The organism is Histidinibacterium aquaticum (genome assembly GCF_008710275.1).
Lineage (GTDB): Bacteria > Pseudomonadota > Alphaproteobacteria > Rhodobacterales > Rhodobacteraceae > Oceanicola > Oceanicola aquaticus.
Window position 1 is genome coordinate 387,104 of the sequence record NZ_VYQE01000001.1, and the last position, 53,463, is coordinate 440,566.

Genomic DNA, 53,463 nt, shown 5'->3' on the forward strand with positions numbered 1-53,463 from the left:
AGAGCTAGTCCTAAGGGAGTCAAGCGAGGCACCACGGCAGAGCAACTCCCCCACTAGAAATCGCAATCCCCGCTAACCGCCGACCCAAGAGCATCTGAGTGCGGTGTCTGACACCGAACCACCGCAACTATTCGCGCGAAGTCCTAGAGGCCAGACAGCCCCTTCAAGGAGCAGTCCCGGTCTCAGTTGCCGCTCAAGGTCCGAACCTTGGGTCGTGTCACCCGCAGCCCGATCATGCCCTATTAGACATCTGACCTGCAGCAATCAGGAGCAGCTCTAGCATCTCGGGGTAGGTTCGACGGTCTTCAGCGCAAAGGTGCTTGAACCGCTCGATGACGGGCGCGGGGCCTCGGATGTTGATCTGCGCCTCGGGAACCAGCGCAGCAGGACCAGCAGCCCTCTTGGACTTCGCTACCACGTTCCAAGTCTCTGGCATATATTCCAGCATGGCTGACTTCAGCAGGCTCTCGGAATCGACGCCGGTCGCGGCTGCGAAGGCCGGGATGCGCTCAAGTGGAATTCGCATGTCTCCACTCTTCATCATCGAGATCACATTGGCTCGCTCGAAGCCCATCTCTGTCGCGATCTCACGCTGGGTCTTACCAGACGCCTCGATGGCGTCGGCGATCAGAAGGGCGGTGGGACTGGTAGTGTCGGTCATGCGGGCCTCGCTTCATTGAGTTGATGAAGCTGTGTTAGAAGGTCGCGTCGGGTCCGCGGGCTAGGCGCCCTCGCGACGGAGAGTTCCTACGCTTGGGCCGCACGGATGCCCCAACGCCCACCGACGCCGAAAGCTCGAACGCGAGCCAGTCGCACGCAGCAACAACGCAGAGGCAGGCGACCGCTTCTATCGGGATCGGCGACTTCTGGAGGGTCAATTCCATAAGATGCAAATGCCCGGGCCACCTATCATACAAAGGTGCTGTAGCGAGACCGAAGCCACTCGGGAGCTGGAGGAGGTCCCTCGTGCCGCGGTCAGTCCCCTGGCACCGGAAGCAGGTGGTCCGCCGGCCCCGGCTCGAAGTCCGGGTCATCCGGCATCGGGAGCAGCTCGTCGGTCGCCCCAGGCTCAAAGTCGGGGTCGCCTGGCATCGCAAGGAGGTCGTCCGCCGGCCCCGGCTCGAAGTCCGCATCGCCCGGCATCGGAAGCAGGTCGTCCGCCGGCCCGGGCTCGAAGTCCGGGTCGCCCGGCATCGGCAGCAGGTCGTCGGTCGCCCCAGGCTCAAAGTTGGGGTCGCCCGGCATCGGAAGCAAGTCGTCCGGCATCTCGAGGACCGGGTCGAGCCGCGTCAGCACGATAGGCCGTCGGATGAAGAGCATGTTCTCCACGTTGCCTACAATGGCCCCCGGCATCCGCTCCAGACTATTCACGCTCAGGAACACGTCCATGTCGAGCGTGCCGTCCGGCGTGACCATTTCCCCGTCGGCGTAGAGCGTGGGCGTGCCACCGGGACATTCGGCTGGGGCGAACAGATCCAGCGCCTCGTCGTATACGAGGCTCACGGCGTCGTCCCCGCCCGGACGGATGAACTGGAACTCCGGCGTGCCGAACAGCTCCAGCCCGACCGACAGAAGTGCGCCGCCCTCGACCCGGAAGGTGAAGCTCTCGGTCGGGCTCGGCGGCTCTGGCTGCACCATACCGGCCACGTTGAAGGTGCCCGGCAGGTATTCGATCTGCCAGCGTCCCGCAAACAAAGCAAGATTGGTTGGCTGGATAAAATCTGAAGCAATAGTTCCAGAAGAACTCACTCCGGAATCCTGCAACCATTCACTTAATCCACTATGGCATCAGGGCCAAAAAAATATGTGCCGATCTATGAATCTCAACCCTCAGGAACAAGATTTCTCACCCGACACCACACATCTTCGCCGTGTCGAACATGGCTACAGATGAATGATCTCGACGCCTGCCCAATGCCTGCTAAGATATTCAGCCACCAGCCGCCGGTGGCAAAAGTGAGGCGTATCCTCACTACACAAGAGGCAGCAGCCATCCAGATCAGTGGCACGAAGCTTTTCAATTTTTCGCTCCACCATCAAACTCTCAAAGCTCGCCTCATAAGCGGCCCAGGGCATGTCGCCCTTCTTATAAGCGTCAAGCATCGGCTTCGTTGGCGCGAGGTTGGGCACATGCACATACCCCATGTCACAAATCTCGCGGGCAAAAAACTTCAAGTCGTCGCGCTTCGCGAAACCAGAAAGCTGCGATACGTTATTTAACCTAACGTCAACAAGACGACGTGAGCGAGACTGCTTCAGCCGGCCAAAGAAATGTTCCGCAGTAGTCTTTGTGAATCCTATTGTATAAATTTGGACCATATGACTCATCCTCTCCGCCTATACGCGATCTGCTTTTCACGAAACTTGTAGGCGTCAGCAATTACATCCCGCTCCGACCGAAGAAGATCATTTCGTGGCATCCCAAGAATGTCAGCGACCCGAAGCATTGTATCTTCATGTGGCTCAACACTTCCATCTCCCAAAATATGGACAACAGGCACAGCGATTTCAACAAGACGCTTTGCCACCAATATCGTCCGATGACACTCCGTAGGATCTTTCTCCGAGCACATCAAAGAAATGCGATAGCTCTTCCGACCATCCAATAATCTGTGGATGCCAGATTGAAACTCAGAGGTATTCGAAAGACGGTCATAGCTGACGACATCATTGACGTAGCAACTATTGTCTCTTGAGCGAGCTCCAAGTTCTCTTCCGAGAAAGACGTAAGCTACCCCATTTTCCGCGAGCGCTTCACTGAGCGTCTCGCGGGAGAAATGCGGAACATGACGGCTATATGGAGACGAACGGACGTCTGCAATTGCAGTCACCTGGTGCGCCTTTAGCAACTGCAAAAACTTATCCATGGAATGCGTGGAGTGCCCCACAGTAAATATCGAGTTTCCTTGCCTCATAACGCCCTAAGTTACTATTCCGGCTACGAGCTTCGAAGCGTGCCCACTCGCCTCCCAGACTTTCGCCAAACTAATGCACATAAACGGCTTCTGTATATCGTGAACGTCACCCGCTTGCGTATCATATCTGGCGAACTGGACCGGGTCAGTAAGCAGGATCTTGTGCCTGACATCACTCCACTTGAAACTCACCCAGAGCTGATTCTTCTCCTTGAACGGATTATAGAGCACCTCTATAGACGCCCGTCTTGGCCTAATTAGAGTCAACGACGAATTCAATTTCTCCGCCGATACCCTGTGGACCTGATCTCGAGTGCCATTGTAGGTTCCTGTTGCCGGTCCCCACAGGGGCGCATTCGCCGGCACTACGGCTCCGGCAAGTTCTTCCGCTTCCAAGCGCCCTACTTTACGCCACCGCGCGCCTTCCGTTATTAACCAGTTCTCAGTCTGATGTCCTTCTGGACGGTGGTCATCGAAGTCAATTTCGACAATATCCAGAACCGATAACCTCGTTCCATCAGTGCACGTCTGCTCCTCATCGTTGATAGCTTCGTTCGCTCGATGACTGATCGGTCGCACCCACGGACCGAAACCGCCATCTACCAACTCGATGCCCGCAACACATGAGCCACCAGGGCGGAAAGAGTTCGCCAAACAAACAATTCTTTTCGTAGTCAAAACACAGCCTCCACTCACCTGCGCGAAAAACGCGCCTTAACAACCACGAATCAGAGCACACAGGTTTATATGCTCATAGGCATAGCATTGTATCCAACTACTTCACCGTTCTGAGCTTGGGTCGAGAAGCTCCATTAGGGCGTAAGCTTTCACGCTGACGAGGAAGAATCCCGGAGAAGAGCATTTCCACCTCGTCGGCTGGAAGATCGATCTGTTCGGCTATATGCGCCAAGCTCTTTCTTTCAGACCACAATTCTGCCAAGACCTTACCCCAAAGGACAGACGTTTCTCGATCAATCCCCTCGAACTCCCGAGTTCGATATCCGCGCTTTCCGAGCTCCATGCAGATTGAGCGATACTGCCATTCGGTTAGAAGCGGTCGATCCAAGTGGTAAAGGCGGTATGCCAGCGCCATTGCAGAAACCCGCCAACGCTTCTTAGCTCGAATTATAAAGTCAGTCGTTATTATTCGAGGCATCTTTGACCGCACATCCTCCTCAGGCATCAAAAATGAAGAAGCAAACCGGTTAGCCTCTTGCTCGGCCGTCCTGGTGTCCCCTCCAGGGCCGGATGTCTCACCATGCTTGTGAAGGACCAAGTGCCCAAGTTCATGTGCGGCGTCGAATACACTGCGCTCTGCGGACTTGAAGGAATTGAGGAAAACATAGGCATCCCCATCTTGCCAGAATGAAAATGCATCAACCTTCGCGGTGCGCTCTTCAAGTCCCAAAACGCGAATTCCCTTCGCCTCGAGGAGCTTCAACATGTTAGATACAGGACTGTATCTGAGCCCCCAGTGCTGCCTAAGAGCCTCGGCGGCAGCCTCGGGAGTTAGCTCTGGATCGAAGTCGGGCAAATCCAAGTCTGGCAAATTAAAACGCGTCCGAACCCAACCGTAGACCTCTACACCGATTTCCCCGGCACCGAGTGCTGCTTCGCGCTCTCGCGCACTCATACTCTTCAGGCTACGGAAACTCACAACGTCTTTCGATAGCATCGATGGATCATCCTTATAAAAGAATGAAACCGGATAATGCAAATTTTCCGCGAGCCTTTCCACAGTTGAAGGCTCCGCCTCGTTCTGCCCGTTCTCAAGACGCGTTATAGTTACAGGGGACACCCCGGCTTTCTCCGCGAGCATCTTTGCCGTAAGCCTGCGCCGTTTTCTGGCCAAGCTTAGCCTCTTGCTGCTGAACATTACCAAGACCGCTATTTGGGTGTCACTACGACGTCCAAGTCGGCGTCTTCCGAGGGGATATCGTCGTCAAGATCAACGTCGTGCACCCCGCCTTCAAGTAAGAAAATGCGCTCTACACAGCGGAGGAACCTGCCATTCTTTACGACCGGCAGACTGAGTTCGACCGCTCCGTCGGGGTCGACCATCAGGTAGTACGTCCGGTATTCCCCGTGAAACTTGACGACACTGACGGGCAGATCGACCCCTGCCGCCTCGAACATATCGCCGGACGCAACACGCTCGGAGCCTGCTCCTTTCTTGGAGCGAGCTTGGGGATCGTCGGTTCCGCATGCTTCGAACACGTTCGCGAAAAGAACGCGCACCTTCAGCTCGTCATTGCATATTCCTTCGACACCCTCGCGCCGGAAGACGCGCCACTCATCGTCACCATTTTCTAAGCGAAGCCCCTTCACGCCGTCCAAGTAAGACAACATGCCTGCCGCATTCGAGGGGTGAAGAGGAGATGCGGTCGAGGCGGCTGCGAGGGCATGCTGAGCTGCGGCGATCAATCGATCACGTTCGAGGTTCAGCTCGGAGAGGCGGGCATCTCCCTCGTCTGCATCACGGATGGTCCTGGTGTGTAGCGATTCCATGGCTATCTGCTCGATGTTAATTTCCTGCGCCTCATCTGTGGGGCAAAAAATTAACACGGTCAAGTGGGCTACTACCCCTGCACCGTTACCGGCCGAGAAAAACCTCCATGATGCACTGGGCCACGATCGATACTCTGCTTTCAGTCCCGTTGCAGTTCCAGGAAAACTTTGAAGGCCATGAAAACTTGGCCACCACCCAATCCATTGATTTTTTTATGAAAATGGTGCCCGGGGGCGGAATCGAACCACCGACACGAGGATTTTCAATCCACTGCTCTACCCCTGAGCTACCCGGGCACGGGGACGGGCGGGGCCCGTCGGGTGGGCGTGGTTCTAGGCGAGGGTCGGGGGAGTGTCCAGAGCCTCAGGGACCCTTTTTCAATGCGGCTTGCGAGCTTCGCGCTCGGCCTCTTCGAGCGCCTCCTCGAGATCTTCCGGGTCCTCGGAGGGAACGCGGTAGGCGCCGCTCAGCCACTTCGCCAGATCGATGTCGGCGCAGCGGCGCGAGCAGAATGGGCGGTAGCGGGGATCGGTCTCCCCGGCGCAGATCGGACAGGTCATTCGGGCTCTCCCAACACGGCCGACACCCTCGCGCGCTCCTTCTTCCGCTGCAACTCGAAGAGGCCGAGAGACGTCCAGCCGACCAGCGAGGTCTCCACCGGGCAGGCGCGGAAAGCCGCGCGGAGTGCCTGCTCGACCTGGGTGCGGTGCGCCTTGGAGACGGGAACGAAGTCGACGACGATCTGGCCGCCGAGACCGCGAAGCCGAAGGGCCCGCGGCAGCAGGCGCGCGGCGGCGAGGTTGGCCTTCAGGGCTGCGGCCGGCGAGGTGTCCCGCCCGGTGTTGACGTCGACCGCCACGAGCGCCCGCGTCGGCTCGACGGCCATGGAGCCCTGCCCGAGGGGGACCTCGGGCCGGCCAACACGGTCCAGCTCGTCGAGGACACCTTCCCGCTCGAAGCCGCCGGGCTCGGTCACGACGTCCGCGGGCTCCGTCCATTCGCGCCAGGCCAACAGGTGCGGGCCGTCGCCCTCGGTCAGGGCTTCCGGCTCCGGCCCATCGGCATCCTCCAGCACGGCGGCGGCCAGGGAGGCCATGGCCGAGATGTCCTCGGCGATCGCCCCGGCCTCGGCGCCCTCGCAGGAGGACCGGAGGATGAGGCCCGCGCCCCCGGGCAGGGTGGCCTCCAGGGCGATCTCCTTCAGGCGGACACGCTCCTCGTCCTCGCGGATCTGGCGCGAGATGTTCAGGCCGGGCTTGTCGGGCGTGACGATGGCGTAGCGGCTCTTGAAGAGCACGCGGGAGGTCACCGGGAGGGCCTTGCCGTCCTCCGAGAAGCCCGTGACCATGACGAGAATGGGCTGCCCGGGAGAGAGCCCCTTGGCCTGTCGCAGGAACCCGCTGCCGCCGGGGAGGCGGACCGTCATGCCGCCCTGCCCCTTCATCGGCCGGTCGCAGATCGCGCGGTAGATGGCGCCGGGCCTCGGACGGGAGGGGTCGTCGACGAGCAGGTCGTCGAGTTCGCCGTCCACGAGCAGGGCCGCGGCCTCGACCCCGCCCAGGTGATCCAGAATGATCCGCCGGCCCTTCATCGCCGCACCTCGTAGCCCATGGCCGTCAGCAGGCCCGCCGTCTCCGCCAGCGGCAGTCCCACGACGGAGGTGAAAGAGCCGTTGATCCAGGGGATAAAGGCCCCGGCCGGTCCCTGAATCCCGTAGCCACCCGCCTTGCCGCGCCAGTCGCCGGAGGCGAGGTAGCCGTCGATCTCCGCCGGGTCGAGCCGCTTCATCTGGACGATGGTCAGCACGTCGCGCACGCGGATGTCGTCCCCGCGCCGGGCCGATATCGCGGTGATGACGCGATGACGTCGGCCGGAGAGGCCGTCGAGGAAGGCACGCGCCTCCTCCTCGGTCTCCGGCTTGCCGAGGATACGGCGCCCCATGCTGACCGTGGTATCGGCGCAGAGCACGATCTCGTCCTGGCCAGGCACGGAGGCCTCGGCCTTCTCCCGCGCGATCCGCTTCACGTAGTCCCGCGGTAGCTCGCGGGACCCGGGCGTCTCGTCGATGTCGGGGGGACGGATCTCGGCGGGCACGACCCCGATCTGCGCGAGTAGCTCGCGCCGCCGGGGAGAGCCCGAAGCGAGAACGAGCCGCAGCGCCGGATCCGGCGCGTAGGCGTTCACTTGAAGCGGTAGTTGATCCGACCCTTGGTCAGATCGTACGGGGTCATTTCAACCTGAACCCGGTCGCCCGCGAGGACGCGGATGCGGTTCTTCCGCATCTTGCCTGCCGTATGCGCGATGATCTCATGGCCGTTTTCCAGCTCGACCCTGAACGTCGCATTCGGCAGGAGCTCCTTCACGACGCCGGGGAATTCGAGCAGTTCTTCCTTGGCCATGTGGTCTCCTGAGTCGCATTGCCGGCGCGAGGCCGGATGCGCGCCTAAATGGGGCGGAGAGCGCCGGTTTTCAAGTCGAATCGCCATGGAGGCGAATCGATGTGATCCGCTGCGCGGGACTCGGCCACACCCGTTCACCGGGCCAGGTGGTCAAAGCGTCTTCATCCAGAACTGCAGCGGCTTGCGCGTCTCCTCTGCGTCACCGAGGTCCTTCCAGGAAAACTCCGCGACCACTTCAGGAAGCGGCCGGTAGCCACGGCCGCGCCAGAACGGCTCCAGCGACCGGGCCTCCGGCGGGCGGTCCGGGTGATCGTCGGGCCGCATGACGGCGCAGAAGGCGACGTGGCCCCGCCCCAGCTCTCGCGCATGGGCTTCGCGCATGTCGAAGAAGGCGTGACCGGCCCCCTGCCCTCGGTACTCCGGCAGCAGAACCGACTCCGCGCAGTAGAAGACCTCGCCGAGCTCCGGCAACTCCTCTCCGGTAAAGGCCCCCGCAAACTCCTCGGCGTGGTCCTCCATCGGTGTGCCGGTCGCCGCACCCACCAGCCGGTCGCCGTCGAAGGCCCCGACAAGGACGGCGCCGGGACTGTCGCGGTAGGTCTGCATGTAGCGCCGCTCGTAGGCGTGATCGCCGTCGTAGAGATAGGGCCAGTCGCGAAAGACCGTGATCCGCAGGTCGGCGAGCGCATCCAGCGCCTCCTCGACCTCGGCGCCGCGCAGCGTCCTGTACTCGAGCGTCATTGCGTCGGCTCCCCGAACCTTTCCTTCAGCCGTGCGACGATCTGGTCGCGCGTCTGGCGATAGGTTTCAAGCCGCGCCTCGCGCCCTTCCCCGAGACCGGTCGGATCGAGGATCGGCCAGTACTCCACGTCGAGATGATAGAAGCGCGTCAGTTCCAGCGCCCGCCGCTGGGAGGCGGGCGAGAGCGCGAGCACGAGGTCGAAGGAGGTCAGGTCGTCGCCCCATTGCTCCATCTCGTCGAAGCTGCGCGAGCGGTGACGGTCGAGCTCCACCCCGATCTCTCGGCAGACGGCGATGGCGAAGCCGTCGATCTCCATGTCGTCCTTCACGCCGACCGACTGGATGTAGCACTCGGTGCCGTAGAGCTTCTTCATGATGCCCTCGGCCATGGGGGACCGGACCGAGTTGTGATCGCAGCAGAAGAGGACGGAGCCGGGAAGCGTCTTGTCGCCATCGGATCCGCCGTCCTCGCCCTCCCCCATCGGCTCAGCCCCAGTGCAGGACGCAGATGAGCGTGAAGAGCCGGCGCGCGGTGTCGTCGTCGACCTCCGCCTTGCCCTCCAGCCGCTCCTGCAGGACCCGCGCGCCCTCGTTGTGGATGCCGCGGCGGGCCATGTCGATTGTCTCGATCTGGCTGGGCTGGGCGGTCTTCACGGCGTCGAAATAGCTCTCGCAGATCGCGAAATAGTCCTTCACGACCTGGCGGAAGGGCCCGAGCGAGAGATGGAATTCTCCAGCCGGATCGCCGCCCTCGGTGCGGATGTCGAAAACGAGCCGCTTCTCGCGGATCGAAAGCGCAAGGCGGTAGGGGCCCGCCGCCACGTCCCGCCCCTCGCGGCCCGGCAAGGCGAAGGAGTTGTCCTCCAGCAGGTCGAAGATCGCGACCCGCCGCTCCTGCTCGATTTCCGGCGTCGGCGGCGGCAGGTTCGCGTCGTCGAGCTCGATATGACAAATCCGGCTCATGGGAACTTGCTAAGCGAGCCGCGCGGCGCGGGCAACGCCGCTCAGCCCTCGTTGAGCCGGTCGAGACGCGCCGAGACGCTGAGACCGTGCGCTTCGAGCCCTTCCGCCTCCGCCAGGGCGACGGCCGCCGGGCCGATCTCGCGCAGCGCCCCGGGCGTCATCCGGGCGAGCGTCGTGCGCTTCATGAAGTCGAGCACCGAGAGCCCCGAGGAGAACCGCGCGGAGCGCGCCGTCGGCAGGACGTGGTTCGGACCGCCGACGTAGTCGCCGATGGCCTCGACCGTCCATTGCCCGATGAAGATCGCCCCGGCGTGGCGAATCCGCTCCACGAGCTCGTCGGCGTCTTCCGTGAAGATCTCTAGGTGCTCCGGTGCGATCCGGTCGGAGATCGCGACCGCCTCGTCGAGATCACGCACCACGACGACCGCCCCGAAGTCCCGCCACGAGGCCCCCGCGATATCGCGGCGAGAGAGCGTCCGAAGCCGAGCCTCGACCGCCTCTGCGACGGCCTGCCCATGCGCGGCGTCGGTGGTGACGAGGACGGATTGGGCGCTCTCGTCGTGCTCGGCCTGGCTGAGCAGGTCGATGGCGATCCAGTCCGGGTCGCAGGAGCCGTCGGAAATCACGCAAATCTCGGAGGGGCCGGCGATCATGTCGATGCCGACACGCCCGAAGACCCGCCGCTTGGCCGCGGCGACGAAGGCGTTGCCGGGCCCGGTGATCTTGTCCACCGCCGCGATGGTCTCCGTCCCGTAGGCGAGCGCCGCGATGGCCTGCGCACCGCCGACGCGGTAGATCTCGTCCACTCCGGCGATCCGGCAGGCCAGCAGGACCAGCGGATTGGCCTGACCGTCGGGCATCGGCACGGTGACAGCCAGACGCTCGACCCCGGCCACCTTGGCGGGCACCGCGTTCATGAGCACCGAGGAAGGATAGGAGGCGAGCCCGCCCGGGACGTAGAGACCGGCCGCCTCAACCGCCGTCCAGCGCCAGCCCAGTCGCGCGCCAGTGTCGTCGGTCCAGTCGGCATCGGGCGGCACCTGGCGGGCGTGGTAGGCGCGGATCCGCTCCGCCGCGAGTTCCAGGGCCGCGCGCTGCTCCTCGGGGACCTTGGCGATCTCGGTCTCGATCTCCGCCTCGCTCACCCGGAGGTCATCGGGTCCGATCGAGACCCGGTCGAAGCGGTTGGTCAGCTCCACCAGCGCCGCGTCGCCCCGGCTCCGGACGTCATCGATGATCCCTGCGACCGTCGAATCGACGTCGGGAGAGTCCTCGCGCTTCGCGCCGAGAAGCGTCGCGAAGTCCTGCTCGAACCCCGGATCAACGGTCGAAAGAAAGACTGCCATGCCTGCCTCCTTGCCCGGCCCTCTTAGCCATAGCGGCGGGGGGGCTCAATGAGGCGGATCAGCCCTCGTGAGAGGGCACGCGGCCGGAGGGAGCACGGTAAGGGCGGGTCACGTCGCGCAGCAGGACTTCCAGCGCTTCGACCTCAACCCGGACGGCGCCGTCGCCCGCCAGCGTGAAGAGAAGCGCCCCGCCGCCATCTGTACCCGGCTCGAAGGTGATGGACAAAAGCGACATGACGGTTTCGGAATCCCGACGGTCGAAGCCCTGGGATTGCACTTTCACGACATCCTCGACGGCGACGACCGATTGAACCCGCTCGTAGTCGCGCCGGCGTTCCGCCGAAACGGCGTCCTCCCACCGGAAGCGGTTGAGGAGGATGCCGAAGCGCCGTGCGCTCTGGTCCCAGCCCATCTCGGTCGCGGGAAAGACCGCGTCCTGGCAGAGCCCGGAGATCACCGCGAGGTCCTCGGCGTCGAGCGCCTTGAGACGCAGCGGCGCTTCGCCACCCTCTTCGAAACGCGCGTCCTCGGTCACTCGCCGTCCACCCTTTCGATATGGGCGCCGACGGCGCCGAGCTTGTCCTCGACCTGCTCGTAGCCGCGGTCGAGATGGTAGACCCGGTTCACGCGGGTCTCGCCCTCGGCGGCCAGGCCGGCGAGGATCAGCGAGACCGAGGCTCGCAGGTCCGTCGCCATCACCGGAGCGCCTTTCAGCCGGTCGACACCCGTCACATGGGCCGTGCCGCCCTGGACGTCGAGCTTGGCGCCCATGCGGACGAGTTCCGGCGCATGCATGAAGCGGTTCTCGAAGATCCGCTCTTCGAGCTTGCTGGTGCCCTCGGCGGTGCAGAGCATCGCCATCATCTGCGCCTGGAGATCGGTCGGGAAGCCCGGGAAGGGTTCGGTCACGACGTCGACGGCCTTCGGACGGTCTCCGTGGCAGGCGACCTTTAGCCCCTTCTCGGTCTCCTCGATCGAGATGCCGGCCGCGTGCAGACGCTCGCAGAAGGCCTGGAGCAGGCGCATCTCCCCTCCTAGGCACTCGACCTCGCCGCCCGCGATTACGGGAGCCAGCATGTAGGTGCCGAGCTCGATCCGGTCCGAGACGACTCGATGGGTGGCGGCGTGCAGCCGATCCACGCCCTCGACCTCGATGACCGAGGTCCCGTCGCCGGTGATCTTCGCCCCCATCGCGCGGAGGCAGTCGGCCAGGTCGACGACCTCGGGCTCGCGGGCGGCATTCTCGATCCGCGTTGTGCCCTTGGCGAGCGTCGCGGCCATGAGCACGTTCTCGGTCGCGCCGACCGAGGCGAAGCGCAGCGGCACCTTGGCGCCCTTCAGCCCGCCGGGCGCCGTGGCGTGCAGGTAGCCGTCCCGCAGCTCGATCTCCGCACCCATGTGCTCCAGCGCCGAGACGTGGATGTCCATGGGACGCGCCCCGATCGCGCAGCCGCCGGGCAGCGACACGACCGCCTCGTGCGCGCGGGCGAGAAGCGGCCCGAGGACGAGGTTCGAGGCGCGCATTTTGCGGACGATCTCGTAGTCCGCCCGTGTGGACGTGAGATCGTGCGACGACAGCGCGATGACCTTGCCGTCCTGCATCCGGGTCACCTCGACCCCGAGGGACTGCAGCAGCAGCGTCATCGTGCGGATGTCGCTGAGCCGCGGCGCATTGGTCAGCGTGAGCGGCTCCTCGCTGAGAAGCGTGGCCGGCATCAGCGCGAGCGCGGCGTTCTTCGCGCCGGCGATGCGGATTTGTCCTGAGAGCGGCGTGCCGCCCCTGACGATGATGGAATCCATGACTGCCCCTATTCGGTGTCCCGGGAACTCTCGTCGTCCCGGTCCTGTTCCGACCGCTCTCTCGCCTGCCGCTTGCGCCGCTGCAGGTTCGCCTTGAGGGCCGACTTCAGCCGGTCTTCCCGGCCGCTCCGGCCCTTATCCTGGCCTTTCTTGCGCTCCATGAACCGGCCTTACCCCAAAGCCGAAAAACCGTCCAGACGGGGCTTGCACGGCCCGACCAATGCAGCTACTCCCCCGCTCGCGCGCTGCCGTAGCTCAGGGGTAGAGCACTCCCTTGGTAAGGGAGAGGTCGAGAGTTCAAATCTCTCCGGCAGCACCATCGAAAATCCCGCAGGATAGACGATCCGTGCCCAGCGTCGCTCAGGCCAGACGCCCTGCCGCCGCGCGCGACACCGGCTTGGAATATGGAGGCCGCGCCGACCCCGCTTGGGCGCCGGCGCGGGTGGGAGGCTAGCGGACCAGCAGGATCGGCACCTTGCAGGTCCGGATCATCTCGAGGCTCGTCGAGCCCACGAAGAGCGCGCGGAGCCGGGAATGGCCGGAGGCGCCCATGACGAGGTGATCCACCTTCTCGTCCTCGACGAGAGACCCGAGCACGTCTTCGGGCTGCCCCGGCAGGATGTCCGTCCTCGCCTTCAGCCCGGCGGCGGAGAGCATGGCCTTCGCATCCTCGAGCCCCTTCTGTGCCGTCGCGCTGGCCGACCCGACGGTGACGATCCGGATGGCGAGCCCGGCGTAGAGCGGGCTGCGCGCAACATAGTCCACGGCGCGCATCGCGCTCGGACTCCCGTCGTAGGCGATCAGCACCGTCTCGATCGGCCGGAAGGCGCGGGAGGCGACGAAGAGCGGCCTGGTCACCGCCCGCATCACCCGCTCCAGGTTCGAGCCCAGGTGCCCCTTGGCGAAGTCCACGGCCTCGCCGCGCTTGCCGATCAGGATCATGTCGGCGCCCATCTCGGTCTCGGCGATCGCCTCCAGCAGGTCGCCGTGACGGAGGTGCTCGGTCGCCTTCAGACCCTTCTCGTCCACCAACGCCTTCGCGTCCTCCAGGATCGCGCGGCCGCGATGCACCGAGAGCTTGGCCCGCTGCTCGTCCAGCGTCGACAGCTCGGCCAGCAGCGAGCTGCGAGCGCCGAGAGAAATGGCGCCCGAGAGGTCGGCGCCCGCCCCGCCCTCGCGGCGACCCAGGACGTGGAGCAGCTCCACCTGGTAGTCGCCGCGATCGGCGATCCAGACCGCGTGGTCGCAGACGCTCTTCGAATAGGTGGAGCCGTCCACCAGTGCGATGATCTTGCCGGTCATGGCCGCTCCTCCCTCAATGCGCCATCAGCTTGTCCATCGCGCCGGGCTTGTCGTGCACGCCAAGCCGGTCGACGATGGTTTCCGAGGCCTCGTTCATCCCCTTGATCTCGACCTCGGAGCCGTCGCGCCGGAACTTCAGCACAGCCATGTCGAGCGCGGCAACCGAAGAGATGTCCCAGATGTGCGCGCGGCTGACGTCGATGATGACCCGGTCGGCGGCCTCCTTGAAGTCGAAGGCGGCCATGAAGTCCTCCGCGGAGGCGAAGAAGAGCTGCCCCTCGACGTGGTAGGTGCGGACCCGGCCGTCCTCCGAGAGCGTCGAGCTCACGCGGAACAGCTGGGCGATCTTGCCGGCGAAGAAGAGCCCAGAGAGCAGCACGCCCACCAGCACGCCGATGGCGAGGTTGTGGGTGTAGACCACCACCGCCACCGTCGCGAGCATGACGATCGAGGACGAACGCGGATGCGTCCGGAGCTGCTTGATCGAGGACCAGGAGAACGTGCCGATCGAGACCATGATCATGATCGCGACCAGCGCGGCCATCGGAATGCGGGCCACGACGTCGCCCAGCGCCACCACCATGAAGAGCAGGAAGACGCCCGCCACGAAGCAGGAGAGCCGCCCGCGGCCGCCCGATTTGATGTTGATGATCGACTGCCCGATCATCGCGCAGCCCGCCATGCCGCCGATAAAGCCCGTCGCCGTGTTGGCGAGGCCCTGGCCGATGCACTCCTGGTTGCGGTCGGACTTGGTGTCGGTGAGGTCGTCGACGATGTTCTCGGTCATCAGGCTCTCGAGCAGGCCGACCACCGCCACGGCGGCGGCATAGGGGAAGATGATCGTGAGCGTCTCGAAGGTGAACGGGATGTCGGGGATCAGGAAGACCGGCAGCGTGTCCGGCAGCTCGCCCATGTCGCCGACCGTCCGCACGTCCCAGCCCATCGCCATGACAACGGCCGTGAGTACGATGATGGTCACCAGCGGCGAGGGCACCGCGCGGGTCAGGTAGGGGAACAGGTAGATGATCGCGAGCCCTGCGGCGACCAGCGGATAGGTCAGCCACGGCACGTTCACGAGCTCCGGCACCTGGGCCAGGAAGATCAGGATCGCCAGCGCGTTGACGAAGCCGGTCATCACCGAGCGCGACACGAAGCGCATGAGGTGACCGAGCCGGGCGAAGCCGGCGACGATCTGCAGCAGCCCCGCGAGAACCGTCGTCGCGAGAAGGTACTGCAGTCCGTGGTCGGCGACCAAAGTCACCATGAGCACGGCGGTCGCGGCGGTAGCGGCAGAGATCATCCCCGGCCGTCCGCCGGCGATGGCGGTGACCACGGCGATGGAGAACGAGGCGTAGAGGCCGATCTTGGGGTCCACGCCGGCAATGATGGAAAAGGCGATCGCCTCGGGGATCAGCGCGAGCGCGACCACGAGCCCCGAGAGAAGATCGCCACGCACGTTGCCCAGCCACTGGCGACGGTAAGCGTCGAATGTCATCGAAGAAATGTCCCGTTCCTGTCCGGCATGACGGCCAGCCCGCCGGTTGTCGTTTCAGGTGTGTTGAAGGTGGCCCGACGGATAAGCGGCCGGGAGAGCCACCCGGCAGTCAAGCCGGGTCCAGTCGGTTGCCGTTCCCATACTGGGATGTGCCCGGAGCGACAAGCCCGGCACGCGGCAGCCCCGGGGCCATGAGGCCCGGATATGGGCAAATTCTTCGGGCGCCTATCCGCAGCGCCGGATTTGAAACGGAAAGATCACTGGGAGGGCGACACAAGAACAACCGGCTAGAGGGCCGACCGCCCTGATCGCCCCTCCCGTCTGACGCGGCTCAGCCTTGGCCCAACCGCCCGCCTGCCCTCACTCGGCCCATTCCCAGGGCCGGGTGTAGGCGCCGAGCGCCTTCGCCACGGCGTCCTCGTCCGTGTCGCCGGATTTCTCGATCCGCGCGACCAGGCCGCGACGCTTGTCCTCGATCACCTCCTCGACCTTGGCCGAGACACCGGCGTCCGAGAGCGCCTTGCCGTAGACCCGGCCGATGGCGAGCTTGCGCAGCTCGTTCTTCAGGGTCTTGCCCACCGCCGTCTTCGGCAACTCCGGCAGGATTTCGAGGTGCTTGATATGCGCCGCGCGCTCGTGGATTCGGGCGTTCGCGAATTCGCGGATCTCCTCCTCGCTCGTGTCCGCGCCGCTCACCAGCTCGACATAGGCGCAGGGCACTTCGCCGGCATGCGCATCCGGCTGGCCGATGGCCGCGGCAAAGGCCACGCTTTCATGGGCCGAGAGCGCATCCTCGATCTGCGCGGGGTCGATGTTGTGCCCGCCCCGGATGATCAGGTCCTTCGCCCGCCCGGTGATCCAGAGGTAGCCACCGGCGTCCAGTCGGCCGAGATCGCCCGTGCGCAGGTAGGTGTCGTGGTGGAACAGGCCGTTGTTCTTGGCCATGTCCGTGTAGGTGTTGCCCTCGTAGACGCCGGGGCTGTCCACGCAGATCTCGCCGATCTCGTCGACCGCGCACTCGTAGGGCCCCTCGGCCGTGTGGCCGAGGATCTTCACGTCGGAATAGGGGAAGGGGATGCCGATGGATCCGATCTTCTTCTCGCCGTCGGGCGGGTTGATCGAGACGAGGCAGGTCGCCTCCGTGAGGCCGTAGCCCTCGCAGATGGTGACGCCAGCCGCGGCCTCGAACCGCTTGTAGAGCTCGACCGGCAGGGGGGAGGAGCCGCAGAAGGCCAGCTTGAGCGATGAGATGTCGGCATCTACCTTGCGCTGCATCAGTGCCGACATGGCCGTGGGCACGGCGATCATGAAAGTGACGCGGTAGCGCTCCACCAGCTTCCAGAAGTTGTCGAAGACGCCGTCGCCCCGGTAGCCCTGCGGCGTCGGCAGGACGATCTGCGTGCCCGCCCCCAGCGAGGCCCCGAGGCAGACGATGGTCGCGAAGACATGGAAGAGCGGCAGCGGGCAGATCTGCACATCGTCCTCGCGGAAGAGCAGCCGCGCGCCCAGCCAGGCGTTGTAGACGATGCCCGAATACCGGTGCTGCGCGACCTTCGGCATCCCCGTGGTGCCGCCCGTGTGGAAATAGGCCGCCACCCGGTCGCCCGCGCTGTCCTCGAAGGCCAGCGTCTTGGGCTGCTTGGCGAGCTCGGTGCGGAAGTCCACGACCTTCGCCTTATGCTTGACCTCCACCTTCGGGCGGATCAGCGGGATGATGAACTTCTTCAGCCCGGTCATGTACCGCAGCAGGTCGACCTCGACCACGGTCTCGACATTGGGCGCGAGCCGCACGGCCTCGGCCGCCTTCTGGGCGACGTCGGTCTTGGGAAAGGCGCGCAGGGTGACGAGGACCTTCGCCCCGGTCTCCCTCAGGATGGCGCCGATCTGTTCGGCCTCGAGCAGCGGGTTGATCGGATTGACGATGCCGGAGACCGCCCCGCCGAGATAGGTCAGCACAGTCTCGGTCGCATTGGGCAGGAGGAAGGCGACGACATCGTTCTCGCCCACGCCCAGCGACCGGAAGAGGTTGGCGGCCTGGCAGGTCTGGTCGTGCAGCTCGGACCAGGTCAGCGTCTCCTCGGGCGCCTTGGGGTCCGAGAACATCTGGAAAGTCACCGCCTTGCGGGCGCCGTGCTTCTGCGCCGTGCTGCTGAGAAGACAGTAGAGCGTCTTGGGAAGGTCGCGGTCTTCCCACGGGCTTTCCATCTCGATCGCGTTGCGGTCGTCGTACGTGGCGTAGGCCATGGCTGCGTGTTCCTCCCGTTTTCCCCGGTTCTTCTCGACGACCGGTGGTCCGCGTACGGTCCCCCGAGTTGCCGTCCTACGCAAGTCTGACGCGGCGGCGAGATGAGTCGGGAGATGGCCGTGCCGATGCGTTACGGCGTTTTGTCCCAAGGGAAGGAAAAGAACCGGTGAAGCGATCCGGCCGCGGTGGGTCCCGCCCCCTGCCCTATTCCGCCGCCATGCCCTCGGTGAACTGGAGGCGCGCGAGCCGGGCGTAGAGGCCGCCCTCGGCGACCAAGCTGTCGTGCGTGCCCTGCGCGACGATGCGGCCCGCCTCGAAGACGACGATACGGTCGGCCTTCTTCACCGTGGCGAGGCGGTGGGCGACGATCAGCGTGGTCCGGCCTTCCGCCAGTTCGTCCACGGCGCGCTGCACCAGCCGCTCGCTCTCCGCGTCGAGGGCCGAGGTCGCCTCGTCCAGCAGGAGCAGCGGCGCGTCGCGCAGGATCGCGCGCGCGATCGCGATCCGCTGTTTCTGGCCGCCCGAGAGCATCACGCCGCGCTCGCCGACATAGGTGTCGTAGCCGTCCGGCAGCGCCGCGAGGAAGTCATGCGCCGCCGCGGCGCGCGCGGCCGTCTCGACCTCCGCGTCCGTGGCCCTGGGCCGGCCGAACCGGATGTTCTCCCGCGCGGTGTCGGCGAAGATCACAGGGTCCTGCGGCACCAGGGCGATGTCGCGCCGGAACTCCTCGCGCGGCACGTCGCGCAGGTCCACCTGGTCGAAGAGGATGCTGCCGTCCTGCGGGTCGTAGAACCGCAGCAGCAGCTGGATGATCGTGGACTTGCCCGCGCCGGAGGGCCCGACCAGCGCGACCGTCTCCCCGGGCTCGACCTCGAGCGAGACATTCTCCAGCGCCGCGATGCCCGGGCGGGCCGGATAGGAGAAGGTGACGCCGTCGAACACCACATGCCCCCGGCGCCGTCCCGCCGCGGGCGTCGCGCTTTCCGGGTCGCGCACCTCGTCGGTCGATTCCAGCAGTTCGACCAGCCGCTCGGTCGCACCCGCGGCCCGCTGAAGCTCTCCCCAGATCTCGGTGAGCGCGCCCACGGCGCCCGCCACCATCACCGTGTAGATCAGGAACTGGATCAGCTCGCCGGGCGTGATCACGCCCTCGCGCACATCCGCCGCGCCCATCCAGAGGAAGGCCACCACGGCGGAGAAGGCCACGAAGATGACGATCGCGGTCATCGCCGCGCGCGTTCCGATCCGGCGCTTGGCCGCCGTGAAGCTCCGCTCGGTCGTGTTGGCGAACTTGGCGCGAGAGAGATCCTCGTGCGTGAAGGCCTGGATCGTCTGGGCCGAGAGCAGCAGCTCCGAGGCGTCCCCCGACGAGGCCGCGATCCAGTCCTGGCTCTCCTTCGAGAGCGCCCGCACCCGGCGGCCCAGCACGATGATCGGCAGCAGGATCACCGGGATCGGCCAGAGGACCATGGCCGCCATCTTCACGCTCGTCACCAGCATCAGGGCGATGCCGCCCACGAGGATCAGCGCATTGCGCAGCGCGATGGAGACGGAGGAGCCGATGACCGAAAGGATCAGCGTCGTGTCGGTCGTGATCCGGCTGATGATCTCGCCGGTCATGACCTTCTCGTAAAAGGCCGGAGACATGCCGATCATACGGTCGAAGACCGTCTTGCGGATATCGGCCACCACGCGCTCGCCCAGTCGCGTCACGAGGTAGTAGCGCAGCGCCGTGCCGATCGCGAGCAGCGCGGCGATCCCGATGGCGGCGGCGAAATAGCGGTCGACCAGCGCCGTGTCGGGCGTGTCGAAGTTGTCGACGACGCGGCGGACGGCCAGCGGCAGCACGAGGCTCACGGTGGCCGTCGCCGTCAGCGCGGCGATCGCGGCGACCAGGAGCGCCTTGTAGGGGGCGATGAACGGCCAGAGTCCGGCCAGCGCGCGCAGCTCCTTGGACCTCGCCCGCTCGTCCGTCCCGTTTTTCGGCGTGTCGGCCATCCGCCCCCCATTGCCACTGCGACCGACATATTCGGAGCGGCGGCGGGGAGCAAGAAAGCGACCGGTCGCAGGCTCAGGCGTAGGCCGGCTGCCGGGGGGCCTCCTCCTCGCCGAGCAGATCGAGGAGGAGGTCCTCCGGCAGGCCGAACGGCCCTTCGCCGGTGAGCCTGTCGGTGCCGAGCCGCTCCGTCCGGTCGGACGGCAGGTAGAGCCTGTCGGCCTGGCGCTCGCCCGCGCCGGGCTCGGCGAAGACGGTGTAGCGCCCCGCCCGGTGGGTCAGCAGCGGTTCGAGGTCGGCGCCGAGTTCGTCGAAGTCCGCGCGCTCCGCCTCGGTCGCGGGCGCATGGGTGCCGTTGAGCGTGGCCACCGGCCGGACCGCGATGACGTGATCGACCCGCAGGTGCTGGGCGGCGAAGAGCGCGCCGTAGGCGCCCATCCCCTCGCCCGCGCAGGTCACGTGGTCGAACCGCCGCGCCACGCGCCGCAGGGCGAGCGGCAGGGTCTGCGCCAGGCGCGCCTGGTACCAGCGGGGCCGGAAGGGCTGGATCAGCGCTGCGTTCAGCCCGTGGCGCGAGGCGAAGCGGCAGCCGTCGTTGTCCCGCGCGTCGGGACCGCAGCCGTCACGTCCCGCGAAGAAGAGGATGACCCGCCGCGACGAGCTGCGGCGGCAGAGGCGGACCCGGCCGCCGGCGACACGAAAGATCGAGGTCTGTTCCATGGCGGCGACGCTCGTCCCGGCCTGTGGCGCAAGTGGGGCATGGCGACGGCGATTTTCGCCTGTGCCGCGAGGTCATCGCCAGCCGCCGGAGTCCCTGATCGAGCTAGACGAGTCGTCGGACATCGGCAGGTTCACGAAACACCAGGCGGGCGCCTCCGCGCGGGAGAGGCTCTGGCTCTGCCGCGCCGGGATCCGCGCGTGCCGGTAGATCCGCGCCGCCGGCGACAGGCGGGCAGCGATGCGGGTGCCGGGCCGCGCAAGGACCCCCACCGGGACGCTCTCCGCGATCTCCCGCCAGGTCTGCCAGCGGTGGAACTGGACAAGGTTGTCGGCTCCCATGAGCCAGATGAACCGCGCCTCGGGGCAGAGCCGGTGCAGCGCGGCGAGCGTCTCGGCCGTGTAGCGCGTACCCAGGCGCGCCTCGATGCCGGTGACGTGGACGCGGGGATGATCGATGAGCGCCCGCGCTGCGGCGATGCGACGCTCCAGCGGTGCGGGGCCCTGCGGTTTCAGCGGATTGCCCGGCGAGACGAGCCACCAGACATGCGTCAGTCCGAAGCGTTTCAGCGCCTCCCGGGTGATGTGCAGGTGCCCGGCGTGGGGCGGGTCGAAGGACCCGCCCAGCAGCCCGATCCGCTGACCGGCCCGGCAGGGAGGAAGCTCGTGGCGCATCATGCCGCGGGCTTGCCCGCCGGAGCGGCCCTTTGCAAGCGGCCGCGTCTCAGCCGGGACGGTAGGCGAAGCGCGGGAAGGTCGCCTCGGCCGCCATGCCGCTCACGTCCATCGCGATCATCCCCACGAAGGCCCCGGTGAACGAGCCGTGTTCGCCGCGGCCGCCCTCGTCGGAGATCACGCTCGCATCGAGCTCAGGCCCCGCCGCCTGCCAGTCGCCGCCCTGCCGCCAGTGGAACTGCTGGCGCGCATGGTCGACCTCGACATTCAGCTCGACCGGGCCGTCGCCGACCGGGATGGGCTCGCCCACCATCTCCATCCGCGCATCCGGCCAGTCGCCGGGACAGGAGAAGAGGACGAGCGCGCGTCCGACGTCCGGCTCCTCGGTGAGGACGAGGGCGTGGAACTTGTGGCGGTTGTAGTAGGTCGTGAGACCCGCGGCCTGCTGGTAGGTCGTGGGCTCGAAGCGGACCTCGGTCTCGGCGGTATAGGTGAAGTGCTGCTGCCGGCGTGCGACGAGCGCCTGCTCGAACCAGCTGCCGAAGCTCTCGCGTCCGATCAGCGTCAGCCCCTCGGGCCCGGTCCGGAAGATGCGGTCGGGCTCCGGCGTGCGGAGCCACTGGAACTCGCCCGGCAGACCGCCCTTGAAGTCGGTCTCGGTCGGAGCGGGCGCGGGCGCCTCCGCATCGGTCGGCGCGGGCACCTCGACGCGGGGCACCATGCCCCCCTGCTCCAGCCAGAGCCAGTCGTCGCGCCAGACGACCTTCTCCATTCCCGTCTCGCGGCCGAGCGGGCAGAAGCGGCCCGTGCCGTCGGGCCCCGGCATCGGTCGCCCCATGAGGAAGGTGTGGTAGTGGTCGCCCCAGTGCGTCTCGACGTACTGTCCGTGGCCGGTCCTCTGGATCGGGCCGTCGCTGCCCGCCGCGCTGATCAGATGCTTGTCCGGGTGGTCCTCGTAGGGTCCACGGATGTCGCGCGACCGCGCCATGGTCACGGCATGGTCGTATCCCGTGCCGCCCTCGGCGACGGTCAGGTAGTACCAGCCGTTCCGCTTGAAGATATGCGGCCCCTCGGTCAGTCCCCGGTCGGTGCCGTCGTAGATTCGGGTCATCTCGCCGGTCAGGCCGGTCTCGGGCGACCACTCCTGCAGCAGGATCCCGTCGAACGAGGCATTGGCAGGGTTGCCGCCGGTGCCCGGCCCGCGGTGGTTCCACTGCAGCACCATGTAGTACTTGGTGCCGTCCTCGTCGTGGAAGAGCGAGGGGTCGAAGCCGTGGGACGAGACGTACCACGGGTCGGACCATTCGCCGTCCACGGTCTCGCACCGTGTGATGTAGTTGTGCGCGTCCTTGAAGCTGCCGTCGAGCCGCTTCACGTCTGTATAGACCAGCCAGAAGGCCTCGCCGTCATGGCTCAGACAGGGGGCCCAGATGCCGCAGCTGTCCGGGTTCCCGCGCATGTCGAGCAGGCCGGGACGGTCGAGCGGCTTGGCGACGAGCCGCCAGTTCACCAGGTCCCGCGAATGGTAGATGAGAACGCCCGGAAACCACTCGAAGGTGGATGTGGCGATGTAATAGTCCTCGCCCACGCGACAGAACGAGGGGTCCGCGTGGAACCCCGACAGCACCGGATTACGGATCACCGGGCACCTCCCTGAAAAATCTCCCTGCCCGGGTCGCCCCGGGCCTCGCGCGCAGTGATGCCACGCGGCCGTGGGAATGGGAACCTGTGCCGCCTCAGTTCGACCGCTGGTCCTGGGAAAGGAACATGCCGAGGGTCTTGAGCGCGGGGACGTTGTCGCTCACCACCTTGATGACCAGCAGCACCGGCACCGCCAGGAAAGCGCCCGCGATTCCCCAGAGCCAGACCCAGAGGATGACGGTCACGAAGACGGCGACGGTGTTGATGGACAGCTGTCGGCCGACGAAGGAGGGCGTCACGATGTTCCCCTCCAGGGCCGTCAGGCAGAAGTACGCGAAGGGACAGAGCAAAGCCTGCCCCACGCTGTCGAAGCTCACCAGCGCCACCACGCCCACGCCGATCACGCCGGCCGCCGCGCCGAGGAACGGCAGGTAGTTCAGCAGGAAGGCCGCGATGCCCCAGAGATGCGGGTTCGGCAGCCCGATGGCCCAGAGCGTGAGCCCGATGGCCACCCCCAGCCCCGCGTTGATGATCGTGATCGCCGCGAGGTAGCGCGAGATCTGCCGCTCCACCCCCCGCACGATCGTCAGCGACCGCTCCTTGTCCTCGAGCCGGGGCGAGGCCTCGACGATCCGCCGCGGGAAGAACTCCCCCGAGGCCAGCAGGAACATCGCCAGGACGATGGCGACCGCGAGCGAGGTGCCGGCGCTGGCGAGCGAACCCATCACGTCGGTCAGCAGCCCGCCCTGCTCGATCACGACCTCCTGCGCGCCCTCGCTGCCGCCATCGGCGATCTCCTGCACCTGCTCGGTGGCGTCCTGCATCTCGTCCACCGACCGCAGGATATGACGTAGCTTGAACTGAACCTCCTGCCCCATTTCCGGGGCCCGTTCCATCAGCCGGGTAGCCGGGCCGCTGGCCACGTAGGTCGCCCCGCCCACCAGCGTCGCCAGCAGCAGGATCAGCCCGACGGCGCTCACGACGTGGGGCACGCCGATCCGGTAGAGGCCGCGTGCGATGGGCCGTAGCGTCAAGGCGAGGAGAATCGCGAGCACCAGCGGCAGGAGCAGGGCGCGCGCGAAGTAGAGCGTGCCGCCGGCGGCGATGAGGAACAGCCACCCGACGTATCTGCGGATCGTGCGGAGTTCCTGGAGGTCGGGAGGGGTCGGGGGTCTGGTCATGTCGCCTGACAACCCGGATCCCCCCGCCCGGTTCCCGTCCCCGCACGCGATTGCACGGGACCGCCGCAGCGGATACATCCGCCCCGAGATTTCCCGAAGGAGCACCCTCATGGCGAGCTACCAGTACGTCTACCACATGGACGGCGTGTCCAAGACCTATCCGGGCGGCAAGAAGACCTTCGAGAACATCCGGCTGAGCTTCCTGCCCGGCGTGAAGATCGGCGTCGTCGGCGTCAACGGCTCGGGCAAGTCGACGCTCATGCGCATCATGGCCGGCCTCGACAAGGACTTCACCGGAGAGGCCTGGGCCGCCGAGGGCGCCAAGGTCGGCTACCTGCCGCAGGAGCCCGAGCTCGACGAGACCCGCACGGTCCGCGAGAACGTCATGGACGGCGTCGCCGAGAAGCAGGCGAAGATCGAGCGCTTCAACGAGCTCGCGATGAACTACTCGGACGAGACCGCCGAGGAGATGGCGACCCTGCAGGACGAGATCGACAGCCAGAACCTCTGGGATCTCGATGCGCAGATCGACGTGGCGATGGAGGCCCTGCGCTGCCCGCCCGACGATGCCTCGGTGGCCGATCTCTCGGGTGGCGAGCGCCGCCGCGTGGCGCTCTGCAAGCTGCTGCTCGAAGCGCCCGACATGCTGCTGCTCGACGAGCCGACGAACCACCTCGACGCCGAGACCATCGCCTGGCTGCAGAACCACCTGATCGAGTACAAGGGCACCTGCCTGATCGTCACGCACGACCGTTACTTCCTCGATTCCATCACCGGCTGGATCCTCGAGCTCGACCGCGGCCGGGGCATTCCCTACGAGGGCAACTACTCCGCCTGGCTGGAGCAGAAGGCCAAGCGGCTCGAGCAGGAAGCGCGCGAGGACAAGGCCAAGCAACGCACCCTCTCGCGCGAGCTCGAGTGGATGCGCCAGGGCCAGAAGGCGCGGCAGGCGAAATCCAAGGCCCGGATCTCGGCCTACGAGGAAATGGCGAGCCAGTCCGAACGCGAGAAGATCGGCAAGGCCCAGATCATCATCCCCAACGGCCAGCGCCTCGGCGGCAAGGTGATCGAGGTCGAGGGCCTGAAGAAGGCGATGGGCGACAAGCTCCTGATCGAGGACCTGAGCTTCTCCCTGCCCCCGGGTGGCATCGTCGGCGTGATCGGCCCCAACGGCGCGGGCAAGTCCACGCTCTTCAAGATGCTCACCGGCCAGGAGGTGCCCGACGAGGGCACCATCGACTGGGGCGAGACGGTGGAGCTCTCCTACGTCGACCAGTCCCGCGACGCGCTCGACCCCGACAAGACCGTCTGGGAAGAGATTTCCGGCGGCGGCGAAGTGATCCAGCTGGGCGACGCCCAGATGAACTCCCGCGCCTACTGCGGCGCCTTCAACTTCAAGGGCGGCGACCAGCAGAAGAAGGTCGGCCTGCTCTCCGGCGGCGAGCGCAACCGGGTTCACATGGCCAAGCTGCTGAAATCGGGCGGCAACGTGCTGCTGCTCGACGAGCCGACCAACGACCTCGACGTGGAGACGCTGCGCGCGCTGGAGGATGCGCTCGTCGATTTCGCCGGCTGCGCCGTGGTGATCTCCCACGACCGTTTCTTCCTCGACCGCATCTGCACCCACATCCTCGCCTTCGAGGGCGAGGCCCACGTCGAGTGGTTCCAGGGCAACTTCGAGGACTACGAGGAGGACAAGAAACGCCGCCTCGGCGAGGACGCCCTCGAGCCCAAGCGCGTGAAGTTCAAGAAGTTCGCCCGGTAGGTTGGGGTTCCACACCACCGCGCGGCGAGATCATCGTTGCGCGGTGAGTTGAAAGACCACGGCGCCCGTAGGGTGGGGTTCCACCCCACCCACCCCATACCGCCCCACGACCATCGAGGCGCGGTGGGTTGAAACCCACCCTACGCGGCGAACCTTCCCTCCCGGATGTCACGGTGGATCGAGGAGCAGGGCCACTCCTCCGGCCGCTCCACGAGCCCGTGCTTGACCGGATTCACGAGGCAGTACCGGACATGGTTCCGGTAATCCTCGGCGTTGCGGATGTGATGCTCCCAGAACCGGCGTTGCCAGATGCCCGTCTCCCGCTTCGATGGGCGTAGGCCGGGCTTCAGCCCGGCATACCGGCCCGATCGCACGACCGGCAGCTCGTCGGGGAGCCGGGCTGAAGCCCGGCCTACCGTCCCGCCATCGTCGCACCGCGCCCGGACGGCCATCGTGAACCGTGCCTTGATGGCCCCCCAACGCGTCGAGAAGTCGGCGTCGTCGTCGGGAAGGGTCCAGACCGCGTGCAGATGGTCCGGCAGGACCACCCACCCATCGACACCGAAGGGCCGTTCTGCCCGCGTTTTCCGGACCGCATCACGGAGGAGGTCGATGTGCTCCGTCAGGAGCGTAGTTCCACGGTGCGCCAGGGTGACAGTGAAGAACACCGTCGCGCCGGGGACCCTCGGACGAATGTAGATCGACATCGGACCACAATGGACCGAGACCGTTGAGGAACCCCTACCGGCCATGCCGCTCCGTAGGCCGGGCTTCAGCCCGGCACGCCTCCCCACCTCACACCGAATTTCCTTGCGCCGACTCGCCACACCTGTCACACGCCCCTTGCGACCGATCTTCTATTCGACCCTTCTGTTTTGCTCCACGGCTCACAGTCCTCGAACCAGACGTGACCGAGCCGGGCTGCCGCAATCTCGCGGGCAGCGAAAGACAGTAAGGATACCCACGATGGCCACTGGCACCGTGAAATGGTTCAACGCCACCAAAGGCTTCGGCTTCATCGCGCCCGACACGGGCGGCAAGGACGTCTTCGTCCACATCTCCGCCGTCGAGCGTGCCGGCCTGACCGGCCTCAAGGATGACCAGAAGGTCTCCTACGACGTGGAAGCCGGCCGTGACGGCCGCGAAAGCGCCGCGAACCTCGAGCTGGCCTGAGCCGCTCCGGCCGCGGCGCCGAGCGCGCCCGCGGCCCTCGCATGCAAGGGTTAACGCCAGAGCGCGTTAACCCTTTTTTCGTTCCAGACCAGCAGCTTGCCGCCTGTCCAAACTTGGACACCCGACGCTAGCGCTCGTTCCAGCCCTTCCCAGACAGCACCTTCTCCCGCGCCTTCTCGACACGAGAGGCCCGGGTCTCCGCCTTCTTGGCGCCGCCGAAATGCAGGCACCAGGAGCGCTGCCGGCCCGGGGTGAGCCCGTCGAAAGCCTCGCGATACTCCGGATCGTCGTCGAGACGGTCGATCAGCTCGTCCGGCCGGTCGATCTCCCGGGTCGCCTCGAAATCGACCTTGCGCCCCGACTTCACGAGCTCGATCGCCTCCAGCAGGTAGCTCCTCAGCGTCTCCTCCCTCTCCGCCACCTCTTCGACGCTCGAGAAGCGCATGAAGCGCGCCGCCCGGGTGTTCTCGCCAGGCGCGAAGAGCAGCCCCTCCGGATCCTTCATCAGCGCGCCACGGGGGAAGCTCAGCGTCGCGCCGGGCTTGTAGGAGCTGAGGATGCAGATGTTGGAGTCGTCATAGGTGTAGCAGGGCTGGCGCCACTTGAAGGTCTCGTGCACCGGCGTCGCGAGAACGATCTCGCGCAGGGCCTCCATCTCGGCCCGCCACTGCGTGGCCTTCTGCATGTAGACGTCGATGCGACGGGCGCGGTTGGTCATGGGCCCTCCCCTGCCCCGCAGTCTACCGCCTGCCCTGCGGTCAAGGAACGAAAAAGGGGCGCGCCTTCCGGCACGCCCCTGATCTCGTCTAGCCGTCCGGCCTCAAAGCCGGCGGAGCAGCTTGCGCCCCTCGCGGACCGCGGAATGGGCGGCGGTCGCCTTGGGCGAAACCCGCTGCCCGTAGCCAGGACGATAACGCCCGGGGCGGTGATGCGCCGAATGGGACTGCGACGCCGCGTAGCTTCGTGCGGCCTTCTTGGCGAAGTTCATGAAGGACATGGGACCCTCCTTGGTCATGCGTTGCGGCCCCAACCGAGGGACAGGACCCCGGTTCCCCTCGGAACCTGCCGGGATCGCGTCCGTTGGGCCGTCGGATCAAACGCGAGGAGTTCACATGTCCCGGAAGGACGCGCCCGACCCGACCCGCTACTATCGCCCCGAGCTGCCGGGCCCGAAGAAGCCGGTTCGCCATACGTTCCGGGACTTCGCCCTGATCTGAACGCGGCTTTCCGCTCACCAGCGCGGAAATCTCGGCAGGCGAGACGCCTGATCGTTCATCCATCTTGCTCCGACTCAGCGTGATCCTTATTTGGGTCATTGCGACGTTATCTTGGCCTGCCACTGTCTCCTCTCGAAGGTCGCAGCCAGTTGCCAGCGACTGACGAGCCTACCCGCTGCACTCCCGCGAGCGGTACGAAACGACTAGGAGACACGGAAATGGCCACCGGCACCGTGAAATGGTTCAACACCACCAAAGGCTACGGCTTCATCGCCCCCGACGGCGGATCTAAGGACGTTTTCGTCCACATCACCGCCGTCGAGCGGTCGGGCCTGACCGGCCTGAAGGACAACCAGAAGGTGACCTTCGACATCGAGGACGGCCGCGACGGCCGGCAGAGCGCGACGAACCTGCAGCTCGCCTGATCCTCGACACATCCTCACATGAAACGGGCGGTGCCGACGGCACCGCCCGTTTTTCGTTTCCGGTCATGCCGGTCCGGTGCGCGATCAATCGTCGAGCACGAAGGTGACCTTCAGCGCGACGCGATACACGGCGATGGAGCCGTTCTCGACCACGACCTTCTGCTCGTTGACCCAGGCGCTCTGAACGTTCTTGAGCGTCTTGCTGGCGCGATCGATCCCCTGCTTGACGGCGTCGTCGAAGCTGGACGGGGACTCGGCGATGATTTCGGTAACCTTGGCTACGGACATTGGAGCCTCCTTCCGTTGTCTGGAGATCCAACGAGTGCGCTCAGGGCCCGTTCCAATCCACGCCCACCGCCTCGGCGACTGTCAGCCGACCGTCCGGCCAAGGGCGCATGAGCTCTGCCGCCTCCGCCTCGGTGCCTGTCAGCCAGGTCTCGATAGTCTCCGGCTCCAGGATGACCGCCATCCGGTGATGGATCGGCCGGACGTCCGCGTTCGGCTCGCAGGTGACGGTGGCGACTTGGGCCACCTCCTGCCCGCCGGGGGCGCGCCAGGTGTCGCAGATCGCTGCTAAGGCCATGAGACCGCCATCTCTGGGCCGGATCTCCCAGGCCGTCTTGCGGCGGGCCGCCCCGGTCCACTCGTACCAGCCCTCGACCGGCACGACCGCGCGGCCGACACCCTCGTAGGCCGACTTGTCGAAGACGGTCTCGGAGCGCGCATTGATCAGCGTCTCCATCACCGGGCGGCCGCGCGCGTTCTTGCGGCCGACCGGGATGATGCCCCAGCGCATGGGTCCCGCCCCGTTGGCGCTCCGCGCGATGATCTGCTGACCCGGTGCGATATTGCGGCGGGGCGGATCCTCCGGCACCTCCGCGCCGATGAAAGCCGAGACCTCCCCGGCCGGGCGGGTCAGGAAGAACCGCCCCGGCATCTCACTCGATGCTCTCGACGAGGTCCAGCACGGCGGGGCCCATCGCCTCGACGATCACCTCCACCCCGCGGGCGTTCGGATGAATGCCGTCGGACTGCATGAATTCGCCCGCCGAGGAGATGTCCTCGCCCATGTCGAAGCCCTCGAAGAAGCTCGGGAAGAGCAGCGTGCCGTAATCCTCCGAGAGTTCGGGGTACATCGCGTCGAAGGCGGCCTTGTAGTCCGGCCCGTAGTTGCCGGGCGCCTGCATGCCCACGAGAAGCACCTCGACCTCCGCCTTCTGCGCGGCATCCAGGATGCCGGCGAGATTCTCGCGGCTCACGGCGGGGTCGATCCCCCGCAGCATGTCGTTCCCGCCGAGCGCCACGATCATCGCATCGACCTCGTCGGTCAGCGTCCAGTCCACCCGCGAGAGCCCGCCCGCCGTCGTGTCCCCGGAGACGCCCGCGTTCACGATCTCGACATCGGCCCCCTGCTCCCGCAGCCAGGCCTCGAGCGTCGGCACGAAGCCCTCCTCCGCCGGGAGCCCGTAGCCCTGGGTGAGGCTGTCGCCCAGCGCGGCCACCGTGGCCTGCTGCGCGGCGGCGGCGGAACTGCCGACAATGAGACAGATCGCGCTGTTGCAGAGAAGGGCCCGGGATCCATATCGGAATGAACCGAGCAGTCCGGACAGGTGCCCCATGACAGACCCCGCCCTTTCTCTCGACCGCGTTTCCCTCACGCTCGACGGCAACGCGGGGCCGGTGGAGATACTCCACTCGGTTTCGCTGGAGGTGGACCGGGGACAGACGCTGGGGCTGGTGGGGCCAAGCGGATCGGGCAAGTCGTCGCTCCTCATGCTCATGGGCGGGCTCGAGGCCGCGACCTCGGGGACCATCACCGCGCTCGGTCAGGACCTGACGGCGATGGACGAGGACGGGCTCGCGCGGTTCAGAAGGGACAATATGGGGGTGGTCTTCCAGAGCTTCCACCTGATCCCGACGATGACCGCACTGGAGAACGTGGCGACGCCGCTAGAACTGGCGGGTCACCGCGACGCCTTCGAGCGGGCCGAGGCAGAGCTAGAGGCCGTGGGACTGGCCCACCGGGCAGGCCACTACCCCGGCCAGATGTCGGGCGGCGAGCAGCAGCGCGTGGCGCTGGCCCGGGCGGCCGCGCCCCGCCCCGCGATCCTGCTCGCGGACGAACCGACCGGCAATCTCGACGAGACGACGGGCGGGACGATCATCGACCTGCTCTTCGGCCTGCGCGACCGGCACGGAGCGACGCTCGTGATGGTCACCCACGCGCTGGAACTGGCACGGCGCTGCGACCGGGTCGTGCGGCTCCGTGACGGCCGGATCGAGACGCCGGAGGCGAGGGCCGCGGAATGAGCTGGCAGGTCTCCGCCCGGATCGCCCGCCGGGAGTTGCGCGGCGGGCTCGCGGGCTTTCGCATCTTCCTCGCCTGCCTCGCTCTCGGCGTGGCCGCCATTGCCGCCGTCGGCACCGTGCGGTCCTCCATCGAGGCGGGGCTGGAGCGCGAGGGCGCGGCTCTGCTTGGCGGCGACGCCGAGGTCGAGTTCACCTACCGTTTCGCCCGGGACGAGGAACTGGCCTGGCTGGAGGGGATCGCGGACCGCGTGTCGGAGACGGTCGACTTCCGGTCGATGGCCGTGGTCGACCGCGACGAGGCCGAGCGAGGCCTGACCCAGGTCAAGGCTGTGGACGACCTCTACCCCCTCGTGGGCGCGGTGGAGCTCTCGCCCGAGATGCCGCTGACGGAGGCCTTCGCCGGTAGCGGCGACCGGCCCGGGGCCGTCATGCAGCCGGTGCTCGCGGACCGCCTCGCGCTCTCGCCCGGCGACAGCTTCCGGCTGGGCGAGCAGGAGTTCGTCCTCTCCGCCATCCTCGAACGCTACCCCGACAACTCCGGCGCGGGCTTCGGGCTTGGGCCACGGACCATCGTGCGAACCGAGGACCTCGCCGAGAGCGGCCTTATCCAGGAAGGCACCCTCTTCGAGACACAGTACCGGCTGGATCTGCCGGAGGGCGCGGACCTCGCGGCGCTGGAAGCGCAGGCGGAAAGGCTCTGGCGCGACAGCGGCCTGCGCTGGCGCGACGCGCGGGCGGGCGCGCCCGGCATCGCGCGCTTCGTCGACCGGCTCGGGGCCTTCCTGATCCTCGTCGGGCTCTCGGGGCTCGCGGTGGGCGGCGTCGGCGTCTCGGCGGCGGTGCGCGCCTATCTCGCGGGCAAGACCGAGGTCATCGCCGTGCTCAAGACCTTCGGCGCGAGCCGGGCGGTGATCTTCCGCAGCTACTTCCTGCAGATCGGCGCGCTGACCTGCCTGGGCATCCTCCTGGGTCTGATCCTGGGGGCCGGGGCGCCGCTGCTGCTCTCCCCGCTGATCGAGTCGCGGCTGCCCGTGCCCATCGACCTCGGCCTCTATCCGGCCCCCCTGCTGGAGGCCGCACTCTACGGGGTCCTCGCCGCGCTGATCTTCACGCTCTGGCCCCTGGCCCGGGCAGAGGAGGTGCGCGCCGCGACGCTCTTCCGCGACTCCCTTTCGGGCGGCAGCGCCCTGCCCCGGCCCCGCTACATCGCGGCCACCGGCGCGCTTCTCCTCGTCCTGCTGGCGGCCGCCATCTGGTTCTCGGGCACCGTCGAACTCACGCTCTGGACGGCCGGCGGCATCGCCGGGTCGCTCGCGCTGCTGGCGCTGGCGGCGGCGCTGGCGCGGGCCCTCGCCCGACGGTCCGGCCACGCGGCGCGCGGCCGTCCGGCGCTGCGGCTCGCCCTCGGCGCCATCGGAGCGCGGGGCGGCGAGGCGACGTCGGTGGTCCTCTCCCTCGGCCTCGGTCTCGCCGTGCTCGCGGGGATCGGCCAGATCGACGGAAATATCCGCCAGTCGATCTCGGGCGAACTGCCGGAGGTCGCACCCTCCTACTTCTTCGTGGACATCCAGCCCGACCAGATCGACGGCTTCCGCGAACGGGTCGAGACCGATCCCGCCGTCAGCCGGGTCGACGCCGCACCTATGCTCCGGGGCATCATCACCCGGATCAACGGCGCGCCCGCGACCGAAGTGGCCGGGGGCCACTGGGTCGTTCAGGGGGACCGGGGCGTGACCTATTCCGAAGAGCTGCCCGACGACACCGTGCTGACCGCGGGAGAGTGGTGGCCGGAGGACTACGACGGCCCGCCCCTCGTCAGCTTCGCCGCCGAGGAGGCCGCGGAGATCGGGCTGGCTCTCGGCGACGAGATCACCCTCAACATCCTCGGGCGGGACATCACCGCCGAGATCGCGAGCTTCCGCGAGGTGGAGTTCGAGACGGCGGGGATCGGCTTCGTCCTGTCGATGAACCCCTCGGCCCTGGCCGGCGCCCCGCACAGCTGGATCAGCACGGTCTACGCAGATGAAGAGGCCGAGGCGGCGATCCTCCGCGACGTGACGCAGGCCTATCCGAACGTGACCGCGATCTCGATCCGAGAGGGGATCGACCGGGTGCTGGAACTGCTTCAGGGCATCTCCGCCGCGACCCGCTACGGTGCGGCCGCGACGCTCCTGACGGGCTTCCTCGTGCTCATCGGTGCAGCTGCCGCCGGCGAGAGGAGCCGCGTCTACGAGAGCGCCGTGCTCAAGACCCTCGGCGCAAGCCGGCGGCGCATCCTCGCGAGCTTCGCCCTGCGCTCCGCCCTTCTGGGCCTCGCGGCGGGCGGCGTCGCGCTGGCGGCGGGGCTGCTCGGGGGGTGGGCCGTGAGCACCTTCGTCATGGAGACCGATTACGCGGTGATCTGGGGCAACGCGCTTGCCATCGTTCTGGGCGGGATGGCCGCGACGCTGGTCGCGGGCCTGCTCTTCGCGCTCCGGCCGCTGGCTGCGCGCCCGGCCCGTGTGCTAAGGGCCCGCGAATGACACATCGGTTCTTCGGCTACGGCTCGCTCGTCAATCTCTCCACCCACGACTATCCCGGCGCACGTCCGGCCCGCCTCTCGGGCTGGCGACGCGTGTGGCGGCACGCGCAGCTCCGCCCTGTGGCCTTCCTCTCGGTGGAACGCGCCGAGGACTCCGAGATCGAGGGCGTGGTCGCCGACGTGCCGGGGGCCGACTGGCGCGCGCTGGACGAGAGGGAACGGGCCTACGCCCGCCGCGACGTGACCGAGCTTGTCCGGCATGACGGCGAGATCGGCCCAACTGTGGTCTACGAGATCGAGTCCGACAAGCTGGAGCCGCCCGACGTCTCGCATCCCATCCTGCTGAGCTACATCGACGTCGTGGTCCAGGGCTACCTGCGGCTCTTCGGGCAGGACGGCGTCGACCGTTTCGTCGCCTCCACCCGGGGCTGGGATGCACCGGTGCTCGACGACCGGGAGGCTCCGATCTACCCCCGCCCGCAGCTTCTCTCGCCCGACGAGCGGAGGAAAGTGGACCGGATCCTCGACGAGACCGGCGCGCGGGTCGCGGGGCCGGAGGCCTACGACCTCTCCCGTCTCGGCGCGGCCTGATCCTCTAGCCTAACCGGCCGGGTCAGAGCGAGGGCTTCACCTGCATCAGGCGCATGACCTGTGCCATCTCGGGGCCCCGGTCCATACCCGTGACTGCCTGGCGGAGCGGCATGAAGAGGCCCTTCCCCTTGCGGCCCGTCGCCTCCTTCACCGCGCCGGTCCAGTCGGACCAGGTCGTCTCGGTGTAGGGAGGCTCCCCCAGAAGCCCGAGCGCTTCTTCCACGAAGGCCCGATCCTCCTCGGGGACCTCGGGAGAGGCACCCTCGTAGAAGAGGCGCCACCAGCCGGCCATGTCGGAGAGCGTGTCGATGTTCTCGCGCACGACATCCCAGAACACGGGGCCAAGGTGCTCGGGCACGCCGAGCGCCAGTACGTCGTCCTTCACCTCCTCGTAGGGACGGCCGACGAGCCAGCGGTGCGTCAGCGGGACGAGGTCCTCGCTGTCGAACTTGGTCGGCGCCGAGCCGAAGGACGACAGGTCGAAGCCTTCGACCACGGCCTCGGTCGTCTCGCGCAGCTCCACGGGCTGGGACGAGCCGAGCCGCGCCATGAGCGAGAGGATCGCCGCGGGTGCGATGCCGCGGGCGCGGAGGTCGCGGAGGGAGAGCGTGCCGAGCCGCTTGGAAAGCGCCTCGCCGTGCGGACCGGTTAGCAGCGAGTGGTGGGCGAAGCGGGGCACGGTGCCGCCCAGCGCCTGGATGATCTGGATCTGGGTGGCGGTGTTGGTCACGTGGTCCGAGCCGCGCACGACGTCCGTGATCCCCATCTCGGTGTCATCGACGACGGAGGCGATGGTGTAGAGCACCTGCCCGTCCGCGCGGATCAGGACCGGATCGGAGACGGACGCCGCGTCGATGGAGATCGGGCCGAGGATGCCGTCCTCCCACTCGATCCGCTCCTGGTCGAGCTTGAAGCGCCAGTAGCCGCCACGTTCGGCGCGCAGGCGGTCCTTCTCCTCGTTCGATAGATCGAGAGCGGCGCGGTCGTATACCGGCGGGCGGCCCATGTTGAGCTGCTTCTTGCGCTTGAGGTCGAGCTCGGTCGGCGTCTCGAAGCACTCGTAGAGCCGGCCCATCTCGATCAGCTTCTGCTGAGCGGCGGCGTAGCGGTCGAGCCGCTCGGACTGGCGCTCGATCCGGTCCCAGTCGAGGCCGAGCCAGGTGAGATCCTCCTTGATCGCGTCGACGTAGTCTTCCTTCGACCGCTCGGGGTCGGTGTCGTCGATGCGCAGGATGAAATCGCCGCCGACCTGCCGGGCGATGGCGTAGTTGAAGAGCGCGGCGCGCAGGTTGCCGATGTGCAGGTAACCGGTCGGAGAGGGGGCGAAGCGGGTGGTGGTCATGGCGCGGCTCCTTTGGCGCGCGCTCTTCCACAGCGGGCCGGGATTGTCCATATCGGGCCCATGGACCAGACCGCTCCCAGCCTCGAGGAAATCGAGGCCTGCGCCCGCCGTGCCATCGAGATCCTGCCCGAGCCCTTTCGCAAGGCCGCGCTGGAGGTCGCCCTGCGGGTCGTCGACTTTCCGCCCGAGGAGATCCTCGAGGAGATGCAGGCCGGGGACTTCGACCTCACCGGGCTCTACGAGGGGGTTCCGATGACGGAGAAATCGGTGATGGACGTGCCGCAGGGGCCGGATACGGTCTGGCTCTTCCGGCGGCCGATCCTCGACGAATGGGCGGACCGGGGGAACGTTACGGTGGCGGAGCTCGTGGGTCACGTGACGGTGCACGAGTTTGCGCATCATTTCGGCTGGTCGGACGACGATATCGCCGCAATCGATCCTTGGTGGGAGTAGCCAAGCACGGGAAGGGCCGCAGCCTGTCCAAGCTTGGACATGGAGATAAACCATTGTCATTAAATGATAATCTCACTCATCGCCCTCTTCGTTAACTATTTGACGCTTGCGAGCCTCTTCGTCATTCGGACTGTCGGACCTAACTGAGCCGACGAGAAGGAGACCGCCATGCCCGATCCGTCCCCGGCCCACCTGCCCCGGTTCCGCGACTTCCGCCTCGGCGACTGGAAGGTCACCACGCTGCTCGCCGGTTCGCCGCGGCGCGAGGACCCGCATTCGATTTTCGGCCTGAACGTCGACGCCGAGACCTTCGCGGCCGCGAGCCGCGCCGCCTTCCTGCCGACGGACTGGGCCCAGTTCTTCTTCACCCCGACGCTGGTGGATACCGGCTCGGAGCGGGTGCTCTTCGACACGGGGCTCAAGGCCGAGGGGCTCGTCGCGGCGCTCTCGGCGGCCGGCTACGGGACCGGGGACATCACGCATGTCGTCCTGACCCACCTCCACGGCGACCACATCGGCGGGCTGACCGACGAGAGCGGCGAAGAGACCTTTCCGCAGGCCCAGTACCTGACTGGCGCGGTCGAATACGACGCCTGGTCGAAGCGCGACAGCGAGGCCTTCGAGAGCAAGGTCAGGCCGCTCGCCGAGCGGATCCGGTTCCTCGATGACGGTGACGCCGTCCTGTCCGGCATCACCGCCGAGGCCGCCTTTGGCCACACCCCCGGGCACATGACCTTCCAGCTCGAGAGCGACTCCCGGCGCCTCTACCTCTTCGCCGACGTGGCGAACCATCCGGTCTATTCGCTGGCCCACCCGGACTGGGAGGTGACCTTCGACATGGACAAGACGCAGGCCGCGGCGACACGGCGGCGGGTGCTCTCGCAGCTTGCCGACGACCGGGTCCCGATGATCGGCTACCACATGCCTTTCCCGGCCTGCGGATACGTCGAACGGGAGGGTGACGGCTTCCGGTACGTGCCGCATCTCTACCAGCTGATGCCGGGCTGAGAGAGCTCCGGGGTGGCTTTCAAGGCGTTGGCCGACGTGCCATGTTAGCGCCAACGAAGTCCGGAGGCCCCACATGCGCGACATCCTCACCGTCACGCTCAACCCCGCGCTCGACCTGGCGACCTCGGTCGCGCACGTCCAGCCGAACGTGAAGCTGCGCTGCTCCCCGCCCGACACCGACCCGGGCGGCGGGGGCCTGAACGTGGCGCGGGCCATCCACCAGATGGGAGGCCAGTCGCGCTGCTTCGTCGCCCTTGGCGGCGACACCGGGCAGGCGCTCCTCAACCTGCTGACCAGCGCCGGATTGACACCCGTCGTCTACGAGGCACCGGGCGAGACCCGCCAGAGCCTCGCGGTGACCGATCTCTCGACCATGGACCAGCTGCGTTTCATGCTCCCCGGTCCCGAGTGGCACCGCAGCGACATCGACGCGGTGCGCGAGGCGCTGCGCGAGGCCGCCACCGGCGACGGCTACCTCGTGCTGTCGGGCTCCGGGCCCTCCGGCGCCGCGCCCGACCTCTACGCCCGGATCTGCGGCGATTTCGCCGAGACCGACGAGGAGATCATCCTCGACACCTCGGGCCCTGCCCTCGCCCACCTGGCCGCGGGTCAGAAGAAACCGCCCTACGTGCTGCGCATGGACCAGCACGAGGGAGAGGAACTGGCGCGGCGTCCGCTGGCCTCTCGCGAAGAGAGCGCGGGCTTCGCCGCCTCCCTTGTGCGGCGCGGGGCGGCCCGGCTGGTGATTATCGCCCGCGGCGCGGACGGCTCGGTCATGGCGACGGCCGATCGCCGTCTGCATGTCTCCGCCGCCCCGGTCGTCGTGAATTCCAAGGTCGGCGCGGGCGACAGCTTCGTCGGCGGCTTCACCATGGCGCTCGCCCGGGGACAGGACGAGGCGGAAGCCATGCGCTGGGGGGCCGCCGCCGCATCGGCCGCCGTGACCACCCCCGGAACGCAGCTCTGCCATCTCGAGGACGTGGAGCGCTGCCTGCCCGACTGCCGGCTTTCGGAACTCTGATCGGACCCGGCGGCAACACCGAAGGCCCATCGGCCCGAAGGGCGGTTTCCGCCCGTCGCGCCGCCGCATAGGCTGCGGCGCGATCCAGTCCCCGGTGCCGCTGCAATGTCCCTTCTCCGCCTTCTTATTGTCCTGCTCCTGCTCGCCCCGCCGCTGGGCGCTCAGGACACCGGGCCGGACGGGCCCATCGCCGCCGTCAGCGACGGCGTCACAGACGCCGCGGTCGAACGCCGAATCCGCGAGATCCTGGCCGAGCTCGGAGGCTACGAGGACGTCACCGTCAGCGTCGCGGAGGGCATCGTGACGCTGCAGGGCACCACCACCTCGGCCCCGGAGGTCACCTCCCTCGGAGAACTCGCACAGCGCGTCGAAGGCGTGGTCGCCGTGAAGAACGAGGTGACGGAGACCGCGGACATCGCACGCCGCCTGAACCCGGCGATGGACCGGTTCCGGACGCGCGTGGAATCCGTCCTCATCGCCCTGCCCCTCGTGCTGATCGCGGCAGCCATCTTCGCGGTGATCGTCGGGATCGGCTTCGCCCTCGCGCGGCTGCGGCGGCCCTGGGACCGGATCGCGCCCAACGCCTTCATCGCGGATGTCTACCGCGCCGTGATCCGAGTCGTCTTCGTCATCGTCGGACTGGTCGTCGCGCTCGACGTGCTGAACGCCACCGCGCTGCTCTCGACGATCCTGGGCGCGGCGGGGATCATCGGCCTCGCCGTCGGCTTCGCGGTGCGCGACACCGTGGAGAATTTCATCGCCTCCATCATGCTCTCGATCCGCCAGCCCTTCGGGCCCAACGACGTCGTCGAGATCAACGGGGACCAGGGCAAGGTCATCCGGCTGACGAGCCGCGCGACGATCCTGCTCAACTTCGACGGCAACCAGATCCGCATCCCGAACGCGACCGTCTTCAAGAGCCGGATCGTGAACTTCTCCGCCAACCCCGAGATGCGCTTCATGCTCACCATCGGTGTCGATCTCATGTCCGACCTGGCGGAGGCGAAGCGGCTGGCGCTGCAGACGGTGCAGGGCCTCCCCTTCACGCTGGAGAGCCCCGCCCCGATGGTCTGGCTGGGCGAGATCACCGACAGCGGCGTGGAAGTGGTGGCGACCGGCTGGATCGACCAGCGCGAGAATTCGCTCCTGCTCGCGCGCAGCGAGGCGCTGCGGCAGGTCAAGCGCGCCTTCGCGGCGGCGGGCATCGAGATGCCGAACACCACCTACACCATCGTCCAGGCCGGCGAGAGCGCGCCCGCGGCCCCCGCCCCCTCGGCCGAGAGCGAGCCGGCCACCCTGGATGCGGTCGCCGAGACGGCGTCGGAGGATCTCGACGCCATCGTCGACGCCGAGCGGAACCAGAGGACGAGCCGGGACCTCCTGCGGGAGGACGCCCGGAAGGAGTGACGCGCAAAGGGGTTGCACCCCTCCGAATCCGACGCTATCTCCCCGCCTGCTGCTGGGGTGTAGCCAAGCGGTAAGGCAGCGGTTTTTGGTACCGTGTACCGTAGGTTCGAATCCTACCACCCCAGCCAGCCTTCGTCTTTCAGCGAGAGTACGGAACGCGCCGGTGTCGATGTGACAGGCCGGGTGCCCCCGCCGGGCCGCTCGACTGAAAAATCCCGGCGCCCCCAAGGGGGACGCCGGGCCGGATTTCTCACAAGATGCCGAGGCTCTCCTGCGCTGCTCTTCAACGCCGGGATCGAGCTAGCCTTCGGTTTTCGCGGTCCGCGACAGCAGCTCCTCGAAAGTCGAGGCGGCGCGGCCCGGTGCGCGGACCTCGCTGGCCTCTTCCAGGTTCACCGGCTCTCCGGCGGCGATCACGGCGACCATGCCCATGCCGTAGTGCGGCTTGCAGCGGATGCCGTAGACGCCTTCTTCGGTGACCTCGATGACGACCTCCTCGTTCATGCCGCCGACGACCATCTCCGCGCCGTCGGGAACCATGCCTTCCACCGTCTCCGCGTTGTGGCCGCGATCGGTCGGGACGAAGCGCACGGTGTCTCCTACCTCGGCGTCGATGAAGGCGGGCTCGAAGACCATCGCGCCGGCCTCGCCCCGGTTCAGCATCTTGACGACGTGCTCCTCGGCGACGGCGCTCTGCGCGACGAGGGCGGCGAGCGCGGTGGAGATCACGAGGCTCATGCGGGTCATGTTCTGTCCTTTCATGTCTTGAGAACATCGATGGCCCCAATCTGGGGATTTCCGCGGATCGACACGTTGCTGCGGCGCAAACTCCGGCGAAGGTCGCGAACTTTTCCCGAACGCGCCCGAAGCTTGCTCTGGCACAACGTTTGCCGCGGGCGGACCTCGTACCTTCAGCTCATCCGATACGGGATTGAGAAGGAGACAGACAGATGATCACCCGTAGAGCCGCACTCCTCGGAGCCGTTGGCGCAGCCGCCGCTCCGATCCTCGCTTCGGCCGCGAAGGCCGAGAGCGCACCGGACATGACGGCCGCGGTGGCATCGGACGTCGCGCACCTGCCGCGCATCAAGCGCGAGCTGGTCGCCCCGCCCTTTGTCCACGAGCATGAGCAGGTCGCCCCGGGCGGTCCCCGCGTCGTGGAGTTCACGATGGATATCGTGGAACAGGAGATGCAGATCGCCGACGACGCCTGGGTGCAGGCGATGACCTTCGACGGCTCCGTTCCGGGCCCGATGATGGTGGTCCACGAAGGCGACTACCTCGAGCTCACGCTGCGCAACCCGCCGACGAACATGCTGGAGCACAACATCGACTTCCACGCCGCCACCGGCGCGCTGGGGGGCGGTGCCCTGACCAAGGTCATGCCCGGCGAGCAGACGATCCTCCGCTTCAAGGCCACCCGGCCCGGCGTCTTCGTCTACCACTGCGCGCCCGGCGGCTCGATGATCCCCTGGCACGTCGTCTCGGGCATGTCGGGCGCGGTCATGATCCTGCCCCGCGACGGGCTGAAGGACCACGACGGCATCCCGGTCCGCTACGATCGCCTGGCCTACATCGGTGAGAACGACTTCTACGTTCCGAAGGACGAGACTGGCGCCTATCGCCGGTACCCGGACGCGGTCTCGGGGTACGCCGACATGATGGACGTGATGAACGGGCTCATCCCGACCCACGTGGTCTTCAACGGGGCCGTCGGCTCGCTGACGGGCGACAGGGCTCTCAAGGCCAACGTGGGGGAGAAGGTCCTTATCATCCACGCCCAGGCGAACCGCGACAGCCGTCCGCACCTGATCGGCGGGCACGGTGACCTCGTCTGGGAGGCCGGCAAGTTCAACAACGCGCCTGCGCGGGACTTCGAGACCTGGTTCATCCGCGGGGGTTCGGCGGGAGCGGCGCTCTACGAGTTCCTCCAGCCCGGCGTCTACACCTACGTGAACCACAACCTCATCGAGGCGGTGAACCTCGGCGCGACGGCCCACTTCGTGGTCGAGGGGACCTGGAACAACGACCTGATGGAACAGGTGCAGGCCCCGACCGCCTACGGCGCGTTCTGACGCCACTCGAGCGCAGGTGGGATTTGGGGCGGCTCTCGGGCCGCCCCTTTTTCGTTGAAGGAGGATGACATGAAACTTGCATCGGCCCTGCTTCTTTCCGCGGCCCTCGGAGCGGTCGGGCTGGGGGGCTGGGAGGCCACGCGAACGGACGCTTTCACCGTGAGGCCCGAGACGGTTGTCGTGCCTCCGGGCTCCTATGACTGGCGGCCCTCGGGGGACTGGCTGAAGGACGGCAAGCCCGTCGATCCGCCGCTGATCCGGCGGGACGCAGACGCGCCGCTCGAGATCATGACGTACCAGGTGAGCCGCGGGGACTACTCCGCCTGCGTGGCCGCTCGCGCCTGCCCCGAGACCGGCACCGACCTCGCGCAGGCCGACCTGCCGATGGTGCAGGCCAATCTCTCGGACGCGACGGCCTACGCGGACTGGCTCTCTGACGAGACGGGGGAAACCTGGCGGTTGCCGACGGACGAAGAGTGGCAGCGAGCGGCCGCGGAACGCTTCGTCGACGACGCGACGATCGGTGGCGACTACGACACCTACGATCCGGGGCGCTGGCTGAATGCCGCCTATGCCCGGAACACCAAGGGCCGCTGGGACTCCGTGCAGCCGGTCAGGCCGCCGGGCGCCTTCGGGTTCAACAGCCACGGCATCGCCGATCTCGGCGGAAACGTCTGGGAGTGGACGACCACCTGCCAGAGCTCCGGCGTGGTATCCGATGAAGGTGAAATGACCGTGCGGACGGAGAACTGCATCGCCCGGATCGTGGCGGGTCAGCACCGCGCGCTGATCGTCGACTTCGTCCGAGACGCCCGGGCCGGAGGATGCGGCGCCGGGATCCCGCCGGATCACCTCGGCTTTCGTCTGGTCAGGGACACCCCTGCCTGAGCGGTGGGCGCCCCGAAGCCAACGGGGCGCCCTCAAGTCATCATGATCCGGAGGTTGCCGAGAGGAGCGGCGTCAAACCGGCCATCGGCCTGCCCTCGGCGGCCCCACCTCGCCGCCGCCCTCATGCCGTCTGGGCACGCTTCCTTTCCGGGGCCGGAAGAGCCAACCACGGCGCTATCCGGGCGACAACGATAGCGAACCCGGCGGTCCAGAGTGTGGCAGCCAGCGTGATCCCGTCCACCCCGGCGAGTTCGGAGTAAGCGCCGAGCGCCCGCAGGAGGGCCGCCCCGACGATGAGAACGAAGGCCGCCGTGAGCGCGGGACCGGCATCGAGGCTCCGTCCGGTGTGACCCCGGGTGGCGCGCATCATCACCGCGAGGGTCATGCCGCCGATCGCTCCGATCCCCAGGAGGTGGATGCCCATGGCAGGAGCGACCCAGCCCACCGAAGCGGCCGCGGTCGCAAACAGGCCCATGGGCACGAAGGCGTAGGCTATGTGAAGCATGAGCAGCAGGGGCGAACGCCATGTGGCACGCCCTTCCCACCGAACGAGGCGGACGACGTGGAGGCCCCCCGCAAGCCCGAGAGCGAGACCCGCCGCGACCGACCACGGTGCTGCGGTCCAGGTCAGTAGTCCGGTCGCCCCGACCGCCAGCGACAGACCGTCGAAACGGCCGAAGGGCTTCGGCATCCGCGAAGCGCCCCGCTTGGCCAGCCAGTTGCGCGTGAAGCTCGGGATGATCCGCCCCCCGATCAGCATGATCAGGAAGACCACCACCGAGAACCCCAGCCGGAGCCCATAGTCCGCCGCCCCTTTCGTCATGGCCTCGGCATGGAACATGAGGTTGGCGGAGAGAAAGAGCAGGACCGGAACGCAGACCTTGAGGTTGCGCCAGTTCCGCCCGGCGACGATCTCGCGCGCGATCATCGCGCAGACCGCAGCGAGGAACGCTGCATCGACGATCATAACTCCGACGTCCGGTAGCCCCAACACCCCGGCGACGGCGAGCCTGCCGAGGATCCAGAGTGTCAGTAGACCGAGCAACGGCCAGCCCCGGGCCGGCATCCGGCCCGTCCAGTTCGGGACCGCGGTGAACAGGAAGCCGGCGATCACGGCGGCCGCGTAGCCGAAGAGCATCTCGTGAACGTGCCAGTCCACCGGGCTGAACGGGCCGCTCAGCGCGACGTCGCCACGCCAGGCCAGCAGCCAGACCGGCACGACGAGGACGCCGAAGAGCGTGGCGGCAAGAAAGAAGGGGCGGAAGCCGTAGCTGAACAGGGCCGGTCCTGTGAAAGGGGCGCGGAGATGGGACATCGAGGGACTCCGGTGACTGAAGCGAGGGGGGCGGGCCGGCCAGGGAAAACGAGAGTCCGGCCCGCCGACGGTCCGGCCAGGTGTGCGACCGGCCGTTCCGTCGCCTCGGAGGATGCGATATCGGTGCCGGTGCGAACTTTGTCCTGCCACAACTTCGGAGGCCCTCGGTGCCCCGCCTCGACGAAAGCCTGCTGACCGGACTGCCCCCTTTCTCACGGCTGGAGAGAGCGCAGATCCGCGAGATCCTCGACCAGGCCACCTCCCGCCGCTACGACGAGGGCACGGCCGTGTTCCGCGAGGGGATGCAGGCCGACCGTTTCTACCTGCTTCTCGACGGGCACATCAGGGTCGTCCGGACCACCCAGGACGGCGAGCAGGTCATCGCCCTGCATATTCCGCCGGGCCAGCTCTTCGGGATCGCGCCCGCCATCGGGCGGGAGACCTATCCCGCGACCTCGATCTGCGCCTCTGAGTCTCTCGCGCTCTCCTGGCCGGTACGCCTCTGGTCCGAGTTCGCGGCCCGGTACGACGGCTTCGCGACGGAGAGCTACAAGACGCTCGGAGAGCGGCTCGGCGAGTTCCAGACGCGGGTCACCGACCTGGCGACGAAAGCCGTGGAGCAGCGTGTCGCCTCGGCGCTCCTTCGCATGGTCAACCAGTCCGGCCGCAAGACCGAGGACGGGATCGAGATCGCCTTTCCGATCACCCGGGCAAATATCTCCGAGATGACGGGGACCACCCTGCACACCGTCAGCCGCCTGCTTTCGGCCTGGCAGAAGCAGGGCATCGTCCAGTCCACCCGGAAGCACATCACCGTCACCGAACCGCACCAGCTCGTCCTGATGAGCGGCGCGGCGGGGTAGATCGTACTCCGGTCAGTCCTCGGGCAACGTCACCAGCCCGGCAGCGCGGCGGATTTCCTCGCGGAAGCCGTCCTCGTCCAGTTCGTATTCCTCGCAGGCGTCGATGACGGTGTGAAACGGCGCGATGGGGCAGCCGACGCAGAGCATGCGCCGCTCGATGAAGGCCGTCGCCACGTCGGGCCATTGATCGAACATCCGCGCGAGCGGAAGGTCGGGGTCGTCGAAATCCGGACGGCGCATGGTCTGGCTCCCTTGAACGTGCCGCCAGATTGCTCTGCCCGACCGTGACGTTCTTTGCGCCGGCGCAACAAGCGCGACGCCGAACCACGCTACCCCCGGCCCATCGCAACGATCCGAGAAAGGCCGGGGAATGTCGGAAATCCTCACCAAGTCCCGGGCGCGAAACGTGTTCTATGGGGGGTCGATCTTCTTCATAGGCATCTTCGCGGCCATGACGGTGCACTCGCACCGCTACATCGTCTCCACCTCGACCTCAGAGATGGAGCTCTCCGAGGAGGTCGTCCTGGGCAAGCACGTCTGGGAGCGGAACTCCTGCATCAACTGCCACACGCTGCACGGCGAGGGCGCCTACTTCGCACCCGAGGTCGGCAACGTGATGACCCGCTGGGGCGTCGTCGACGACCCCGAGGGCGCCTACCAGATCCTCGATGGCTGGATGCAGTCGCAGCCCTCCGGGATCGAGGGCCGCAGGCAGATGCCGCATTTCGACCTGACGGAGGAAGAGACCCGCGGCCTCGCGGAATTCCTGCGCTGGGCCGACAAGAACCACACCCAGGACTGGCCGCCGAACGACGCCGGCTGAGGAGGGACACCCAATGAAATTCAAGTCACAACGCGTCGCGCTCTGGTACTTCTACGCGGCGCTCGCGCTCTTCGCGATCCAGGTCTCCGGCGGGCTGCTCGCCGGCTGGATCTACGTCGCTCCGAACACGCTGTCGGAGCTGCTTCCCTTCAACATCGTGAGGATGATCCACACCAATGCGCTCATCGTCTGGCTGCTGCTGGGCTTCTTCGGCGCGGCCTACTACCTCGTGCCGGAAGAGGCGGAGCGGGAGCTCTTCTCTGAAAAGCTCGCCTGGGCACAGCTCATCATCCTGCTGGTCGGCACGCTTGGCGCCGTCGGCTCCTACCTCGTGGGCATCCACGGCGGGCGCGAGTTCCTCGAACAGCCGCTCTGGGTGAAGTTCGGCATCCTCGTCGCGGCGGTGATCTTCCTCGTGAACATCTCGCTGACCGCCCTGGCGGGCCGGAAGACGGCGATCACCAACATCATGCTGGTCGGCCTCTGGCTGCTCTGCCTGCTGTGGATCTTCGCCTTCATCAACCCCGACAACCTGGCGCTCGACAAGATGTACTGGTGGTTCGTCGTGCACCTCTGGGTCGAGGCGACCTGGGAGCTGGTCATGGCCGCGATCCTCGGCTTCTTGATGCTCAAGCTCACCGGCGTCGACCGAGAGGTGATCGAGAAGTGGCTCTACGTCATCGTCGCCACGGCGCTCTTCTCGGGCATCCTCGGGACCGGTCACCACTACTACTGGATCGGCACGCCCGGATACTGGCAGTGGGTCGGCTCGATCTTCTCGACCTTCGAGGTGGTGCCGTTCTTCGCGATGATGTCCTTCGCCTTCGTGATGGTCTGGAAGGGCCGCAAGAACCACCCGAACAAGGCCGCGCTGCTCTGGTCGCTCGGCGCCTCCACCGTCGCCTTCTTCGGCGCCGGGGTCTGGGGCTTCCTGCACACGCTGCATGGTGTGAATTACTACACCCACGGCACCCAGGTGACGGCGGCGCACGGGCACCTAGCCTTCTACGGGGCCTACGTCGCGCTTAACCTCGCCATGTTCACCTACGCGATGCCGATGCTGCGCGGACGCGCGCCCTACAACCAGGTGCTCAACATGGCGTCCTTCTGGCTGATGACCGGTGGCATGGCCTTCATGACCTTCACGCTGACCTTCGCCGGGACGATCCAGACGCACATGCAGCGGGTGCTGGGCGACTACTACATGGTGGTGCAGGACGACCTGTCGCTCTTCTACCTCATGCGCTTCGGCTCGGGCGTGGCCGTCGTGCTGGGCGCGATCCTCTTCATCTACTCGACGGTCGTGGTGCGGCGAGGCGAAGTCGTCACGCCCGGCCCCGCCAACCCCGTGCCGGGAGAGTGAGCCATGACCAGTCTCGCAAGCCTCAAGCCCGCACCCTTCTACAGCCCGCAGTCAGACGAATGCGCCGTCTTCGAAGCGGCCCACGCCAACCGGTTGCCCCTTCTCCTGAAGGGGCCCACCGGCTGCGGCAAGACGCGCTTCGTCGAGCACATGGCGGCCCGGCTGGGCCTGCCGCTCCACACCGTCGCCTGCCATGACGACCTCTCGGCGGCGGACCTGATCGGGCGCTACCTGCTGAAGGGCGGAGAGACCGTCTGGGTCGACGGCCCCCTGACGCGGGCCGTTCGCGAAGGGGGCATCTGCTACCTCGACGAGGTCGTGGAGGCCCGGAAGGACGTCACCGTCGTTCTCCACCCTCTGACCGACGACCGGCGCCGCCTCGTGATCGACCGGACCGGAGAGGAGCTTCAGGCGCCGGAGAGCTTCATGCTCGTGGCTAGCTACAATCCCGGCTACCAGAACGTCCTGAAGAAGCTGAAGCCCTCGACGCGCCAGCGCTTCCTCTCCATCGGCTTCGACTTCCCGGAGATCGCCACCGAGACCGGCGTCGTGGTCCGGGAAAGCGGTCTGGACGAGGGGCGGGCCTCCGGGCTCGTCCGGCTCGCCCGGCATATCCGGTCGCTCTCTGGCATGGACCTCGAAGAGGGTGTCTCGACGCGGCTGCTGGTCTATGCCGGCTCGCTGATCGCGGGAGGCATGACCGTCGACCGGGCGCTCGAGGTCGCCATCATCGAGCCGCTGTCGGACGAGCCGGACACGCAGCAGGCCCTGCGCGACCTCGCCGCGACGGTCTACGGGTGACGCCATGATCCATGCACTCGACCTGATGGAGCCGGAGGAGACCGTCGGAAACCTCTGGCACGACTGGGCGAGCCGCCAGGGCGCGGCTGCCCGGCATGCGGAGGCGGCCGTCACCTTCGACGAGATGCGCCGCAGTGCCGCGACGCTCTTTCGCGCGCTCGGCGGGGCCCCGGGGACGGAGATCGTCCCGGCCCCGGCCGCGACCTCGGCCCATCGCCTTTCGCGGCTGCGCCGGATCGGGACGCCACGCGAGATGGTCCATACGGCCGATTTCACCGGCGAGCGGCTGCGTCTGCCGCCGGTGATCGACACCTTCCCCGACCGGGCGCTGAACCGCGCCGCCTATCTCTGGCTCGCGGCTCTCGCGGCCCGGGTCGATGTGCCCCTGCCCGAGCCGGATCCCTATCTACGCGACCTGCAGGAGCTCTCCGCCCTCGTCGCCGCCTCGGACGCGGCCTATCTCGCCTGTCCGGGTCTGCGCGAGGCCCACAACGCCATGTGCACACACCTGATCGCCGCGCGGGCCCGGACCGGCCTGCCGGCACACGAAGCGGCCGTCGAGTCGCTCATCCTCGATCAGCTCGGCGGCGGGGCGGGGATCGGGGCGCTGCTCGGCGGGCCCGCGCCGCGCGGCTACCGGACCTATGAACCGGTGCCTATCTGGCTCCGCCTGCGCCGGGAGGACAGCGGCCAGGCGCCGAAGGGCGCCGAGGAACCGACCGAGACACCGGCGCTCGCGACGACGACGCGCAAGAGCGCCAAGCGCGAGGACCGCGACCAGGCGAACCGGAGCGACAGCTTCATCGTCCACCGCTTCGAGTCGATCATGTCCTGGGCCGAGAGCCTCAACATCAACCGCATGGTCGATGACGACGACGCGGAGAACGCCCAGAAAGCGGCCGAGGACCAGGATCACCTGACGCTGTCCGAACACCTCAAGCGCGCGGCCTCGCGCCTCCGCGTGTCGCTCGACCTCTCGCCACAGGACGCCGAGCACGAGCGGCTCGCCGGGCGTTTCACCTACCCCGAGTGGAACCACCGCACCAATGCCCTGATGCCCGACCACGTGCGCGTTCTCGAAGCCGTGGCGACGGAGGCGACGGGCTATTCTCCCGATCCCCGGCTCGTCGCGCGGGTGCGGCGGCAATTCGCGCCGCTCCATCCGCGCCGCGTGATCCTATCCCGGCAGGTCGACGGCGACGATCTCGACCTCGACGCGGTGGTCAACGCGCGGGCCGATCTCGCCGCGGGGCACAGCGGCAGCGACCGGGTCTGGCAGGCCAGCCGCCAGACCGCCCGCGACCTCTCCGTCGCGATTCTGATGGACTGTTCCCGCTCGACCGAGGCCACGCTCGGCGACCGTCCCGTTATCGACACCGCGCGCGAGGCGCTGGCCGCTCTCGCAGCCGGTATCGACAGTGCGGGCGACCGGCTCGCGATCTGGGGGTTCTCCTCGCTGCGCAGGGACCGGGTCTTCCTGACGCGGGCCAAGCGCTTCGACGAGCCGATGGGCACCTCGGTCACCGCGCGTCTCGGCAGCCTCAGGCCCGGCCATTACACCCGTCTCGGCGCCGCGATCCGGCACGTCTCGGCACAGCTCTCCGAAGAAGGCGCGACCCGGCGGCTGCTTCTCGTCCTGACGGACGGCAAGCCCAACGATCTCGACCACTACGAAGGCGTGCACGGGATCGAGGACAGCCGCATGGCCGTGCGCGAGTCGCGCGCCGCCGGCCAATCGGTACACGGCGTGATCGTCGACGCCGACGGGCAGGACTGGTTCGCCCGCATCTTCGGCCGGGCGGGCTTCACGCTCCTGCCCGACCCCGACCGGTTGCCTCGCGCGCTGCCGGACATCTATCAGACCCTCACCATGGAGACCTGACATGACCCGCCTAATCCCCCTCCTCGCCTTGCTCCCCGCCCCGGCCGCGGCCGCCGGTTTCGAGAGACCGGTCCCCGCCGCGCAGACGGCGACCACCGAGATGTGGTTCGCCATCGCGAGCCTGGCCCTGATCCTCTCGCTCGGAGCGGTGCAATGGCTGATCAAGAACCGGTAAGCCCCGGCTGGCGCTTGCTGGCGGGGATCTACCCCTTCGCGGCCGGGGCCGTGGCGGTGAACCTCTACTTCGCCTCCCTGATCGGTAGCTGGATCGGCCTTCCGGTCATCACCCCCACCGCAGCGGCCATGGCCGGTCTCGTCTTCGGCTGGCCCGCCGCATGGCCGTTCGCCCGCCACTTCGCGCGGCTGATGCGGGAGGCGGACGGATGACCTGGGCCCCCTTCCTCCTGGCATTGGCTGTTTTCGTCGGCTCGCACTACCTGCCCGCCCGCACGGGCCTGCGCGAGGTCGCGCTCCGCCGCTTCGGGCGGCGGGCCTATTTCTCGGTCTACGGGCTCGTGTCGCTCGCCGTTCTCGGCTGGGTGGTCGTGGCGGCGGGCCATGCGCCCTACCTCCAGCTCTGGCCGCCGATGCCCTGGATGCGTTGGGTGCCGAATCTTGCGATGCCGCTCGCGCTTGTGCTGACGGCCTGCGGTCTGGGTCTACGTCAGCCCTGGACGCTGGGCGCGAAGCGCGGCGCGACGTTCGACCCGGCCGATCCCGGACTGGCGGCGGTCACCCGGCATCCCCTGCTCTGGGCCCTTGCGCTCTGGGCCGGGGCGCACCTCCTGGTGAATGGCGACCTCGCCCATGTCGTCCTCTTCGGCCTGTTCCTCGCCATGGCACTGGGGTTCATGCCGGTCTTCGATGCGCGCGCGCGGCGCGACCTCGCCGCCTCAGACAGAGCGGCCTTCTTCGCGGCGACGTCGGTCCTTTCCCTCGCCCCCTTCGCCGAGCGGGAGTGGCGGGCGGCCAACCTGCGCCCCCTCGCCATACGGTCGGGCCTCGGCCTGGCTCTCTGGATCGTGGCCCTCGCCCTTCACGGCGCGGTCATCGGAGTCTCGCCCCTCCCCCTGTGAAGTTTGAGCCAGCACAAAGCGGGCCCGCCGGGGGCATGCGAAATCCGTGCCATGACACAGATAGATACCCTCCGCCGGCTCGGTCTGTTCGAAGCCCGCGTGCCCCGATACACCAGCTATCCCACCGCCCCGAACTTCTCGGCAGAGTTCGGACCGGATTTCCAGGCGGAGTGCCTCGCCTCGGTCGACCCGGCGGAGCCGATCTCGGTCTACATCCATATCCCGTTCTGCGAGCGCCTGTGCTGGTTCTGCGCCTGCCACACGCAGGGGACCCGGACGCTGACCCCGGTCGAGCACTACGTCGAGGCTCTCGAAACCGAAATCAGCCGGACCGCCGCGGCGCTCCCGTCGGGCACCCGCATGGGCAGGCTGCACTGGGGGGGCGGCACACCAACAATCCTGCCGCCGCCGCTCATCCGTCGCCTCGCGCAGGCTCTCAAGGCCGCGATTCCGCCGGCGGAGGAGTTCGACTTTTCCGTAGAGATCGACCCGACGATGGTCGACGCCGAGAAGATCGCCGCGCTCGCCGCAGAAGGAATGACCCGCGCCTCGATCGGTATCCAGGACTTCGACCGCACGGTGCAGGAGGCGATCGGGCGGCTCCAGAGCTTCGACGCCACGCGCGGCTGCGTCGAGGACCTGCGCGCCAACGGGATCGGCTCGCTCAACGTCGATCTCGTTTACGGCCTGCCGCACCAGGACGCGGCGAGGCTGGCGGACACCGTGGACAAGGTCATGCAGCTCGAACCCGACCGGGCGGCGATCTTCGGCTACGCCCACGTCCCCTGGGCGTCCAAGCGTCAGAAGCTGATCGACGAGACCGCCCTGCCCGGCGGCGTGGAGCGCTACGAACTCGCCCAGCTGGCCGCAGAGATGTTCAATGGCGCGGGCTTCGAGACGATCGGGATCGACCACTTCGCCCGCCCGGAAGACGCACTGGCCGAGGCGGCGCGCACGGGGACCCTGAGGCGTAACTTCCAGGGCTACACCGAGGACAGCTGCCAGGTTCTGGTCGGCCTCGGAGCCTCGTCGATCTCGCGGTTCCCGGAAGGCTACACGCAGAACGCCCCCGCGACCGCGGCCTGGCACCAGCGCGTCGCGGCAGGCGATCATACCGCGGCCAAGGGCTACCGGATGACACCGGACGACAGGCTCAGGGCCCGCGCGATCGAGGAGATCATGTGCCGCTTCGCCCTCGACCCTGTCGACGTCTCGACGGAGTTCGGCAGTGATCCAAACGCTCTCGCCGCAGACTGCGCGCGCGTGAAGGCCCGGTTCGGCAGCGCGGTCGTGCCAATTGGCAGCGGCTTCCAGATCGCTCCGGGCTACGAGCCGCTCACGCGCCTGATCGCCAGCGTCTTCGACGCTCACATGGGCCAAGGCGGGCTGTTCAGCCGGGCCTCGTGACGTGCGCGGACGGCCTCAAGGAGCAGGGCAGATGATCATGCGAAGCCTAAAACCGACGAGTCGACCGCTGGGCGCCGATCCCGCGCCGGTCCTGAAGACGATCCGCCGTCTTCTCTGGCTAGGTCTCGGCCTGTTGGCCCTCTCCCTCGGGGCGGCGGGCGCGATCTTTCCCCTCCTCCCGACGACGCCCTTCATCATCCTCGCCGCCTTCGCCTTCGGCCAGAGCGCCCCCGGCTGGCAGAGGCGGCTCGAAGCCAACCCGGCCTTCGGACCCGCCATCGCCGACTGGCGCGCGCAGGGCGCAATCTCGCCCCGATACAAGGCGCTGGCGGTCGGCATGATGGCGGCTGCCCTCGGACTCAGCCTCATCCTGCACGCGGCGCCCGTCCTCGTCGCGGTTCAGGCTGTGGTCATGAGCCTGGCGGCCCTGTTCATCCTGTCACGGCCGAATGGCGAGGCCTGCTCGGTCGCTCCAGCACGGGGTCGATCCGGTAGAGCTGCGCCGCGAGCTTTTTTACGCTCCGATCTCAGGTCGTCGATGCGGCCCTGCACCGTTCGTCCTTCGCGGTGACGACCTGGCAGAGGAAGCCAAGTCCAGAATCCGACGGCTGAATAACCGCCGACCCGTCAGGCGAAACGGCCGTTTTTCGCGTAGCGGTTCGGCCCGACTAGCCCATCACCAAGAGAATGCATCGCGTCCGACACTCGAGCTGGCGCTAGTCGGCTTCCGCCATGAGGCTTGACGAAACCGGTTTCGGTGGGTCATATCACCGGGAATACAACGGGAGGGGTGCATGGGTCGCAGGGTCACGCTGCGCGATCTCGCGAACGAGCTGGGGCTGTCGAAGGGTACGGTCTCGCGCGCGTTGAATGGGTATCGCGACATCAGCCCGGCGACCGTCCAGCGCGTTCGCGAGGTGTCCGAGCGGATCGGCTACCGCCCCCTCGCCCAGGCACAATCCATCCGGACCGGACAGTCACGGTCCCTCGGTCTCGTGCTCCAGATGGAGCAGCACGACGCCCAGCGCCCTTTTCTGGCGGAATTCCTGCGCGGCATCACCCGCACGGTCTCGGCGCAGCACTGGACCCTGACGATGGCGACCGCGGAGAGCGAGGAAGAGGGCCTGGAGACCTATCTCCGCCTCATCGCCGAGAGAAAGGCGGACGGGTTCATCCTGCCGCGGACCCAGCGCCAGGATCCGCGGATCGCTCTGCTGCGCGACGCGGGCTGCCCCTTCGTCCTGTTCGGACGGACCGATGACAGCGCGGATTGCGCGTGGTTCGACATTCGGGGCGGCCGGGCGATGCAGCAAGCCGTCGCGAGGCTCGTCGGGTTCGGGCACCGTCGTATCGCCTTCGTGGGCGCCGACCCGATCTATACCTACGCCACGAAGCGGCTCGACGGCTACAAAGAGGGCATGGCGGAGGCCGGTCTGCCTCCGCTCGTCACCTCCGGACATGCGACCGCTGCCGACGGCGGAAGGGCGCTTGGCGAGCTGCTCGACGGGGAGAATGCTCCGACGGCAGTAATCTGCGCCACCGATCTTCTGGCGACCGGCGCCGTGCGGGCGGCGCAGGCGCGCGGCCTCGCCGTCGGAAGGGATATTTCGATCATCGGCTACGACGGCAGCCGGGAGGGCCAGAACCTCGACCCGCCCCTCACGAGCTTTGCGGTCGATCAGACCGCCGCGGGCGCGAGGCTGGCCGAGTTGCTGATAGCGCGGATCGGCGGTGCCGATCCACAGGAACTGCGGGTGACGGCGGATGCCGTTCTGCGGGAGGGCGGAACCGACGGTCCGCCACCGAACGAGT

General features: G+C 67.4%; 60 protein-coding genes, 3 tRNA genes and 1 other annotated feature (2 of these 64 only partly in view). Of the genes, 26 read left to right on the plus strand and 37 right to left on the minus strand.

Features of this window, described 5'->3' with window-relative positions; all coding sequences use genetic code 11:
• Positions 1–76: the 3' portion of a LacI family DNA-binding transcriptional regulator gene (locus F3S47_RS01925; protein ID WP_191090050.1), read on the plus strand. It extends 980 nt beyond the left edge of the window; 76 of the gene's 1,056 nt are visible here — the last part of the coding sequence; its start codon lies off the left edge, out of view; its stop codon occupies positions 74–76.
• Positions 77–232: 156 nt separating this feature from the next.
• On the opposite strand, the gene F3S47_RS01930 is transcribed toward F3S47_RS01925, so the two are convergent.
• The 19 genes from F3S47_RS01930 to F3S47_RS19255 all read right to left on the minus strand — a co-directional run bounded on the left by F3S47_RS01930 (position 233) and on the right by F3S47_RS19255 (position 12,834).
• Positions 233–661 carry a helix-turn-helix domain-containing protein gene (locus F3S47_RS01930; RefSeq protein ID WP_150443524.1) on the minus strand — a complete coding sequence of 143 codons (429 nt, stop codon included), beginning with the start codon at positions 659–661 and terminating at the stop codon, positions 233–235.
• Positions 662–975: 314 nt separating this feature from the next.
• Complete coding sequence (locus F3S47_RS01935) at positions 976–1,695, minus strand: hypothetical protein (RefSeq protein WP_150443525.1); 720 nt, start codon at positions 1,693–1,695, stop codon at positions 976–978.
• Positions 1,696–1,884: 189 nt separating this feature from the next.
• Positions 1,885–2,319 (minus strand): DUF488 domain-containing protein, encoded by a 435-nt coding sequence (locus F3S47_RS01940; protein WP_223877686.1) that lies wholly within the window; start codon positions 2,317–2,319, stop codon positions 1,885–1,887.
• A gap of 5 nt (positions 2,320–2,324) precedes the next feature.
• Complete coding sequence (locus F3S47_RS01945; RefSeq protein ID WP_150443527.1) at positions 2,325–2,915, minus strand: DUF488 domain-containing protein; 591 nt, start codon at positions 2,913–2,915, stop codon at positions 2,325–2,327.
• A gap of 6 nt (positions 2,916–2,921) precedes the next feature.
• Positions 2,922–3,611 (minus strand): dual OB domain-containing protein, encoded by a 690-nt coding sequence (locus F3S47_RS19705; protein ID WP_396279650.1) that lies wholly within the window; start codon positions 3,609–3,611, stop codon positions 2,922–2,924.
• A 79-nt stretch (positions 3,612–3,690) separates the two neighbouring features.
• Positions 3,691–4,791, minus strand: a complete 1,101-nt coding sequence (locus F3S47_RS01950; protein WP_150443528.1) for a helix-turn-helix domain-containing protein — start codon at positions 4,789–4,791, stop codon at positions 3,691–3,693.
• 11 nt (positions 4,792–4,802) lie between these two features.
• Positions 4,803–5,486, minus strand: coding sequence for a hypothetical protein (locus F3S47_RS01955; RefSeq protein WP_223877688.1), 684 nt, complete (start codon positions 5,484–5,486; stop codon positions 4,803–4,805).
• A 159-nt stretch (positions 5,487–5,645) separates the two neighbouring features.
• Positions 5,646–5,720 (minus strand) — tRNA-Phe (locus tag F3S47_RS01960).
• Between the two features lie 81 nt (positions 5,721–5,801).
• Positions 5,802–5,984, minus strand: coding sequence for a DNA gyrase inhibitor YacG (locus tag F3S47_RS01965; RefSeq protein ID WP_150443529.1), 183 nt, complete (start codon positions 5,982–5,984; stop codon positions 5,802–5,804).
• Complete coding sequence (locus F3S47_RS01970; RefSeq protein ID WP_150443530.1) at positions 5,981–7,015, minus strand: ribonuclease E/G; 1,035 nt, start codon at positions 7,013–7,015, stop codon at positions 5,981–5,983. The genes F3S47_RS01965 and F3S47_RS01970 overlap by 4 nt, the downstream gene beginning before the upstream one ends.
• The gene (locus F3S47_RS01975; RefSeq protein WP_223877689.1) at positions 7,012–7,608 is read right to left on the minus strand and encodes a Maf family protein; all 597 of its coding nucleotides are present in this window, start codon (positions 7,606–7,608) and stop codon (positions 7,012–7,014) included. Before F3S47_RS01975 ends, F3S47_RS01970 begins: the two co-directional genes overlap by 4 nt.
• Complete coding sequence (gene infA / locus F3S47_RS01980) at positions 7,605–7,823, minus strand: translation initiation factor IF-1 (RefSeq protein ID WP_021097168.1); 219 nt, start codon at positions 7,821–7,823, stop codon at positions 7,605–7,607. Before infA ends, F3S47_RS01975 begins: the two co-directional genes overlap by 4 nt.
• Positions 7,824–7,973: 150 nt before the next feature.
• A complete protein-coding gene (locus F3S47_RS01985; protein ID WP_150443531.1) occupies positions 7,974–8,564 on the minus strand; it encodes a GNAT family N-acetyltransferase in 591 nt (196 codons plus the stop codon).
• Entirely contained in the window at positions 8,561–9,046 is a 486-nt protein-coding gene (locus F3S47_RS01990) for an arsenate-mycothiol transferase ArsC (protein ID WP_150443532.1), read from the minus strand. Before F3S47_RS01990 ends, F3S47_RS01985 begins: the two co-directional genes overlap by 4 nt.
• A 4-nt stretch (positions 9,047–9,050) precedes the next feature.
• Entirely contained in the window at positions 9,051–9,527 is a 477-nt protein-coding gene (locus F3S47_RS01995; protein ID WP_150443533.1) for a UPF0262 family protein, read from the minus strand.
• A gap of 41 nt (positions 9,528–9,568) precedes the next feature.
• Entirely contained in the window at positions 9,569–10,873 is a 1,305-nt protein-coding gene (gene hisD, locus F3S47_RS02000) for a histidinol dehydrogenase (protein ID WP_150443534.1), read from the minus strand.
• A gap of 58 nt (positions 10,874–10,931) precedes the next feature.
• On the minus strand, positions 10,932–11,408 hold the full coding sequence (locus tag F3S47_RS02005) for a DUF2948 family protein (RefSeq protein WP_150443535.1): 477 nt from the start codon (positions 11,406–11,408) through the stop codon (positions 10,932–10,934).
• Positions 11,405–12,673, minus strand: coding sequence for a UDP-N-acetylglucosamine 1-carboxyvinyltransferase (gene murA, locus F3S47_RS02010; RefSeq protein ID WP_150443536.1), 1,269 nt, complete (start codon positions 12,671–12,673; stop codon positions 11,405–11,407). The genes F3S47_RS02005 and murA overlap by 4 nt, the downstream gene beginning before the upstream one ends.
• 8 nt (positions 12,674–12,681) lie before the next feature.
• Positions 12,682–12,834: a hypothetical protein gene (locus F3S47_RS19255; RefSeq protein WP_191090051.1), complete on the minus strand. Its 153-nt coding sequence runs from the start codon at positions 12,832–12,834 to the stop codon at positions 12,682–12,684.
• An 83-nt stretch (positions 12,835–12,917) separates the two neighbouring features.
• On the opposite strand from F3S47_RS19255, the gene F3S47_RS02015 reads away from it, so the two are divergent.
• Positions 12,918–12,992 (plus strand) — tRNA-Thr (locus tag F3S47_RS02015).
• Positions 12,993–13,123: 131 nt separating this feature from the next.
• On the opposite strand, the gene F3S47_RS02020 is transcribed toward F3S47_RS02015, so the two are convergent.
• The 8 genes from F3S47_RS02020 to F3S47_RS02055 form a co-directional block, all read right to left on the minus strand.
• Entirely contained in the window at positions 13,124–13,975 is an 852-nt protein-coding gene (locus F3S47_RS02020) for a universal stress protein (RefSeq protein ID WP_150443537.1), read from the minus strand.
• Between the two features lie 13 nt (positions 13,976–13,988).
• Entirely contained in the window at positions 13,989–15,470 is a 1,482-nt protein-coding gene (locus F3S47_RS02025; protein WP_150443538.1) for a SulP family inorganic anion transporter, read from the minus strand.
• Between the two features lie 68 nt (positions 15,471–15,538).
• Positions 15,539–15,595 (minus strand) — a sequence feature (sul1 is cis-regulatory element that is thought to sense ions involved in sulfur or methionine metabolism; They are found in Alphaproteobacteria).
• A gap of 235 nt (positions 15,596–15,830) precedes the next feature.
• On the minus strand, positions 15,831–17,714 hold the full coding sequence (locus F3S47_RS02030) for an acyl-CoA synthetase (protein ID WP_150443539.1): 1,884 nt from the start codon (positions 17,712–17,714) through the stop codon (positions 15,831–15,833).
• 205 nt (positions 17,715–17,919) lie between these two features.
• Entirely contained in the window at positions 17,920–19,713 is a 1,794-nt protein-coding gene (locus F3S47_RS02035; RefSeq protein WP_150443540.1) for an ABC transporter transmembrane domain-containing protein, read from the minus strand.
• 73 nt (positions 19,714–19,786) lie between these two features.
• Positions 19,787–20,431: a hypothetical protein gene (locus F3S47_RS02040; protein ID WP_150443541.1), complete on the minus strand. Its 645-nt coding sequence runs from the start codon at positions 20,429–20,431 to the stop codon at positions 19,787–19,789.
• Positions 20,432–20,503: 72 nt separating this feature from the next.
• Positions 20,504–21,103, minus strand: a complete 600-nt coding sequence (locus F3S47_RS02045; RefSeq protein ID WP_223877725.1) for a nicotinate-nucleotide adenylyltransferase — start codon at positions 21,101–21,103, stop codon at positions 20,504–20,506.
• 49 nt (positions 21,104–21,152) lie between these two features.
• Positions 21,153–22,745 carry a glycoside hydrolase family 43 protein gene (locus F3S47_RS02050; protein ID WP_150443543.1) on the minus strand — a complete coding sequence of 531 codons (1,593 nt, stop codon included), beginning with the start codon at positions 22,743–22,745 and terminating at the stop codon, positions 21,153–21,155.
• 94 nt (positions 22,746–22,839) lie between these two features.
• Positions 22,840–23,925: an AI-2E family transporter gene (locus F3S47_RS02055; protein WP_150443544.1), complete on the minus strand. Its 1,086-nt coding sequence runs from the start codon at positions 23,923–23,925 to the stop codon at positions 22,840–22,842.
• Between the two features lie 109 nt (positions 23,926–24,034).
• Between F3S47_RS02055 and ettA the strand changes: the two genes are divergently transcribed.
• Positions 24,035–25,690: an energy-dependent translational throttle protein EttA gene (gene ettA, locus F3S47_RS02060; RefSeq protein ID WP_150443545.1), complete on the plus strand. Its 1,656-nt coding sequence runs from the start codon at positions 24,035–24,037 to the stop codon at positions 25,688–25,690.
• A 140-nt stretch (positions 25,691–25,830) separates the two neighbouring features.
• On the opposite strand, the gene F3S47_RS02065 is transcribed toward ettA, so the two are convergent.
• On the minus strand, positions 25,831–26,397 hold the full coding sequence (locus tag F3S47_RS02065) for an REP-associated tyrosine transposase (RefSeq protein ID WP_150443546.1): 567 nt from the start codon (positions 26,395–26,397) through the stop codon (positions 25,831–25,833).
• A 259-nt stretch (positions 26,398–26,656) separates the two neighbouring features.
• Between F3S47_RS02065 and F3S47_RS02070 the strand changes: the two genes are divergently transcribed.
• The gene (locus tag F3S47_RS02070; protein ID WP_150443547.1) at positions 26,657–26,863 is read left to right on the plus strand and encodes a cold-shock protein; all 207 of its coding nucleotides are present in this window, start codon (positions 26,657–26,659) and stop codon (positions 26,861–26,863) included.
• A gap of 127 nt (positions 26,864–26,990) precedes the next feature.
• On the opposite strand, the gene F3S47_RS02075 is transcribed toward F3S47_RS02070, so the two are convergent.
• Positions 26,991–27,581: a YdeI/OmpD-associated family protein gene (locus tag F3S47_RS02075; RefSeq protein WP_150443548.1), complete on the minus strand. Its 591-nt coding sequence runs from the start codon at positions 27,579–27,581 to the stop codon at positions 26,991–26,993.
• Positions 27,582–27,683: 102 nt separating this feature from the next.
• Positions 27,684–27,860, minus strand: a complete 177-nt coding sequence (locus F3S47_RS19260) for a hypothetical protein (protein ID WP_191090052.1) — start codon at positions 27,858–27,860, stop codon at positions 27,684–27,686.
• A 438-nt stretch (positions 27,861–28,298) separates the two neighbouring features.
• Between F3S47_RS19260 and F3S47_RS02080 the strand changes: the two genes are divergently transcribed.
• Positions 28,299–28,505, plus strand: a complete 207-nt coding sequence (locus tag F3S47_RS02080) for a cold-shock protein (RefSeq protein ID WP_150443549.1) — start codon at positions 28,299–28,301, stop codon at positions 28,503–28,505.
• A gap of 84 nt (positions 28,506–28,589) precedes the next feature.
• Here the strand turns inward: F3S47_RS02080 and F3S47_RS02085 are convergent, their stop codons facing one another.
• The 3 genes from F3S47_RS02085 to F3S47_RS02095 are packed head-to-tail and all read right to left on the minus strand — an operon-like array spanning position 28,590 to position 30,124.
• The gene (locus F3S47_RS02085; protein ID WP_150443550.1) at positions 28,590–28,793 is read right to left on the minus strand and encodes a dodecin family protein; all 204 of its coding nucleotides are present in this window, start codon (positions 28,791–28,793) and stop codon (positions 28,590–28,592) included.
• A gap of 40 nt (positions 28,794–28,833) precedes the next feature.
• Positions 28,834–29,442 (minus strand): SOS response-associated peptidase, encoded by a 609-nt coding sequence (locus tag F3S47_RS02090; RefSeq protein WP_150443551.1) that lies wholly within the window; start codon positions 29,440–29,442, stop codon positions 28,834–28,836.
• Position 29,443: 1 nt separating this feature from the next.
• Positions 29,444–30,124, minus strand: a complete 681-nt coding sequence (locus F3S47_RS02095; protein WP_150443552.1) for an arylesterase — start codon at positions 30,122–30,124, stop codon at positions 29,444–29,446.
• Here F3S47_RS02095 and F3S47_RS02100 point away from each other — a divergent pair.
• From F3S47_RS02100 to F3S47_RS02110, 3 genes are read left to right on the plus strand one after another with little or no spacing between them, the layout of a single operon-like run.
• Entirely contained in the window at positions 30,123–30,815 is a 693-nt protein-coding gene (locus tag F3S47_RS02100) for an ABC transporter ATP-binding protein (protein WP_150443553.1), read from the plus strand. The genes F3S47_RS02095 and F3S47_RS02100 overlap by 2 nt on opposite strands.
• Entirely contained in the window at positions 30,812–33,337 is a 2,526-nt protein-coding gene (locus tag F3S47_RS02105; protein WP_150443554.1) for an ABC transporter permease, read from the plus strand. Before F3S47_RS02100 ends, F3S47_RS02105 begins: the two co-directional genes overlap by 4 nt.
• Positions 33,334–33,927, plus strand: coding sequence for a gamma-glutamylcyclotransferase family protein (locus tag F3S47_RS02110; protein WP_150443555.1), 594 nt, complete (start codon positions 33,334–33,336; stop codon positions 33,925–33,927). Before F3S47_RS02105 ends, F3S47_RS02110 begins: the two co-directional genes overlap by 4 nt.
• Before the next feature lie 22 nt (positions 33,928–33,949).
• Here the strand turns inward: F3S47_RS02110 and gltX are convergent, their stop codons facing one another.
• A complete protein-coding gene (gene gltX / locus F3S47_RS02115) occupies positions 33,950–35,269 on the minus strand; it encodes a glutamate--tRNA ligase (RefSeq protein ID WP_150443556.1) in 1,320 nt (439 codons plus the stop codon).
• A 60-nt stretch (positions 35,270–35,329) separates the two neighbouring features.
• Between gltX and F3S47_RS02120 the strand changes: the two genes are divergently transcribed.
• The 5 genes from F3S47_RS02120 to F3S47_RS02140 all read left to right on the plus strand — a co-directional run bounded on the left by F3S47_RS02120 (position 35,330) and on the right by F3S47_RS02140 (position 39,286).
• Complete coding sequence (locus F3S47_RS02120; RefSeq protein ID WP_150443557.1) at positions 35,330–35,722, plus strand: metallopeptidase family protein; 393 nt, start codon at positions 35,330–35,332, stop codon at positions 35,720–35,722.
• Positions 35,723–35,890: 168 nt separating this feature from the next.
• Positions 35,891–36,730, plus strand: coding sequence for an MBL fold metallo-hydrolase (locus tag F3S47_RS02125; RefSeq protein WP_150443558.1), 840 nt, complete (start codon positions 35,891–35,893; stop codon positions 36,728–36,730).
• Between the two features lie 73 nt (positions 36,731–36,803).
• Entirely contained in the window at positions 36,804–37,751 is a 948-nt protein-coding gene (locus F3S47_RS02130) for a 1-phosphofructokinase family hexose kinase (protein ID WP_150443559.1), read from the plus strand.
• A 105-nt stretch (positions 37,752–37,856) separates the two neighbouring features.
• On the plus strand, positions 37,857–39,158 hold the full coding sequence (locus tag F3S47_RS02135; protein WP_150443560.1) for a mechanosensitive ion channel family protein: 1,302 nt from the start codon (positions 37,857–37,859) through the stop codon (positions 39,156–39,158).
• A 53-nt stretch (positions 39,159–39,211) separates the two neighbouring features.
• A tRNA-Gln gene (locus F3S47_RS02140) sits at positions 39,212–39,286 on the plus strand.
• A gap of 172 nt (positions 39,287–39,458) precedes the next feature.
• Here the strand turns inward: F3S47_RS02140 and F3S47_RS02145 are convergent.
• Entirely contained in the window at positions 39,459–39,905 is a 447-nt protein-coding gene (locus F3S47_RS02145) for a pseudoazurin (RefSeq protein WP_223877690.1), read from the minus strand.
• Positions 39,906–40,108: 203 nt separating this feature from the next.
• Here F3S47_RS02145 and nirK point away from each other — a divergent pair, with 203 nt between their 5' ends.
• Entirely contained in the window at positions 40,109–41,233 is a 1,125-nt protein-coding gene (gene nirK / locus F3S47_RS02150) for a copper-containing nitrite reductase (protein WP_150443561.1), read from the plus strand.
• 69 nt (positions 41,234–41,302) lie between these two features.
• A complete protein-coding gene (locus F3S47_RS02155; RefSeq protein ID WP_150443562.1) occupies positions 41,303–42,121 on the plus strand; it encodes an SUMF1/EgtB/PvdO family nonheme iron enzyme in 819 nt (272 codons plus the stop codon).
• Between the two features lie 121 nt (positions 42,122–42,242).
• Here the strand turns inward: F3S47_RS02155 and F3S47_RS02160 are convergent, their stop codons facing one another.
• A complete protein-coding gene (locus F3S47_RS02160) occupies positions 42,243–43,436 on the minus strand; it encodes an NnrS family protein (RefSeq protein WP_150443563.1) in 1,194 nt (397 codons plus the stop codon).
• 167 nt (positions 43,437–43,603) lie between these two features.
• Between F3S47_RS02160 and F3S47_RS02165 the strand changes: the two genes are divergently transcribed.
• Entirely contained in the window at positions 43,604–44,299 is a 696-nt protein-coding gene (locus F3S47_RS02165; RefSeq protein WP_150443564.1) for a Crp/Fnr family transcriptional regulator, read from the plus strand.
• A 12-nt stretch (positions 44,300–44,311) separates the two neighbouring features.
• Here F3S47_RS02165 and F3S47_RS02170 read toward each other — a convergent pair whose 3' ends face one another.
• Entirely contained in the window at positions 44,312–44,539 is a 228-nt protein-coding gene (locus tag F3S47_RS02170) for a DUF1858 domain-containing protein (protein ID WP_150443565.1), read from the minus strand.
• Positions 44,540–44,669: 130 nt separating this feature from the next.
• Between F3S47_RS02170 and F3S47_RS02175 the strand changes: the two genes are divergently transcribed.
• The 10 genes from F3S47_RS02175 to F3S47_RS02220 all read left to right on the plus strand — a co-directional run.
• Positions 44,670–45,122 (plus strand): c-type cytochrome, encoded by a 453-nt coding sequence (locus tag F3S47_RS02175; RefSeq protein ID WP_150443566.1) that lies wholly within the window; start codon positions 44,670–44,672, stop codon positions 45,120–45,122.
• 13 nt (positions 45,123–45,135) lie between these two features.
• Positions 45,136–46,485: a cbb3-type cytochrome c oxidase subunit I gene (locus F3S47_RS02180; protein WP_150443567.1), complete on the plus strand. Its 1,350-nt coding sequence runs from the start codon at positions 45,136–45,138 to the stop codon at positions 46,483–46,485.
• Between the two features lie 3 nt (positions 46,486–46,488).
• Entirely contained in the window at positions 46,489–47,286 is a 798-nt protein-coding gene (locus F3S47_RS02185) for a CbbQ/NirQ/NorQ/GpvN family protein (RefSeq protein ID WP_150443568.1), read from the plus strand.
• A 4-nt stretch (positions 47,287–47,290) separates the two neighbouring features.
• Complete coding sequence (locus F3S47_RS02190) at positions 47,291–49,168, plus strand: nitric oxide reductase activation protein NorD (RefSeq protein WP_150443569.1); 1,878 nt, start codon at positions 47,291–47,293, stop codon at positions 49,166–49,168.
• A gap of 1 nt (position 49,169) precedes the next feature.
• On the plus strand, positions 49,170–49,343 hold the full coding sequence (locus F3S47_RS02195) for a protein NnrT (RefSeq protein ID WP_150443570.1): 174 nt from the start codon (positions 49,170–49,172) through the stop codon (positions 49,341–49,343).
• Positions 49,322–49,555 carry an NnrT protein gene (locus F3S47_RS02200; RefSeq protein WP_150443571.1) on the plus strand — a complete coding sequence of 78 codons (234 nt, stop codon included), beginning with the start codon at positions 49,322–49,324 and terminating at the stop codon, positions 49,553–49,555. Before F3S47_RS02195 ends, F3S47_RS02200 begins: the two co-directional genes overlap by 22 nt.
• The gene (locus F3S47_RS02205; RefSeq protein WP_150443572.1) at positions 49,552–50,244 is read left to right on the plus strand and encodes an NnrU family protein; all 693 of its coding nucleotides are present in this window, start codon (positions 49,552–49,554) and stop codon (positions 50,242–50,244) included. The genes F3S47_RS02200 and F3S47_RS02205 overlap by 4 nt, the downstream gene beginning before the upstream one ends.
• Before the next feature lie 51 nt (positions 50,245–50,295).
• Positions 50,296–51,651: an oxygen-independent coproporphyrinogen III oxidase gene (gene hemN / locus F3S47_RS02210; RefSeq protein ID WP_150443573.1), complete on the plus strand. Its 1,356-nt coding sequence runs from the start codon at positions 50,296–50,298 to the stop codon at positions 51,649–51,651.
• Positions 51,652–51,682: 31 nt separating this feature from the next.
• A complete protein-coding gene (locus F3S47_RS02215; RefSeq protein ID WP_150443574.1) occupies positions 51,683–52,222 on the plus strand; it encodes a YbaN family protein in 540 nt (179 codons plus the stop codon).
• A gap of 223 nt (positions 52,223–52,445) precedes the next feature.
• Positions 52,446–53,463: the 5' portion of a LacI family DNA-binding transcriptional regulator gene (locus F3S47_RS02220; RefSeq protein WP_150443575.1), read on the plus strand. Its footprint extends 2 nt past the window's final position; only the first 1,018 of its 1,020 coding nucleotides appear in the window; the start codon lies at positions 52,446–52,448; its stop codon straddles the right edge of the window (only 1 of its three bases is visible, at position 53,463).

What these genes read in the sequence shown, in the direction of transcription:
- F3S47_RS01930 (WP_150443524.1), bottom strand. Translation starts at nt 661, where the DNA reads ATGACCGACACTACCAGTCCCACCGCCCTTCTGATCGCCGACGCCATC.
- F3S47_RS01940 (WP_223877686.1), bottom strand. Translation starts at nt 2,319, where the DNA reads ATGGTCCAAATTTATACAATAGGATTCACAAAGACTACTGCGGAACAT.
- F3S47_RS01945 (WP_150443527.1), bottom strand. Translation starts at nt 2,915, where the DNA reads ATGAGGCAAGGAAACTCGATATTTACTGTGGGGCACTCCACGCATTCC.
- F3S47_RS01950 (WP_150443528.1), bottom strand. Translation starts at nt 4,791, where the DNA reads ATGTTCAGCAGCAAGAGGCTAAGCTTGGCCAGAAAACGGCGCAGGCTT.
- F3S47_RS01965 (WP_150443529.1), bottom strand. Translation starts at nt 5,984, where the DNA reads ATGACCTGTCCGATCTGCGCCGGGGAGACCGATCCCCGCTACCGCCCA.
- F3S47_RS01970 (WP_150443530.1), bottom strand. Translation starts at nt 7,015, where the DNA reads ATGAAGGGCCGGCGGATCATTCTGGATCACCTGGGCGGGGTCGAGGCC.
- infA (WP_021097168.1), bottom strand. Translation starts at nt 7,823, where the DNA reads ATGGCCAAGGAAGAACTGCTCGAATTCCCCGGCGTCGTGAAGGAGCTC.
- F3S47_RS01985 (WP_150443531.1), bottom strand. Translation starts at nt 8,564, where the DNA reads ATGACGCTCGAGTACAGGACGCTGCGCGGCGCCGAGGTCGAGGAGGCG.
- F3S47_RS01990 (WP_150443532.1), bottom strand. Translation starts at nt 9,046, where the DNA reads ATGGGGGAGGGCGAGGACGGCGGATCCGATGGCGACAAGACGCTTCCC.
- F3S47_RS01995 (WP_150443533.1), bottom strand. Translation starts at nt 9,527, where the DNA reads ATGAGCCGGATTTGTCATATCGAGCTCGACGACGCGAACCTGCCGCCG.
- hisD (WP_150443534.1), bottom strand. Translation starts at nt 10,873, where the DNA reads ATGGCAGTCTTTCTTTCGACCGTTGATCCGGGGTTCGAGCAGGACTTC.
- murA (WP_150443536.1), bottom strand. Translation starts at nt 12,673, where the DNA reads ATGGATTCCATCATCGTCAGGGGCGGCACGCCGCTCTCAGGACAAATC.
- F3S47_RS19255 (WP_191090051.1), bottom strand. Translation starts at nt 12,834, where the DNA reads ATGGAGCGCAAGAAAGGCCAGGATAAGGGCCGGAGCGGCCGGGAAGAC.
- F3S47_RS02020 (WP_150443537.1), bottom strand. Translation starts at nt 13,975, where the DNA reads ATGACCGGCAAGATCATCGCACTGGTGGACGGCTCCACCTATTCGAAG.
- F3S47_RS02025 (WP_150443538.1), bottom strand. Translation starts at nt 15,470, where the DNA reads ATGACATTCGACGCTTACCGTCGCCAGTGGCTGGGCAACGTGCGTGGC.
- F3S47_RS02030 (WP_150443539.1), bottom strand. Translation starts at nt 17,714, where the DNA reads ATGGCCTACGCCACGTACGACGACCGCAACGCGATCGAGATGGAAAGC.
- F3S47_RS02035 (WP_150443540.1), bottom strand. Translation starts at nt 19,713, where the DNA reads ATGGCCGACACGCCGAAAAACGGGACGGACGAGCGGGCGAGGTCCAAG.
- F3S47_RS02040 (WP_150443541.1), bottom strand. Translation starts at nt 20,431, where the DNA reads ATGGAACAGACCTCGATCTTTCGTGTCGCCGGCGGCCGGGTCCGCCTC.
- F3S47_RS02045 (WP_223877725.1), bottom strand. Translation starts at nt 21,103, where the DNA reads ATGCGCCACGAGCTTCCTCCCTGCCGGGCCGGTCAGCGGATCGGGCTG.
- F3S47_RS02055 (WP_150443544.1), bottom strand. Translation starts at nt 23,925, where the DNA reads ATGACCAGACCCCCGACCCCTCCCGACCTCCAGGAACTCCGCACGATC.
- ettA (WP_150443545.1), top strand. Translation starts at nt 24,035, where the DNA reads ATGGCGAGCTACCAGTACGTCTACCACATGGACGGCGTGTCCAAGACC.
- F3S47_RS02065 (WP_150443546.1), bottom strand. Translation starts at nt 26,397, where the DNA reads ATGTCGATCTACATTCGTCCGAGGGTCCCCGGCGCGACGGTGTTCTTC.
- F3S47_RS02070 (WP_150443547.1), top strand. Translation starts at nt 26,657, where the DNA reads ATGGCCACTGGCACCGTGAAATGGTTCAACGCCACCAAAGGCTTCGGC.
- F3S47_RS02075 (WP_150443548.1), bottom strand. Translation starts at nt 27,581, where the DNA reads ATGACCAACCGCGCCCGTCGCATCGACGTCTACATGCAGAAGGCCACG.
- F3S47_RS19260 (WP_191090052.1), bottom strand. Translation starts at nt 27,860, where the DNA reads ATGTCCTTCATGAACTTCGCCAAGAAGGCCGCACGAAGCTACGCGGCG.
- F3S47_RS02080 (WP_150443549.1), top strand. Translation starts at nt 28,299, where the DNA reads ATGGCCACCGGCACCGTGAAATGGTTCAACACCACCAAAGGCTACGGC.
- F3S47_RS02085 (WP_150443550.1), bottom strand. Translation starts at nt 28,793, where the DNA reads ATGTCCGTAGCCAAGGTTACCGAAATCATCGCCGAGTCCCCGTCCAGC.
- F3S47_RS02090 (WP_150443551.1), bottom strand. Translation starts at nt 29,442, where the DNA reads ATGCCGGGGCGGTTCTTCCTGACCCGCCCGGCCGGGGAGGTCTCGGCT.
- F3S47_RS02100 (WP_150443553.1), top strand. Translation starts at nt 30,123, where the DNA reads ATGACAGACCCCGCCCTTTCTCTCGACCGCGTTTCCCTCACGCTCGAC.
- F3S47_RS02095 (WP_150443552.1), bottom strand. Translation starts at nt 30,124, where the DNA reads ATGGGGCACCTGTCCGGACTGCTCGGTTCATTCCGATATGGATCCCGG.
- F3S47_RS02105 (WP_150443554.1), top strand. Translation starts at nt 30,812, where the DNA reads ATGAGCTGGCAGGTCTCCGCCCGGATCGCCCGCCGGGAGTTGCGCGGC.
- F3S47_RS02110 (WP_150443555.1), top strand. Translation starts at nt 33,334, where the DNA reads ATGACACATCGGTTCTTCGGCTACGGCTCGCTCGTCAATCTCTCCACC.
- gltX (WP_150443556.1), bottom strand. Translation starts at nt 35,269, where the DNA reads ATGACCACCACCCGCTTCGCCCCCTCTCCGACCGGTTACCTGCACATC.
- F3S47_RS02120 (WP_150443557.1), top strand. Translation starts at nt 35,330, where the DNA reads ATGGACCAGACCGCTCCCAGCCTCGAGGAAATCGAGGCCTGCGCCCGC.
- F3S47_RS02125 (WP_150443558.1), top strand. Translation starts at nt 35,891, where the DNA reads ATGCCCGATCCGTCCCCGGCCCACCTGCCCCGGTTCCGCGACTTCCGC.
- F3S47_RS02130 (WP_150443559.1), top strand. Translation starts at nt 36,804, where the DNA reads ATGCGCGACATCCTCACCGTCACGCTCAACCCCGCGCTCGACCTGGCG.
- F3S47_RS02135 (WP_150443560.1), top strand. Translation starts at nt 37,857, where the DNA reads ATGTCCCTTCTCCGCCTTCTTATTGTCCTGCTCCTGCTCGCCCCGCCG.
- F3S47_RS02145 (WP_223877690.1), bottom strand. Translation starts at nt 39,905, where the DNA reads ATGACCCGCATGAGCCTCGTGATCTCCACCGCGCTCGCCGCCCTCGTC.
- nirK (WP_150443561.1), top strand. Translation starts at nt 40,109, where the DNA reads ATGATCACCCGTAGAGCCGCACTCCTCGGAGCCGTTGGCGCAGCCGCC.
- F3S47_RS02155 (WP_150443562.1), top strand. Translation starts at nt 41,303, where the DNA reads ATGAAACTTGCATCGGCCCTGCTTCTTTCCGCGGCCCTCGGAGCGGTC.
- F3S47_RS02160 (WP_150443563.1), bottom strand. Translation starts at nt 43,436, where the DNA reads ATGTCCCATCTCCGCGCCCCTTTCACAGGACCGGCCCTGTTCAGCTAC.
- F3S47_RS02170 (WP_150443565.1), bottom strand. Translation starts at nt 44,539, where the DNA reads ATGCGCCGTCCGGATTTCGACGACCCCGACCTTCCGCTCGCGCGGATG.
- F3S47_RS02175 (WP_150443566.1), top strand. Translation starts at nt 44,670, where the DNA reads ATGTCGGAAATCCTCACCAAGTCCCGGGCGCGAAACGTGTTCTATGGG.
- F3S47_RS02180 (WP_150443567.1), top strand. Translation starts at nt 45,136, where the DNA reads ATGAAATTCAAGTCACAACGCGTCGCGCTCTGGTACTTCTACGCGGCG.
- F3S47_RS02185 (WP_150443568.1), top strand. Translation starts at nt 46,489, where the DNA reads ATGACCAGTCTCGCAAGCCTCAAGCCCGCACCCTTCTACAGCCCGCAG.
- F3S47_RS02190 (WP_150443569.1), top strand. Translation starts at nt 47,291, where the DNA reads ATGATCCATGCACTCGACCTGATGGAGCCGGAGGAGACCGTCGGAAAC.
- F3S47_RS02195 (WP_150443570.1), top strand. Translation starts at nt 49,170, where the DNA reads ATGACCCGCCTAATCCCCCTCCTCGCCTTGCTCCCCGCCCCGGCCGCG.
- F3S47_RS02200 (WP_150443571.1), top strand. Translation starts at nt 49,322, where the DNA reads ATGGCTGATCAAGAACCGGTAAGCCCCGGCTGGCGCTTGCTGGCGGGG.
- F3S47_RS02205 (WP_150443572.1), top strand. Translation starts at nt 49,552, where the DNA reads ATGACCTGGGCCCCCTTCCTCCTGGCATTGGCTGTTTTCGTCGGCTCG.
- hemN (WP_150443573.1), top strand. Translation starts at nt 50,296, where the DNA reads ATGACACAGATAGATACCCTCCGCCGGCTCGGTCTGTTCGAAGCCCGC.
- F3S47_RS02215 (WP_150443574.1), top strand. Translation starts at nt 51,683, where the DNA reads ATGATCATGCGAAGCCTAAAACCGACGAGTCGACCGCTGGGCGCCGAT.